Source organism: Nocardia rhamnosiphila NBRC 108938, assembly GCF_000720425.1.
In the GTDB taxonomy this organism is placed as follows: Bacteria; Actinomycetota; Actinomycetes; order Mycobacteriales; family Mycobacteriaceae; genus Nocardia; species Nocardia rhamnosiphila.
Window position 1 is genome coordinate 57159 of record NZ_JOAJ01000003.1, and the last position, 57671, is coordinate 114829.

The 57671-nt window shown below is 68.6% G+C and carries 51 protein-coding genes (2 of these 51 cut by a window edge); 25 read left to right on the forward strand and 26 right to left on the reverse strand.

Annotation, left to right across the window (positions count from 1 at the left end):
- The 5 genes from pafA to dop form a co-directional block, all read right to left on the reverse strand.
- Window positions 1–569, reverse strand: partial view of a Pup--protein ligase gene (gene pafA, locus IG75_RS0112070; protein WP_030521320.1) — the beginning only. Its footprint begins 790 nt before the window's first position; only the first 569 of its 1359 coding nucleotides appear in the window; its start codon is at window positions 567–569; the stop codon falls past the left edge of the window.
- Between the two features lie 379 nt (window positions 570–948).
- Window positions 949–1701: a proteasome subunit alpha gene (gene prcA, locus IG75_RS0112075; protein WP_030521321.1), complete on the reverse strand. Its 753-nt coding sequence runs from the start codon at window positions 1699–1701 to the stop codon at window positions 949–951.
- Window positions 1698–2570: a proteasome subunit beta gene (gene prcB, locus IG75_RS0112080; protein ID WP_030521322.1), complete on the reverse strand. Its 873-nt coding sequence runs from the start codon at window positions 2568–2570 to the stop codon at window positions 1698–1700. Before prcB ends, prcA begins: the two co-directional genes overlap by 4 nt.
- Window positions 2567–2761, reverse strand: coding sequence for a ubiquitin-like protein Pup (locus IG75_RS0112085; protein WP_030521323.1), 195 nt, complete (start codon window positions 2759–2761; stop codon window positions 2567–2569). Before IG75_RS0112085 ends, prcB begins: the two co-directional genes overlap by 4 nt.
- Before the next feature lie 165 nt (window positions 2762–2926).
- Window positions 2927–4426, reverse strand: a complete 1500-nt coding sequence (dop, locus tag IG75_RS0112090) for a depupylase/deamidase Dop (RefSeq protein ID WP_030521324.1) — start codon at window positions 4424–4426, stop codon at window positions 2927–2929.
- Window positions 4427–4518: 92 nt separating this feature from the next.
- On the opposite strand from dop, the gene IG75_RS0112095 reads away from it, so the two are divergent.
- From IG75_RS0112095 to IG75_RS0112110, 4 genes are all read left to right on the forward strand, one after another.
- Window positions 4519–5706 (forward strand): DUF418 domain-containing protein, encoded by a 1188-nt coding sequence (locus tag IG75_RS0112095; RefSeq protein ID WP_030521325.1) that lies wholly within the window; start codon window positions 4519–4521, stop codon window positions 5704–5706.
- A 156-nt stretch (window positions 5707–5862) separates the two neighbouring features.
- A complete protein-coding gene (locus tag IG75_RS0112100; RefSeq protein WP_081876831.1) occupies window positions 5863–7206 on the forward strand; it encodes a YhgE/Pip domain-containing protein in 1344 nt (447 codons plus the stop codon).
- A gap of 88 nt (window positions 7207–7294) precedes the next feature.
- Window positions 7295–8215 (forward strand): helix-turn-helix domain-containing protein, encoded by a 921-nt coding sequence (locus IG75_RS0112105; protein WP_030521327.1) that lies wholly within the window; start codon window positions 7295–7297, stop codon window positions 8213–8215.
- Window positions 8216–8776, forward strand: coding sequence for a dihydrofolate reductase family protein (locus IG75_RS0112110; protein WP_030521328.1), 561 nt, complete (start codon window positions 8216–8218; stop codon window positions 8774–8776).
- 113 nt (window positions 8777–8889) lie between these two features.
- Here IG75_RS0112110 and IG75_RS0112115 read toward each other — a convergent pair whose 3' ends face one another.
- The 4 genes from IG75_RS0112115 to arc all read right to left on the reverse strand — a co-directional run bounded on the left by IG75_RS0112115 (window position 8890) and on the right by arc (window position 13724).
- The gene (locus tag IG75_RS0112115; RefSeq protein WP_030521329.1) at window positions 8890–9567 is read right to left on the reverse strand and encodes a TIGR00266 family protein; all 678 of its coding nucleotides are present in this window, start codon (window positions 9565–9567) and stop codon (window positions 8890–8892) included.
- A gap of 235 nt (window positions 9568–9802) precedes the next feature.
- The gene (locus IG75_RS0112120) at window positions 9803–10168 is read right to left on the reverse strand and encodes an arsenate reductase family protein (protein ID WP_030521330.1); all 366 of its coding nucleotides are present in this window, start codon (window positions 10166–10168) and stop codon (window positions 9803–9805) included.
- Window positions 10169–10186: 18 nt separating this feature from the next.
- On the reverse strand, window positions 10187–11716 hold the full coding sequence (locus IG75_RS0112125) for a glycosyltransferase family 39 protein (protein WP_030521331.1): 1530 nt from the start codon (window positions 11714–11716) through the stop codon (window positions 10187–10189).
- A 247-nt stretch (window positions 11717–11963) separates the two neighbouring features.
- Window positions 11964–13724 (reverse strand): proteasome ATPase, encoded by a 1761-nt coding sequence (arc, locus tag IG75_RS0112130; RefSeq protein WP_030521332.1) that lies wholly within the window; start codon window positions 13722–13724, stop codon window positions 11964–11966.
- Between the two features lie 179 nt (window positions 13725–13903).
- Here arc and IG75_RS0112135 point away from each other — a divergent pair, with 179 nt between their 5' ends.
- Window positions 13904–14449: a WKL family lipoprotein gene (locus tag IG75_RS0112135; protein WP_030521333.1), complete on the forward strand. Its 546-nt coding sequence runs from the start codon at window positions 13904–13906 to the stop codon at window positions 14447–14449.
- 73 nt (window positions 14450–14522) lie between these two features.
- On the opposite strand, the gene IG75_RS0112140 is transcribed toward IG75_RS0112135, so the two are convergent.
- The gene (locus tag IG75_RS0112140) at window positions 14523–15356 is read right to left on the reverse strand and encodes a tRNA (adenine-N1)-methyltransferase (protein ID WP_030521334.1); all 834 of its coding nucleotides are present in this window, start codon (window positions 15354–15356) and stop codon (window positions 14523–14525) included.
- 84 nt (window positions 15357–15440) lie between these two features.
- Between IG75_RS0112140 and IG75_RS0112145 the strand changes: the two genes are divergently transcribed.
- Window positions 15441–16337, forward strand: coding sequence for a RecB family exonuclease (locus IG75_RS0112145; RefSeq protein WP_030521335.1), 897 nt, complete (start codon window positions 15441–15443; stop codon window positions 16335–16337).
- A gap of 321 nt (window positions 16338–16658) precedes the next feature.
- On the opposite strand, the gene hisG is transcribed toward IG75_RS0112145, so the two are convergent.
- The 5 genes from hisG to IG75_RS0112170 all read right to left on the reverse strand — a co-directional run bounded on the left by hisG (window position 16659) and on the right by IG75_RS0112170 (window position 21639).
- Window positions 16659–17510, reverse strand: a complete 852-nt coding sequence (hisG, locus tag IG75_RS0112150) for an ATP phosphoribosyltransferase (protein ID WP_030521336.1) — start codon at window positions 17508–17510, stop codon at window positions 16659–16661.
- A 36-nt stretch (window positions 17511–17546) separates the two neighbouring features.
- Window positions 17547–17810 carry a phosphoribosyl-ATP diphosphatase gene (locus tag IG75_RS0112155; protein ID WP_030521337.1) on the reverse strand — a complete coding sequence of 88 codons (264 nt, stop codon included), beginning with the start codon at window positions 17808–17810 and terminating at the stop codon, window positions 17547–17549.
- Between the two features lie 242 nt (window positions 17811–18052).
- Window positions 18053–19867, reverse strand: coding sequence for a choline/carnitine O-acyltransferase (locus IG75_RS0112160; RefSeq protein ID WP_030521338.1), 1815 nt, complete (start codon window positions 19865–19867; stop codon window positions 18053–18055).
- A 45-nt stretch (window positions 19868–19912) separates the two neighbouring features.
- Window positions 19913–20734 (reverse strand): class I SAM-dependent methyltransferase, encoded by an 822-nt coding sequence (locus IG75_RS0112165; protein WP_030521339.1) that lies wholly within the window; start codon window positions 20732–20734, stop codon window positions 19913–19915.
- Between the two features lie 44 nt (window positions 20735–20778).
- The gene (locus IG75_RS0112170; RefSeq protein ID WP_030521340.1) at window positions 20779–21639 is read right to left on the reverse strand and encodes a HalD/BesD family halogenase; all 861 of its coding nucleotides are present in this window, start codon (window positions 21637–21639) and stop codon (window positions 20779–20781) included.
- Window positions 21640–22163: 524 nt separating this feature from the next.
- On the opposite strand from IG75_RS0112170, the gene IG75_RS0112175 reads away from it, so the two are divergent.
- Together IG75_RS0112175 and IG75_RS0112180 are read left to right on the forward strand one after the other, a co-directional pair.
- A complete protein-coding gene (locus IG75_RS0112175) occupies window positions 22164–23708 on the forward strand; it encodes a serine hydrolase domain-containing protein (RefSeq protein WP_245713192.1) in 1545 nt (514 codons plus the stop codon).
- Between the two features lie 219 nt (window positions 23709–23927).
- Window positions 23928–24713 (forward strand): MerR family transcriptional regulator, encoded by a 786-nt coding sequence (locus IG75_RS0112180; RefSeq protein WP_030521342.1) that lies wholly within the window; start codon window positions 23928–23930, stop codon window positions 24711–24713.
- A 52-nt stretch (window positions 24714–24765) separates the two neighbouring features.
- Here IG75_RS0112180 and IG75_RS0112185 read toward each other — a convergent pair whose 3' ends face one another.
- The 3 genes from IG75_RS0112185 to metH all read right to left on the reverse strand — a co-directional run bounded on the left by IG75_RS0112185 (window position 24766) and on the right by metH (window position 31075).
- Window positions 24766–25464, reverse strand: a complete 699-nt coding sequence (locus IG75_RS0112185; RefSeq protein WP_036513653.1) for an HAD family hydrolase — start codon at window positions 25462–25464, stop codon at window positions 24766–24768.
- Window positions 25465–25575: 111 nt separating this feature from the next.
- Window positions 25576–27162, reverse strand: coding sequence for a serine/threonine-protein kinase (locus tag IG75_RS0112190; RefSeq protein ID WP_030521344.1), 1587 nt, complete (start codon window positions 27160–27162; stop codon window positions 25576–25578).
- Window positions 27163–27478: 316 nt separating this feature from the next.
- On the reverse strand, window positions 27479–31075 hold the full coding sequence (gene metH / locus IG75_RS0112195) for a methionine synthase (protein WP_030521345.1): 3597 nt from the start codon (window positions 31073–31075) through the stop codon (window positions 27479–27481).
- A 144-nt stretch (window positions 31076–31219) separates the two neighbouring features.
- On the opposite strand from metH, the gene IG75_RS0112200 reads away from it, so the two are divergent.
- A complete protein-coding gene (locus tag IG75_RS0112200) occupies window positions 31220–32107 on the forward strand; it encodes a PAC2 family protein (protein ID WP_030521346.1) in 888 nt (295 codons plus the stop codon).
- A 30-nt stretch (window positions 32108–32137) separates the two neighbouring features.
- Here the strand turns inward: IG75_RS0112200 and IG75_RS0112205 are convergent, their stop codons facing one another.
- A complete protein-coding gene (locus tag IG75_RS0112205; protein ID WP_036513657.1) occupies window positions 32138–32443 on the reverse strand; it encodes a hypothetical protein in 306 nt (101 codons plus the stop codon).
- A 214-nt stretch (window positions 32444–32657) separates the two neighbouring features.
- Here IG75_RS0112205 and IG75_RS0112210 point away from each other — a divergent pair, with 214 nt between their 5' ends.
- On the forward strand, window positions 32658–33890 hold the full coding sequence (locus tag IG75_RS0112210; RefSeq protein WP_245713191.1) for an XRE family transcriptional regulator: 1233 nt from the start codon (window positions 32658–32660) through the stop codon (window positions 33888–33890).
- An 89-nt stretch (window positions 33891–33979) separates the two neighbouring features.
- On the opposite strand, the gene IG75_RS0112215 is transcribed toward IG75_RS0112210, so the two are convergent.
- The 6 genes from IG75_RS0112215 to IG75_RS0112240 all read right to left on the reverse strand — a co-directional run bounded on the left by IG75_RS0112215 (window position 33980) and on the right by IG75_RS0112240 (window position 39518).
- Window positions 33980–34528, reverse strand: coding sequence for a M15 family metallopeptidase (locus tag IG75_RS0112215; RefSeq protein ID WP_051714532.1), 549 nt, complete (start codon window positions 34526–34528; stop codon window positions 33980–33982).
- A 162-nt stretch (window positions 34529–34690) separates the two neighbouring features.
- Entirely contained in the window at window positions 34691–35437 is a 747-nt protein-coding gene (locus tag IG75_RS0112220) for an HpcH/HpaI aldolase family protein (protein WP_030521350.1), read from the reverse strand.
- Complete coding sequence (locus tag IG75_RS0112225; protein WP_425594455.1) at window positions 35437–36333, reverse strand: SDR family NAD(P)-dependent oxidoreductase; 897 nt, start codon at window positions 36331–36333, stop codon at window positions 35437–35439. Before IG75_RS0112225 ends, IG75_RS0112220 begins: the two co-directional genes overlap by 1 nt.
- Window positions 36330–37652, reverse strand: a complete 1323-nt coding sequence (gene hisD, locus IG75_RS0112230) for a histidinol dehydrogenase (protein WP_030521352.1) — start codon at window positions 37650–37652, stop codon at window positions 36330–36332. The genes IG75_RS0112225 and hisD overlap by 4 nt, the downstream gene beginning before the upstream one ends.
- Window positions 37643–38377: an alpha/beta fold hydrolase gene (locus IG75_RS0112235; protein ID WP_051714533.1), complete on the reverse strand. Its 735-nt coding sequence runs from the start codon at window positions 38375–38377 to the stop codon at window positions 37643–37645. The genes hisD and IG75_RS0112235 overlap by 10 nt, the downstream gene beginning before the upstream one ends.
- A gap of 1 nt (window position 38378) precedes the next feature.
- Window positions 38379–39518: a cupin domain-containing protein gene (locus tag IG75_RS0112240; RefSeq protein WP_030521354.1), complete on the reverse strand. Its 1140-nt coding sequence runs from the start codon at window positions 39516–39518 to the stop codon at window positions 38379–38381.
- A gap of 316 nt (window positions 39519–39834) precedes the next feature.
- On the opposite strand from IG75_RS0112240, the gene IG75_RS0112245 reads away from it, so the two are divergent.
- The 7 genes from IG75_RS0112245 to IG75_RS0112275 all read left to right on the forward strand — a co-directional run bounded on the left by IG75_RS0112245 (window position 39835) and on the right by IG75_RS0112275 (window position 47768).
- Window positions 39835–40839 (forward strand): LacI family DNA-binding transcriptional regulator, encoded by a 1005-nt coding sequence (locus tag IG75_RS0112245; RefSeq protein ID WP_030521355.1) that lies wholly within the window; start codon window positions 39835–39837, stop codon window positions 40837–40839.
- A 434-nt stretch (window positions 40840–41273) separates the two neighbouring features.
- The gene (locus IG75_RS0112250) at window positions 41274–42203 is read left to right on the forward strand and encodes a carbohydrate ABC transporter permease (RefSeq protein ID WP_051714534.1); all 930 of its coding nucleotides are present in this window, start codon (window positions 41274–41276) and stop codon (window positions 42201–42203) included.
- Window positions 42200–43087, forward strand: a complete 888-nt coding sequence (locus tag IG75_RS0112255; RefSeq protein WP_030521357.1) for a carbohydrate ABC transporter permease — start codon at window positions 42200–42202, stop codon at window positions 43085–43087. Before IG75_RS0112250 ends, IG75_RS0112255 begins: the two co-directional genes overlap by 4 nt.
- On the forward strand, window positions 43084–44472 hold the full coding sequence (locus IG75_RS0112260) for an ABC transporter substrate-binding protein (RefSeq protein WP_156058872.1): 1389 nt from the start codon (window positions 43084–43086) through the stop codon (window positions 44470–44472). The genes IG75_RS0112255 and IG75_RS0112260 overlap by 4 nt, the downstream gene beginning before the upstream one ends.
- 34 nt (window positions 44473–44506) lie before the next feature.
- On the forward strand, window positions 44507–45535 hold the full coding sequence (locus IG75_RS0112265; protein WP_036513661.1) for an ester cyclase: 1029 nt from the start codon (window positions 44507–44509) through the stop codon (window positions 45533–45535).
- Between the two features lies 1 nt (window position 45536).
- Window positions 45537–46619, forward strand: a complete 1083-nt coding sequence (locus tag IG75_RS0112270) for an ABC transporter ATP-binding protein (protein ID WP_030521360.1) — start codon at window positions 45537–45539, stop codon at window positions 46617–46619.
- Between the two features lie 165 nt (window positions 46620–46784).
- Entirely contained in the window at window positions 46785–47768 is a 984-nt protein-coding gene (locus tag IG75_RS0112275) for an ester cyclase (protein WP_030521361.1), read from the forward strand.
- Here IG75_RS0112275 and IG75_RS0112280 read toward each other — a convergent pair.
- On the reverse strand, window positions 47762–48703 hold the full coding sequence (locus IG75_RS0112280) for a LysR family transcriptional regulator (protein WP_030521362.1): 942 nt from the start codon (window positions 48701–48703) through the stop codon (window positions 47762–47764). The two genes, IG75_RS0112275 and IG75_RS0112280, sit on opposite strands and share 7 nt — an antisense overlap.
- A 72-nt stretch (window positions 48704–48775) precedes the next feature.
- Between IG75_RS0112280 and IG75_RS0112285 the strand changes: the two genes are divergently transcribed.
- The 8 genes from IG75_RS0112285 to IG75_RS0112330 all read left to right on the forward strand — a co-directional run.
- A complete protein-coding gene (locus tag IG75_RS0112285; protein ID WP_051714535.1) occupies window positions 48776–50239 on the forward strand; it encodes an amidase in 1464 nt (487 codons plus the stop codon).
- Between the two features lie 316 nt (window positions 50240–50555).
- Window positions 50556–51044, forward strand: coding sequence for a DUF1269 domain-containing protein (locus tag IG75_RS0112295; protein WP_030521364.1), 489 nt, complete (start codon window positions 50556–50558; stop codon window positions 51042–51044).
- 5 nt (window positions 51045–51049) lie between these two features.
- Window positions 51050–51586 carry a hypothetical protein gene (locus tag IG75_RS0112300; protein ID WP_030521365.1) on the forward strand — a complete coding sequence of 179 codons (537 nt, stop codon included), beginning with the start codon at window positions 51050–51052 and terminating at the stop codon, window positions 51584–51586.
- Window positions 51587–51701: 115 nt separating this feature from the next.
- Window positions 51702–53618, forward strand: a complete 1917-nt coding sequence (locus tag IG75_RS0112305; protein ID WP_030521366.1) for a helix-turn-helix domain-containing protein — start codon at window positions 51702–51704, stop codon at window positions 53616–53618.
- Window positions 53619–53766: 148 nt separating this feature from the next.
- The gene (locus tag IG75_RS0112315; RefSeq protein WP_030521367.1) at window positions 53767–55041 is read left to right on the forward strand and encodes a hydroxymethylglutaryl-CoA reductase, degradative; all 1275 of its coding nucleotides are present in this window, start codon (window positions 53767–53769) and stop codon (window positions 55039–55041) included.
- 1 nt (window position 55042) lies between these two features.
- Window positions 55043–56005 carry a hydroxymethylglutaryl-CoA lyase gene (locus IG75_RS0112320; protein ID WP_030521368.1) on the forward strand — a complete coding sequence of 321 codons (963 nt, stop codon included), beginning with the start codon at window positions 55043–55045 and terminating at the stop codon, window positions 56003–56005.
- 34 nt (window positions 56006–56039) lie between these two features.
- Window positions 56040–56531 (forward strand): hypothetical protein, encoded by a 492-nt coding sequence (locus IG75_RS0112325; RefSeq protein ID WP_030521369.1) that lies wholly within the window; start codon window positions 56040–56042, stop codon window positions 56529–56531.
- Window positions 56528–57671: the 5' portion of a tripartite tricarboxylate transporter permease gene (locus tag IG75_RS0112330; RefSeq protein ID WP_030521370.1), read on the forward strand. 236 nt of this gene lie beyond the right edge of the window; 1144 of the gene's 1380 nt are visible here — the first part of the coding sequence; its start codon is at window positions 56528–56530; the stop codon falls past the right edge of the window. The genes IG75_RS0112325 and IG75_RS0112330 overlap by 4 nt, the downstream gene beginning before the upstream one ends.

Here is a 57671-nt window from a genome sequence, read left to right on the forward strand (position 1 = left end):
ATGATCGGACGCGAGCGGGTGGTCGCCGAGGAGACGCCCTCCCAGATGTGCTCGGCCCGCTGCGACAGGCAGAAGGTGGCCGCCTTCGGCGTCTGCAGCACCTTGCCGGCCCCGCAGATCAACTGCCGGGTCACCAGGAACGGCAGCAGCACGTCGGAGATGCGGGAGAACTCGCCGGCCCGCACGACCAGGAAGTTCTCGTGGCAGCCGTAGGAGTTGCCCGCCGAATCGGTGTTGTTCTTGAACAGGTAGATGTCCCCGCCGATACCCTCCTCCGCGAGGCGCTGCTCGGCGTCGATGAGCAGCTCCTCCAGTACTCGCTCCCCGGCCCGGTCATGGGTGACCAGCTGGACCAGGCTGTCGCATTCGGCGGTGGCGTACTCCGGATGCGAACCGACGTCGAGGTAGAGCCGGGCGCCGTTTCGCAGGAACACATTGGAGCTGCGCCCCCAGGAAACCACCCGGCGGAACAGATACCGGGCCACCTCGTCGGGGCTGAGCCGGCGGTGTCCGTGAAAGGTGCACGTCACACCGAATTCGGTCTCGATCCCCATAATTCGTCGCTGCACACTATCGAGGTTACAGCGCGGAGAGATTCCTGCGGGTCAGTGCGGAAAACCCGATGTATACGGCTTGGCAACGATTAGGTCGGCGATCGTTCTGCGCCCATTTGCCCCGCCTCCGCGAGGTGGGTCAGGGGCCGCTCCGAATATGGATTCCGATCATCCCGAGAAGACCCAAGGTGCGCGCACACGTGCGCCTTGACCGACCGGGGGAGGCTCACAGCACTGTAAGTGCTCAATGGTCGCCAATCCATGGACGGCCAACCGCACGTCGTGGACGGCCAACCGCACGTCGCACGTCGCATATCACATCTCACGTGAACGGGTCGCGCACCGTTGTCGGTGCGCGACCCGTGAATACCCGTCCGGCGCGGAGCCGGCCTGTTCAGTCCGGCTTGCCGCCGGTTTCCGGCTCCGCCGGGCCGGCCTCACCCGCCGAGCCCAGCAGCTCTTCGAGGGAGGCGCGGCCGATCCGGCGGAACGCCCGCCGCGGCCGCGCCTGCTCCAGGGTGGCGACCTCCAGCGAGCCGACCCCGAGGGTCCGCTTGTCCTTGTCCGCGCCTTCGCTGGACTGCAGCGCTTCCACCGCGACCCGGATCGCCCCGGCCAGGTCCAGCCCCCGCCGGTAGGACTCTTTCAGCGCGCTGACGATGGGTTCGGTGGTACCGCCCATCACCACGTATTCACGCTCGTCGACGATCGACCCGTCGAAGGTGATCCGGTAGAGGACCGATTCGGGCTCCTGGTCCGAATAGCTCACCTCGGCGACGCAGATTTCCACCTCGTAGGGTTTGAGCTGATCGGTGAAGATCGAGCCCAGCGTCTGGGCGTAGGCGTTGGCCAGCGCCCGGCCGGTGACATCGCGGCGGTCGTACTGGTAGCCGCGCAGATCGGCCTGCAGGATGCCGCCCCGGCGCAGGTTCTCGAATTCGTTGTATTTGCCGACGGCGGCGAAACCGGTCCGGTCGTAGAGTTCGCTGACCTTGTGCAGGGTCGCCGACGGATTCTCCGCCACGAACACCACACCCTGGTCGTAGGCGAGCACCACGACACTGCGCCCCCGGGCGATACCTTTGCGCGCGAGCTCGGTCTTGTCGCGCATGATCTGCTCGGCGGACGCATACAGCGGCAGGGTCATGCCCGGGCGCTCCCTTCCTCTGCGGCCTGGCGGTCGGCGGCGATACCGCGCGCGATCTCCTCGAGCCGGGATTCGGCCACCTCGACGGCGCCCTCGTCATCGATCAGGATCGCGGTCGGGTAGATCCCGCGCAGCAGATCCGGCCCGCCGGTGGCGGTATCGTCGTCGGACGCGTCCACCAGGGCCTCGACCGCGATCCGCAGGGCGCGGTCGGCACCGATCCCCTTGGAATACAGCTTCTTCAGCGAGGTCCGCGCGAACATGGAGCCGGAGCCGACAGCGGTGAATCCGAACCGCTCCTCGCTGCGCCCGCCCACCACGTCGTAGGAGACGATGCGCCCGGCCCGGTCCGGATCGGTGGCCTGCTGGTCGTAGCCGACCAGCAGCGGCACCACCGCCAGGCCCTGCATGGCGGCCGGCAGGTTGTCGCGCACCATCTTCGACAGTTTGTTGGCCTTGCCGTCGAAGGTGAGGGAAACGCCTTCGATCTTCTCGTAGTGCTCGAGTTCCACCGCGAACAGGCGGACCAGTTCGATGGCCATGCCCACGGTCCCGGCGATACCGGTCGCCGAGTAGGTATCGGTGATATGGACCTTCTCCACATCGCGACCCGCCAGCAGATTGCCCTGGGTGGAGCGCCGGTCACCGGCGATCAGGACACCGCCGCGATAGGACACCGCGACCACGGTGGTGCCGTGCGGTGCGATATCCCCCGCGGCACCGCCGCCGGGGTTTCCGGCGGCGGTGGGCTGGCTCAGGGCGGCGAATCCGCTACCCGGCAGGAGATCCGGGGCGTGTTGCCGCAGATGTTCGGAAAAGGACGAGAGGGCGTACCCCAGTTGGAGACGCAAGGGGTCACCTGCGGTCACTGGCCACCTTTCTGCACGTAGGCACGAACGAAGTCTTCGGCGTTCTCTTCGAGCACATCGTCGATCTCGTCGAGCAGGTCGTCGGTGTCCTCCGCCAGCTTCTCGCGCCGCTCCTGACCCGCGGCGTCTACGCCGTCGACGCCTTCGTCATCGTCGCCGCCCCCGGCGCGTTTGGTCTGCTCTTGTGCCATCGCAGCCGACCTCCTCTGTTTCCACCGACCGGCCGCGCTCGCGTACCGGACGAATCGTGAGCACCCCTGTGCTCGTTCTTCAACACTACCCAGCCGGGACGACACGTAGTCGGATTACGTCCCACCCCGGTGGCCGAGACCTGCGGGGGCCTTTCCGGTGAACACTCAGGTGGTGAGCTGTCGCACCAGGTCAGCGGCAGTATCTACACCGTCGAGAAGTTTTCCGACGTGCGCCTTGGTGCCGCGGCGGGGCTCCAGGGTGGGAATGCGGACCAGCGAATCACCGCCCAGGTCGAAGATCACCGAGTCCCAGCTCGCGGCGGCGATATCGGCGCCGAACCGGCGCAGGCATTCCCCGCGGAAGTAGGCCCGGGTATCGGTGGGCGGTTTGGTCATGGCGTCGAGCACCTGCTGTTCGGTGACGAGCCGCTTCATGGACCCGCGCGCCACCAGCCGGTTGTACAGGCCCTTGTCCAGGCGCACATCCGAGTACTGCAGATCCATCAGATGCAGTTTCGGGGCCGCCCAGCCCAGGCCCTCACGGCTGCGCATCCCTTCGAGCAGGCGCAGCTTGGCCGGCCAGTCCAGCAGGTCGGCGCATTCCATCGGATCGCGTTCCAGCAGATCCAGCACCATCGACCAGTTGTCGAGCACATCGCGCACCCGCTCGTCGTCGTTACCCTGCTCCTCGACGAACTTCGCGACCCGTTCGTGGTAGAGCCGCTGGATCGCCAGCCCGGTGAGTTCCCGGCCGTCGGCCAGGGCGACCGTGGCGCGGAGGGTGGGGTCGTGGCTGATGGTGTGGACCGCGGTGACCGGGCGGGCCAATTGCAGATCGGACAGATCGGCGCCGGATTCGATCAGGTCCAGCACCAGCGCGGTGGTGCCGACCTTCAGATAGGTCGACATCTCGGCCAGATTGGCGTCCCCGATGATGACATGGAGACGGCGATACTTGTCGGCGTCGGCGTGCGGTTCGTCGCGGGTGTTGATGATCCCGCGTTTGAGCGTGGTCTCCAGCCCCACCTCGACCTCGATGTAGTCCGAGCGCTGCGAGAGCTGGTAGCCCGCGTTGTCACCGGACTGCCCGATCCCGACCCGGCCGGACCCGCAGATCACCTGCCGCGAGACGAAGAACGGGGTGAGCCCGAGAATCACCGCGTTGAACGGGGTTTCGCGGCTCATCAGGTAATTCTCGTGGGTGCCGTAGGAGGCGCCCTTACCGTCGACATTGTTCTTGTACAGCTGCATCCGGGGTGCTCCGGGAACGCTGGACGCGTGCCGGGCGGCCGCCTCCATCACCCGTTCGCCGGCCTTGTCCCAGATCACCGCGTCGAGCGGATCGGTGACCTCCGGCGCGGAATATTCCGGATGCGCGTGGTCGACGTAGAGGCGGGCGCCGTTGGTGAGGATCATATTCGCCGCGCCGACCTCGTCGGCATCGATCACCGGCGCCGGACCGTTCATCCGGCTCAGATCGAAACCGCGGGCATCACGCAGGGGCGACTCGACCTCGTAGTCCCATCGGGTGCGCTTGGCGCGCGGCACCCCCTCGGCCGCGGCATAGGCCAGAACCGCCTGGGTAGAGGTGAGGATCGGGTTGGCCGACGGCTCGGTGGGGGTGGAGATCCCGTATTCGACCTCGATACCGATGATGCGCTGCATGGGTTCGAGCGTAGGCGACGGACGGCGAATCATCCGTCGAGTGGTACTCCCGGCCGATGCCGTGGCGTAGCCCGCGACCACATGCTCTGACCATGACCCGCACCGTCGCCGACCCTCTCTCCCCCGGCCCGAATCCGCCGCGGCCGCCTCGGCTCGCGGCCCTGGATGTACTGCGCGGAATCGCGATCCTGGGCACGCTGGGCACCAATGTCTGGATCCTGACCGACCCCGAGGGCCTGAGCGGATATCTGCACCGGATCTCGATGTCCCCCACCGACGGCTGGATGTGGGCCGAGAAGGTATTGCAACAACTGGCCCAGGGCAAATTCCTGGGTCTGCTCACGGTGATGTTCGGGATCGGCCTGGCCATCCAGCAGACCTCGGCCCGCCGAGCCGGGCGCCCCTGGCCGGGCGGATACCCCTGGCGCGCCGCACTGCTGTTCCTCGACGGCCTGCTCAATTTCCTCCTGATCGCCGAATTCGACGTTCTCATGGGGTACGCCGTGACGGCGGCGATCGTCGCGTTCCTGCTCACGCGCAGCGGGCGGGCACAGGGCCGGTGGCTCTACGCGATGCTCGGCGTGCACCTCACCCTGATCGCGCTCTACGCCGTCTCGCTGGTCCTGGCGGAGCCTGCCGCCCCCGGGAAGCGGGCGCCGCTGTCCCCGAACCCCTACGCCGACGGCTCGTTCTGGGATCTGGTGCTGTTCCGGGCCGAGCACGCACTGGCGTTCCGCGTGGAAACGATCGTCATCCTGCCGCTGTCGATCGTGCTGTTCCTGGTGGGCGCGCGCCTGTTCCATGCCGGTGTGTTCCTGCCCGAAGGAGCGCGCCTGCGGCGCCGGCTCCTGCTCGTGGGTTTCGGCGTGGCCGCGCCGATCGATCTGCTGGCCGGTCTGGCCGGCGGCGGCGACCTGGTGCTGATCACCCGCTATGTGGTGGCACCGGTGGTCTCGCTGGGCATCCTGGCGCTGGTCGCCGAGTTCTACGTGCGCCGCGCGCGCACCGGTTTCGCCGGACGCCGGCTGAGCGAGATCGGCCGGGCCGCGCTGAGCTGCTACATCTTGCAGAATCTGGTGGCGTCGATCCTCTGCTACGGCTGGGGGTTCGGGCTGGCCGCGCGGTTCGCCCCGGAAGCCCGGGTGCCGTTCACCGTCGCCGTCTACGTGACCGTGTGCGCGGTGATCGCACTGTTCGCGCACTGCTGGCTGCGCCGGTTCGAACGCGGTCCGGTGGAGTGGCTGTGGCATTCGAGCTACCGGCTCCTGAATCGGGCATAGCCGCCGTGCTGCGCTGATACGCCTGCCACAGTGAGCAGACACACCCGGTCGCGGTACCGCTCCGCGCCCGGGTAGCTGCCACCATTGACCCGGCCGTAACGGCAGACGACCGGCCCGTGCACCCGGGCCGGGACCGCAGCTTCGACGGAGGACACGATGGGGACCGACAGCACCGGCGACGAACCCGGCGCACACGCCGTACCGAGTGGGGAGGGCGATACCGACACCCGCGCCCGGGTCCGGCGTCGTATCCGTATCTGGGCCGGTCCGATCGTGGTGGTCACGCTGCTGATGGCCCTGCTTTCGACGATGTATCTGGGCTATGTCGTCAACCCGGAGAAGAATCTGCACGATTTCCCGATCGCGCTGGTGAACCAGGACGACGGCGATATCCGCGACGGACAGCAGATAGATATCGGTGACCAGATCACCTCGGCGCTCACCGCGCGCGTCCCGGCGGACAAGGTGGATCTGCGGGTCACCGGCATCGGCGAGGCCCAGCGCCTGCTCGACAACGGCGAGGTCTACGGCGCGATCATCCTGCCCAGTGATCTGTCCAAACGCCTGTCGATACTGGGTGCGGGCAGTGTGGTGCCCGGCGATATCCAGCAGCCGGTGATCACCGTCGTGACCAATCCGCGGACCGGGACATTCGCCACCCAGATCACCCAGATCATCGCCCGCCAGGCGCTGACACAGGTGAACGCCGAGGTCGGCAAACAACTCACGGCAACGGTCGACAGCGAACTGAGCTCCGGCCCCGGCGGCGGCACCCAGCTCTCCGGCGCGTCCCGGCTGATGCTGGCCGAACCGATCGATGTGCTCATCGAGCAATACCGGCCGCTTCCGGACGGGACCGGGCAGGGACTGTCCGCGTTCTTCTACACCCTGCTGATCGTGCTGGCCGGTTTCACCGGCGCCATGATCGTGCACACCATGGTGGATTCGGCGCTGGGTTTCGTTCCCACCGAATACGGCCCGTGGTTCGTGCACCATCCGACCGCCCCGCATTCCCGGGTCCGCACCCTGCTGTTGAAGTGGGGGGTGATGGCCGTGGTGGCACCGATCGCCTCCGGGTTGTTCGTCGGTATCGCCACCCTGCTGGACGTACCGCTCGAACACGGCCTGGCGCTTTTCCTCTTCGGCGCCCTGGCGATCCTCGCGGTCGGGGTGACAGCACTGTCCGTACTCGCGGTGTTCGGGTCGGCGGGTCTGCTGATCAACCTGATCCTGTTCATCGTGCTCGGACTGCCCTCGGCCGGCGCCACCATCCCGCTGGAGGCCACCCCGCACTACATGGCCTGGCTGGCCGCCTTCGAACCGATGCACCAGATCTACCTGGGTATCCGCGCCATCCTGTACTTCGACGCCCACGGCAACCCCGGACTGGCGCGCGGGGTCTGGATGAGCCTGGCCGGGCTGGCCATCGGCCTGGTTCTCGGTCTCGTCTTCACGATCCTCTACGACCGCAAGGGCCTCGAGCGACGCAGCAGCCGCTGAACGCCGGCGCGGGTCCGGCCGGCGCCACCGGCCGGACTGCGCAAGATCGGTCAAGCGCACCGGCCGGCCGACCCGCCAGACTCGACGGGTGAGCAACCGACGGGATCGACTGCGGGAACTGCTGGACGCCGTTCTCGACGAAGACAACACCACGCTCGGGCAGATGGCCGCCGGCGCGTACGCCTCGCGGTACCACTTCGCCCGGCAGTTCAGTCGCGGTACCGGCGAGTCCCCGGTGGGCCTGCGGCGGCGGGTGTTGCTCGAGCGCGCGTGCTGGCAGCTCGGCGGCGGCGCGGCGGTCACCGAGGTGGCCTTCGCCGCGGGCTACGACACGGTGGAGGGGTTCAGCAGGGCGTTCACCCGCGCGTTCGGCCACCCGCCGAGCGCGACCCCGCCGCTGACGGGCCGGACACCGCGCTGGCTGCCCGCGGCGAACGGAATCCACTTCCACCCGCCCATGTCGCTGTGGGTCGAAGGTGAACCGAGAGGACGATCCGATATGGACCCGACCGCGCTGCTGCTGCACCACGACCTCGAGGACACCGCCCTGCTGGTGAAGGCGGCCGCGGGATTGACCGAGGAGCAGTACCGGCGCGCCCGGGGCAGCAGCGGGATTGTGCTGCCCTGGGACGGCCCCGAGGACTCGGTCGCCGCGGTTCTGCACCATCTGATCCGCAGCAAGGAGTGCTGGCTGGCCTCCATCGAGGGAGCCGACACCCCGCCGGCCGGCGATGACGACCTGCCCGCGCTCATGGCCCGTCTCGACGAGGTGGGCCCCCGGTGGCTGGATACGGTCCGCGAAATCGACCGGCGCGGCGGCTGGGGCGACACCCTGATCGATGCCCTGTGCGAGCCGCCGGAGAGTTTCGTCCTCGGCAGCGTGATCGCGCATGTGCTCACCTACTCCGCGTATCGCCGCCAGCTGGTGCGGTACTGGATACGCGGTACATCACCCGATGATGCCGTCGGCTGGGGCGACCCGATCGACTGGCTGCGAAGGAGAGAGTGAATGACCACCCAGGCGACCGGACCGCGGACCGTCTACTACACGGCGAGCAGCCTCGACGGCTTCATCGCCACCCCTGACCACTCCCTGGACTGGCTGCTGTCCCGGGAGGCCGACAACGAGAACGGGCCCATGGGGATGACCGCGTTCATGGCCGGTGTCGGCGCGATCGTCATGGGCGCCAACACCTACCAGTGGCTACTCGACAACGAGAGTGCGCAACCCTGGCCCTACGAGGTCGCGACCTGGGTATGCACCCATCGTGAGTTCGCTCCGCGCACCGACGGCGATGTGCGCTTCACCCAGGACCCGGTCGAACTCGTCCACAAGTCGATGACCGAGGTGGCGGCCGGTAAGAACCTGTGGGTCGTCGGCGGCGGCGAACTCGCGGGACAGTTCGCCGATCGCGGCCTGCTCGACGAGGTGATCGTCTCGATCGCACCGGTGACTCTGGGCGCGGGCGCACCACTGCTGCCACGCCGGCTGGAGCTGCGGGTCGACGAGGTGGCGGGTAACGGGGAATTCGCCTGCGCGCGCTACACGGTGGTCGCACCGAACGGATGATCGGCGAGGTGCGGTCGGCCGGGGCGGACGCGGAGGTACGCACAAAGCGCACGGCCGGAGCGAACGCGGAGGTACGCACAAAGCGCACGGCCGGAGCGAACGCGGAGGTACGCCTACCCGGAGGAAACCGAGGCCGTCCAGGAGGCGAAGGCGCTGGGGTTGCGGGTTTGCAGCAGGACTCGTCCGGGCCCGACGAAATCGAAGACCAGGCCTTCACCCGATTTGAGCGATTGCAGCGAGCGGCCGGACACCGCGCGCCGGATGGTGAACCGGATGGACAGGTCGTAGGCGACCACATGCCCGGTATCGATGGTGACCGGCTCGCCGGGCGCCAGGTCGATGACATCGATGGCCCCGAACACGCCGACCACGACTTCACCCCGGCCCGACGCGCGCAGGCCGAAGCCGCCCTCACCGCCGAACAGGTTGGCGAAACCACCCCATTTGCTCTCCACCTGAACACCGGTCGAATTCGCGATCCAGCCCCCGCGGCTGATGAAATACGGCCGGTCCTGGTCGATGTGCAGGGCGAGCATGTCCCCGGGCAGCGATGGCGCCACATCCACCCAGCCACCCTGCTGCGGCGCGGTGAAGGTGGAGACGAAAAACGATTCGCCCGACAGCATCGACCGCTTCAGACCGGCCAGGATGCCGCCCTCGGCCTTGGCCTCCAGGCTCACTCCCGCCGAATGCGCCACCATGGCACCGGATTCCACGCGGACCGGCTCACCACCCGCGAGGACACACCGGGCAACCGTCGACGACGGGTTGTGCCGCAGTTCAACTTTCATGAGCCGACACTACCGCCACCGAGGGCGGTGACCATACGGTCCCGGTGACAGTCCGTACCGGTACGGTATGCGGGTTTCCCGGGCCGGAGCGGTGGACGATCAACACCGTCTCCCTGTGGAGAACGGCCGACCGGCCCTGATCGCCGGGGACCGGATGCCGAAATGCTCCGGCGCTCTCGGGCGCCGGTCCAGTCCGTCACCCATTCGCGCTACGCCCCGGCAAACCACCGCGGACTCAGCCCAGCGAATCCAGGGCATCCGCATCACGGGCGATGATCGCACGCCCGGCGGTGAACACGAGGGGACGCTGGATGAGCCGCGGATACTCGGCCAGCGCCGCGAGCCAGCGGTCCCGGTCCGCCTCGGTCCGGCCCCATTCGGCCATCCCCAGTTCTTTCGCGATGTCCTCACCGGTGCGGGTGATATCCCACGGTTGCGCGCCGAGCCGGTCGAGCGCCACGCGGAGTTCCGCGACGGTGGGCGGCTCGTCGAGGTACCGGCGGACCGAATACTCGGTTCCGGCGGCGTCCAGATGGGCCACGGCGGCCCGGCTCTTACTGCAGCGCGGATTGTGCCAGATCTCGGTTTCCGGAGTGCTCATGGTGGTGAGCGTAGCCCGCTACAGGTGCATCCATTCCGGCCACACCTGCGACCACGGGCGCCGCGGCTGCGCGCATTTCCAGAGCGTGACATCACGGGTGTTGCCCAGGAACCCGAGCCGGGTGTCGACGTGGCCGATCGGTTCGAGGGTGGCGAACTGCGCGCGCAGCCGCTCCTCATCGCCGCCGACACACACCATGGTGGTGGCCGAGTCGGCGGGTGCGCCGAAATATCCGAACCCCCGCGAGGGACTGTGCACTTCCGGCAGCTGCGTACGCGCCAGCTGATCCAATGCACCCGCCTGCCAGTAGCTCTCCGTGATCACCGCCGAATGGGCCCGTTCTCCGGGGGTCAGCGACCGGTGCGCGGTCACCACCGCGTCCGCGAGTTCGGTCCAGCCGAATTCGCCGTACAGCCCGATGTTCAGCGCGGCCTCGGTATCGTTCGCGGGCGGTGTGATCTCGGCGGGGTCCTGCCAGGGCGTGGACCCCGCGATCAGGGCCAGCGATACCGCCACCAGCGCCGCGCCCGAGCCGAGCAGTACGCGGCGGCGCCGGACCGACTCGGCGCGCCGCACCGCGGCAGCCAGCGCGACCGCACCGGCCGCGAATACCACGCCGTACATCCCGGCCAGGTAGTAGACACGGCCGCCGGAGACGAGGAACACCGCGAGCAGCAGCACCGTGGTCGCGCCGAGGAAGCGGTACGGGCGCAGCGGTTCGTGCCGCAGCAGCGCCCACAGGCCGTAGCACAGCAGCACCGCGCCCAGCGCTCCCGCGAGCAGTACGGCCAAGGGCACGAAGGTCGCCGGGCCGCCGGAGTACTGCTGTTCCGCGCGTACCACCGCCCCCAGGCCCAGCTGGGGCCACCCGTGCCGGGCCTGCCAGAACAGCGAAGGCACCGACACCAGCAGCACGATCAGCCCGCCCGCCCACAGCAGCGGCCGGCGCACCAGATCCCGGGGACCGAAGACCAGCGAACTCGCCACCACCGCGATCCAGAAGAACGGGATCAGCCATTTGACCTGCATATCGAGCGCGGTGACCGCGGCGGCGGCCAGCAGCAGCCCGTCGCGGCGGGTACGCACCCAGCGCACCACCAGCCAGGTGATGAGAACCCACAGGGCGGAGTCGATCGCGTTGGTGGACAGGTTCTTGGCCTGCATGAGCAGAAACGGCGAGGTCGCGTAGGCCACGGCAGTGAGAACCTGGGCGCCGCGACCGCCTCCGAACTCCCGCGCGACGAGTGCGCTGACCACGATCGCGACCACCGTCAAGAGGATGGCGGGCAGCCGCAGCGCCACCAGCGAACCCGGCGCGACGGTATCCCCCAGTGCCGCGAGCAGGGGCAGCACCGGGCCCTGATCGGCATAGCCGAACGACAGCCGCCGGCCCGCGGCCAGGAAGTACAGTTCGTCGCCGAAATAGCCGTAGCGGGTCGCCGAGAGTAGCAGGACGACGGCGGCCACAGCCGCCACACCGAGTACGGGGCCGGTGGCGAAGGGGCGGTCGACGTGCGTATCGGGCCGTGGCGGGACGGAATCGGTCATGGTGGTCACGGGGTACTCCTGCGTTTCGTGAGCCTGGCCCTCGGAACATATCCGCGACCGCGCCGCCTCGGCGTCCCCCGATCGGTGGAATTGCGCGGCACGCAGGGTGTACCCGCGGTACACCTCCAGGTGGACCCAGGCGACGACCGATACCCGCCCCGAGGACCTCGGCAACGACTCGCCCCTCGGGGCCGGCAACGACCGAGGCCGCGCCCCCACGGGAGCGCGGCCTCGGTATCGGTGCCGGTTACAGGTACTGGCCGGTGTTCGACTCGGTGTCGATCGCCCGGCTGGCACTGGCGTTCTTGCCGGTGACCAGCGTGCGGATGTAGACGATCCGCTCGCCCTTCTTCCCCGAGATACGGGCCCAGTCATCCGGATTCGTGGTGTTGGGCAGGTCCTCGTTCTCGGAGAACTCGTCCACGATCGAATCGTAGAGATGCTGGATCCGCAGACCCGGGTTACCGGTGTCGAGCACCGCCTTGATGGCGTACTTCTTGGACCGGTCCACGATGTTCTGGATCATGGCGCCGGAGTTGAAGTCCTTGAAGTACAGGACCTCCTTGTCACCGTTGGCGTAGGTGACCTCCAGGAAGCGGTTGTCCTCGCTCTCGGCGTACATCCGGTCCACCACCCGCTCGATCATCGCGCGGACGCAGGCCACCTTGTCGCCCTTGAACTCCTCCAGATCGTCGGCGTGCAGCGGCAGCCCCTCGGTGAGGTACTTCGAGAAGATGTCCTGCGCGGATTCGGCGTCCGGCCGCTCGATCTTGATCTTCACGTCCAGCCGGCCGGGCCGCAGGATCGCGGGATCGATCATGTCCTCACGGTTGGAGGCGCCGATGACGATGACGTTCTCCAGCCCTTCCACGCCGTCGATCTCGCTCAGCAGCTGCGGCACCACGGTGGTCTCCACATCCGAGGAGACACCGGAACCGCGGGTACGGAAGATCGAGTCCATCTCGTCGAAGAACACGATCACCGGCGTCCCTTCCGACGCCTTCTCCCGGGCCCGCTGGAAGATGATCCGGATATGGCGTTCGGTTTCACCGACGAACTTGTTCAGCAGCTCGGGACCCTTGATGTTCAGGAAGTAGGACTTCGCCTCCTTGGCATCCTCACCCCGGGCCTCGGCGATCTTCTTGGCCAGCGAATTCGCCACCGCCTTGGCGATCAGCGTCTTACCGCAGCCGGGCGGACCGTAGAGCAACACACCCTTGGGCGGGCGCAGCGCGTACTCGCGGAAGAGATCCTTGTGCAGGAACGGCAGCTCCACCGCGTCGCGGATCTGCTCGATCTGACGGCCCAGACCACCGATGTCCTCGTACCCGACATCGGGGACCTCCTCCAGCACCAGGTCCTCGACCTCGGCCTTGGGGATGCGTTCGAACGCGAACCCGGCCTTCGTATCGACCAGCAGGGAGTCACCGGGCCGCAATTTGCGGATCGGCGAGTCCGGATCGTCCAGATCGTCGGCCTCGGCGAGTTTGGACAGCGGCCCGGACAGCCAGACCACCCGCTCCTCGTCGGCATGCCCGACGACCAGCGCGCGGCGGCCTCCGTCGAGTATCTCCCGCAGCGTGCCGATCTCCCCGATCGCGTCGAACATCCCGGCCTCGACCACCGTCAGCGCCTCGTTGAGGCGGACGGTCTGGCCGTAGGCCAGGGTCGCGGTGTCGATGTTCGGCGAGCAGGTCAATCGCATCTTGCGGCCGGAGGTGAACACGTCGACGGTCTGATCCTCGTACACCCCGATCAGAATCCCGTAACCGCTCGGTGGCTGACCGAGCCGGTCGACCTCCTCACGCAACGCGACGAGTTGCTGCCGCGCTTCTTTCAGGGTATCCATCAGCTTGGTGTTGCGAATGGTCAGCGAATCGATACGGGCTTCCAATTCCCGTGAGCGATCCGGTGAGTCGGCGAGTTGCCTCCGGAGTGCAGCCGCTTCGGCGCGTACTGCCTCGAGTTCTCTCCAGGCCGCCGAATCCGAATTCTCGATGGGGCTCATGTGCTGCTCCTCCCAGTCCCGGTCTATCAACGCTACCGGGCGCGGCCCGTTTGCGCTGTCCGACACGATTTCGTCGTGATCACATCTGGTCCGCGGCCATCTGCAGGTCACACCATGTTAGCCTCCCCTAACCCAACTATGGTGGGCATGCTCACCGACTAGCCGAAAGGTTGCCAGATATGCAACTTCCCGCACGGACACGGCGATTGTCCCGCGTCGCGGCGGCTACTGCCGCGGCCGCCGCCCTGGCGCTGGGCCTCACGGCCTGCGGGTCCGACGACGACGGCGGCGATACTGCCGCCGCCGGCAGTGTCGCGGCCACCACCAGCGCCGCGGCGCACGACCACGGGGACGATCACGACCACGGCGACACCGCGCCCGCGCCCACCGCGCAGAGCCTACAGTCCACCCTCGAGCAGATCACAAACCCGGATGTGCCGGTGGACGAGAAGGTCAAGCTGATCGACGACGGCGAGAACCGGCGGGACATCCTCGAGAAGCTCAACGCCGCCCTGCAGTCCTATCGCGGGATCACCTACCAGGTCGGGGAGGTCACGGTCGACGGCGATACCGCCACCGGGCAGACCACCATCACCAGCCCCTCCGGCCAGAGCGCACCGCCCATGCCGATGACCTGGGAATACGACGACGGCTCCTGGAAACTGTCCGATGCCGGCGCCTGCGTGTTGTTCGGGTTCGCGCAGCTCCCCTGCTCGCCCGCCTGACCATCGGGGGCCCGCGGGGCCACGGAGAGCCGGTGATCGGCCCCGTGGTCCCGCGACCGCCCTTCGCGCCCGCTCAGCCCTTCGACGGCCGGCGCTGCGGTTTCGGGGTGACCACCCCCTCGGCGAGCCGCCGCGCGCTCACCAGGAAGGCCGTATGCCCCTGCATCCGGTGCTCGGGACGCACCGCCAGGCCCACCACGTGCCAGCCGCGGACCATCGACTCCCAGGACCGCGGCTCGGTCCAGCACTGCTGCTCACGCAATGCCTCCACCAGCCTGGAGAGCTGGGTCACCGTCGCGACGTAGACCATCAGCACCCCGCCGGGCACGAGGGCCCGCGATACGGCCGGTAGCGCGTCCCACGGCGCGAGCATGTCCAGCACCACACGATCCACCCGCTCCCCTTCATAATCGGCCACGTCGCCGACGGTGAGCTGCCAGTTCGCAGGCCGTTCGCCGAAGAAACGCTCCACATTGCGGACAGCGTGCTCGGCGTGGTCCTCGCGGATCTCGTAGGACACGACCGCTCCGGCCGACCCCACCGCGCGCAGCAATGAGCAGGTCAGCGCACCCGACCCCGCCCCCGCCTCCAGCACCCGGGCGCCGGGGAACATATCGCCCTCGTGCACGATCTGCGCGGCATCCTTGGGGTAGATCACCGCCGCCCCGCGCGGCATGGACATCACGTAATCGGTCAGCAGCGGGCGCAGGGCCAGATACGGCGTGCCGTTGTTGGAGTGCGCGAGGGTGCCCTCGTCGGCACCGATCAGGTCGTCGTGGGCGATGGCGCCGCGGTGGGTGTGGAACTGTTTACCCGGTTCCAACAGCACCGTGTACAGCCTGCCCTTGGCGTCGGTCAGCTGCACCCGGTCGCCGACGACGAATGGCCCGGTCCGTCTGGCCGTCATGGATCTCCGTTCACGATGAGGACTGCGCCCGAGCCGATCACCGGGCGCGGCACCGTGTCGGTGCCGCCGGATAGCCTGCCAGGTATGTCAGCGCCACCGAGCACGCCCCCGGCCGGTTCCGGCCTCGAACCGGCACCCGCTTCCGCCCGACCGGCGTTGTCCCCTTCGCGCGCAGCCGATTTCAAGCAGTGCCCGCTGAAGTACCGGCTCCGCACCATCGACCGCATTCCCGAGCCGCCGAGCCGCCAGGCGGTGCGCGGTACCGTCGTGCACGCCGTCCTCGAAGATCTCTATACCCTGCCGGCCGCCGACCGCGATCCCGACCACGCGACCGCGCTGGCCGAGCCGGCCTGGACCCGGGTGCTGGCCGAACGCCCCGAAGCGGCCGAACTCCTCGCCGCCGGGCTCGACGTCGCGCTTTTTCTCGACGAGGTCCGCGCCCTGGTGCGCACCTACTACCGGCTGGAGGACCCGCGCCGGTTCGATCCCGAATCCTGCGAGACCCGGCTCGAGGTCCGGCTGCCCGACGGCGCCCCGCTGCGCGGTTTCGTGGACCGGATCGACGTGGCGCCCACCGGGGAACTCCGGGTGGTGGACTACAAGACCGGCCGGGCGCCCGGGCCCACCCAGGAGACGCGGGCGCTGTTCCAGCTGAAGTTCTACGCACTCATGCTGCTGCGCACCCGCGGTGTGGTTCCCACTCAGCTGCGGTTGATCTACCTGGCCGACGCCGAACTGCTCACCTACACCCCCGACGAGGACGAACTCCTTCGCTTCGAACGCACCCTCACCGCCCTGTGGGGCGCGGTGCGCACCGCCGGCCGGACCGGAGATTTTCCACCTAATCCGAGTTGGCTGTGTGATTACTGCGCCTACAAAAGCCTGTGCCCGGCATTCGACGGAACGCCCCCGCCCTACCCCGGCTGGCCCGCGGACGACGAACCCCCGGCCGAATCCTTCGCCGAATCGGTATCGGAATGAGACTGTGTTCAATTGCCCCGCCTCCGGCGGGGCGGGTCGGGGCCCTGTGACCCCGATTCTTCCCTCCTCCGCTCAGTCGCTGCGCTCCTTCGCTCCGTCGGTCCAGAATCGGGGGCGGGCCCCGACCACTTACAAACGGTCGACGGCGTGTGGTCGGAAACCGGGGCGGGCGACAGACACAGAGAAATCCGGGCTGGATATGGGGTCGGGCGCAGGTATCGCGCAGGGACAGCCCGCAACACAGATCACGGGCCGCTCGCTCGGCGCCGAGGTGTGGGCCTCGGCGCCGAGTCGGAACAGACCGTCCCTACGCCCGCTGGTTCAGAAGGCGCGGCAGGAGCGGATATCGGTGGCCAGGATGGCCCGGGCGCCCAGTTCCGCCAGTTGATCCATCAGCTCGTTGCCCTTCTTGCGCGGCACCAGCGCCCGGACCGCCACCCAGCCGGGGTCGGCCAACGGGGCGACCGTCGGGGATTCCAGGCCCGGGGTGAGTTCGGCGGCGCGTTCCAGCAGACTCTTCGGGCAGTCGTAATCGAGCATCAGATACTGCTGAGCGAACACCACGCCCTTGACCCTGGCGATCAGCTGGTTACGCGCCCGGTCGCGCTGGTCGGAGCCGGCCCGTTCGATCAGCACGGCCTCGGAATCGCACAGCGATTCACCGAAGGCGACCAGATTGTGCTGGCGCAGGGTCCGGCCGGAGCCGACCACATCGGCGATCGCGTCGGCCACCCCGAGCTGGATGGAGATCTCGACGGCCCCGTCGAGCCGGATCACCTCGGCCTCGATCCCGCGGCGCGACAGATCGGCCAGTACAAGGTTGGGGTAGGAGGTGGCGATCCGCTTGTCCTGCAGATCCTCGACCTTCCAGCCCTGGCCCTGCGGCGCGGCGTAGCGGAAGGTCGAACCGCCGAATCCGAGCGAAAGTCGCTCGTGCACGGGCGCGCCCGAATCCAGCGACAGATCACGGCCGGTGATCCCCAGGTCGAGTTCGCCGGAGCCGACGTAGATGGCGATGTCCTTGGGCCGCAGAAAGAAGAACTCCACCTGGTTGGCCGGATCGAGCACGGTGAGATCGCGGGAGTCGGTGCGTTTGCGGTAGCCGGCCTCGGTGAGGATGGCGACCGCGGATTCGGAGAGTGCGCCCTTGTTGGGTACTGCGACGCGCAGCATGGTGGTCCTTTCGGTCGGGGGGAACGGTCGGGGCGTCTACAGATGTCGGTAGACGTCCTCCAGCCGCAGCCCGCGGCCCACCATCAGAACCTGCACCCAGTAGAGGAGCTGGGAGATCTCCTCGGCGAGCGCCTCGTCGCCCTCGTGTTCGGCGGCCAGCCACACCTCACCGGCCTCCTCCAGCACCTTCTTGCCCTGGGTATGGACGCCCGCGTCCAGCGCGGCGACGGTACCCGACCCGGCGGGACGGGTGGCTGCGCGATCCTGGAGCTCGGCGAACAGGGCCTCGAAAGTCTTCACGGCAGGTCATTGTTTCAGACCACCGCCGCGCGACTCCGCCCGAGTGGGCACCACTGTGTCGTGGCACCCACTCGGGCGATCGGCCGAGTACCGCTCAGGCTGTGTCCATTGGCATGAGCGAGGGCCCTGCGTGGTCACGCTGCGCTACCGCCTCCGGGCCTGACTCGCTCATGCCGTGTCCATTGGCATGAGCGAGGGCCCTACATGGTCACGCTGCGCTACCGCCTCCGGGCCCGACTCGCTCATGCTCCGGAGAGCAGGGTCTCCAGTTCGGCGACGGCGGTACGCAGGTGCCCGGCGAACGCGTGCATCTGGTCGGCGACGGCCGCCGGAGTGGCCAGGTACAGATTCCACCGGTCGGGCAGCAGTACGTAGGCGATACCGATGCATTTCGGGCTGGTGGATCCGAAACCGAAGTAGCTGATGTTCACCGACGGCGCGGAGCTGGTGCTCAGATAGTCGTCGCGCAGAACGGTCCAACCGGGGCTGGAGTACAGCGGAATCGGGTCGGTGACGCCGAGTTCGGCGCCGCGGCGGCGCTGGATCCATTCGAGTTCCCACAGATGCTGTTCCGGCGCCGCACCGGACTGGCACTGTTTCGCCCGCTCCACATGCGCGGTGGCGGCGGCGCGGGCAGCGGCCAGTTTCGCGGCGGTATCGGCCGCCGGGTCCGTCATGGTGTCGGCGAAGGTCACCATCTCCGGGGTCACCACGCGCATCGCCTCGGTACGGCCGTTGCGGTACTGCCGGGTGGCGATGGATTCGTAGGTGGCGCCGGTGAGGCCCTTACTGCGCCGGTGCGCGAGCTGGTAGCTCAGCTGAGCGAACGCATCCGGGGAGATACCGAGCTGTTTGGCCCGGGCGGTGCCGAAATTCTCGAACGAGACGACCGTGGTGGCATTGTCCGCGGCGTACTGCGCGAACGCCGCACCGGCGGCGACCACTTCGGCCTGCTGCTCCGCGTCGAGCCGGAACTCGATCTGCTCGGCCGGCGGCAGCCCCTGCCCCCGCGCCCCGGACCGCTGGAGGTGTTCGCCGACGGGAGTCTCCAGCAGGGTGTCGACGAAGGACAGGATGGTGGTGCCGTCCAGGCCGCAGTGTTCGACATTGATCCCGGTCCGGCCGTCGGCGAAGACGATGAACGAGACCGATTTGTCGAACCACCGGTTGGCGCTGTCACCGTGCAGCAGGGTGTCGGCGGCGTGCAGGTCGTCGCGTGGGGCGAAATCCTCGAGGCAGACGGCGAACAGCGCCGTTTCGACGGTGTCGAGCGCTTCGGCATTGTGCGGATCGGTCAGCAGCCGGGCGCGGGCGCGGGCCCAGTCGGCGCGCGCGGCGGTGGTCAGCTGTCCGACCGAGGTCCCGGCCGGGGCCGGCTCGGTGGCCGATTTCAGGATCGCGCGCAGGCCCGCGGTCACATCCTCGAAGGCGTACGGGTCGCCGTCGGCTCCGAGAACGTCCAGCCGGAACATGGCTCCGCGGTGCAGTACGAGGATGTGCCGCGCGGTGGACGGGCCCGGCTCGGCCTCACTGTAGGGCACCCGCACGGTGTCCTGTTCGAGACCGGGAATCCGGGTCTCCGAGAACAGGTACTTGTTCTGCCACATGGACAGGCGCTGCCCCCGCTGGGTGACCGGCGGGATCTCCTCCCGGTCCAGTGCCAGCTTGTAGTCGACCGCGGCGGCGACCAGCGCGGCGGCACGCTCGGCCTGGTCGGCCGCCGTGGAACTCGCCAGCGCCGTATCGTCGCGGAACAGGAAGAAGAAGTTGGCGTTCAACGCGATCCGGTCCCGCCGGCCCAGGTAGCGCGAGGGCCAGAACCGGTCGAGCCAGCTACCCACGCCCGGGGTCTCGTCGTATTCGCGCAACGCGTCGTGCAGCACGCGGCCGGGGCCGCCGGGGCGTAGCAGATCGGCCACGGCCGCCTCGGTGGCGGCCACTTGCTCGGCGGTCAGCAGCGGTGTGCACCACTGGACGAAACGCGCGCAGCTGTCCTCGAGGGTCGGCAACGGGACCCTCGGGAGCTGGTCCTCGGCGGCGAAGGTGGGTTCGGTCAAGTCGTTCTCCGGTTCGGTTGTCGGTCGGCGGGTTGCGCCCGGCGGTCAAGCGATGGATATGGGCGCCGAAAGCGGCCGGGACACATAGAGATTGGCATACAGCCAACCCTCGTTCTCCAGGCCGGTGGTATCGATGCCGTTACCGGTCAGCGTACTCAGCACCTGCTCGCGCTCGGCCACCGAGGCGAACCTGCGCTGGGCGAACTCGCCGGGCATTCGCCGGGTGTGGTAACCCAGGGCCGCCAGCTCCGCCTCGATGGGTTCGAAACCGTACATACGCAGCACGAAATGGGCCATCCAGGGGCGCCGGTCGGGATGGGCGGTGGCGATCCGCACGATCGTCTTCTCGGTGACGTATCCGATACAGCCCGTCGAGACGACCAGGTCCGCCGAGGCGAGAATCGCGCGTTGTTCGTCGCTGGGGTCGGTGGCCTCGAGGTCGGCGTGCACCACGGCGTCGAGCAGGCCCGCCGCACGGGCGTAGTCCAGCGCGGGCGCGGAGGCGTCCATACCGAGGAACCGCACCCCGGGCAGCGCGTCGGCGCCGGCCGGCCGGGCGCGGTCGCGAGCGATCAACTCGTTCGTCTCCGCCTCGGGGTCCGCATACCATCCGGCCAGCTCGGCGAGGGTGGTGTCCCAGCGCAGCAGGGCTGCGTTCACGCCGTAGGAGCACCCGATGTCCAGCACACCGGGTGCTGCGCCCTTCGCCGCGCCGCATTCGGCGATCTGTCGCCGCAGATGCGGTTTCGCCAGTTCCGGAATGCGATAGTCCAGCTCCGACATCCGCGCGTAGTAGTCGCGTGGATCGGGCCTCGAGTAGATGTCGTCGAAGGATGCTTTCCCGGTGGTGTGCAACGGAACTGGCACGGTGTGTTCCTCTCCTCGGGCGGTATCCACTCGATCGCGTCCGATCAATCGAGCAGCCGGTCACCCCGGACGGCGTCGGCCGCGGCGAGATGATCGGGGAGCACCCGTCCGAACAGTTGACGGGTGCGTTCCACGGTGCCGATGACACCGGGACGGTCGCTGTAGGCGAAGATCGCCGTATGCCGCGCGGCCGCGCCCTCCACCGGGGAGACCCGGTGCAGTGAGAAGCGGCCCTGGAAGAGTTGCAGATCCCCCGGGCGCAGTACCAGACGCCGGATGAGGCGCTCGCCCGATCCGGTCAGGACCGCGTGCACATCCGGCAGATTTTCGGCCTGCGGGGAACGGATTCCGGGACAGTATTCGAAGACCCCGCCCGCGTCGGGGGTGGCGGTCAGCATGCTGACGGTGAACTCGTTGGTGTCGAAATGCCAGGGATGCGATTGCCCCGGGGAGACCACATTGAGAACCAGCCCTGCCAGGGGGTCGGCGAATTCGTGCAGCCGGTCCCGGCCGAAGCAATCGGCGAGGAAACGCTGGAACAGCTCGTCGGTGTACAGGCGGTGGATGAGCGCGTCGGCGGGGATGCGGTCACGCGGGACGAAGGCGTTACCGCGTTCGAACACGATCCGGCCGGGATGGTCCTCGGGTAATTCGCTGTCGAGCGGGATGTTGTAGGCGTTGACCCGCTCGGTGCGGTAGTAGGCGTGCGGCGCCATCCGCTCCCCCTGCTCGGCGAGCAGGGCGTGCAGTTCGGGCCGGATGAACTCGCGCAGGACGGTGCAGCCGTCCTCGGCTAGATCGGCCCGGGCCGCCGCCACCGCGGCACGCCAACCGGGGGCACCGGGCTCCGCGAGCGGGTAGCGGGATGTATCGACGATGTCGTTCAAGGTCACCGTGGCGGCCATAGCGATATTGTTATCGGACTGTCTGCGACACGCCCGGTGTTTGCCAGAGATAACGGGTGAGTCCGGTCACGGACCGTTCGGTCTTGTTGCCGCGTAATACCGTTCACGCCCGCCGTTTCTCCCGCACCACGGCCGGGACGGGATGAGCGGTAGAAAAAGTGATCCATCCCAGGATGTTTCGACCTCCGGATGCAGCGGCACACACGCCCGGTTCCCGAAATCCCGGTTCGTCCGAACCGAACTCACACGAACACCTCCAGCCCCACTACCGGCCCGATCACCCCCACCACTCCCGAGGCCGAGCCGGACCATGGCCCTTGCCGCGCCGGCGAGACCCCGCGGTCGAGGAAGTAGCAGCCCACCGGAGACCCCGGCAGCGCGCGACCACCGAGCCGTCCCCGCACCACATGAGCGGCATTGGTGTGAGTCAGATCACTATTGAAGTTGACCTTGGGGCAGGGCGGAAGCTCGTCCCAGCGGCACGACGCCGACCGGGCACCACAGATTCGAAGGATTGAACCGGCATGTCCATCACCCTTTCCGACCACGACAAGAGCACCCTGCGGACCGCCGCGTACGGTGCGGTATCCCTGATGGCCGCCGCCACCGGCGACCCCCGCCGGGCCGCCACGAACGCCGCCCTCGCCCTCACCTCGGCGACCGGGGTGATCGGCCATGCACTCGCCGCGAAGCCCACGGAGATAGCCGTCACCGGCCGGACCGTCGCCGAACTCGCCGACCGGGTGCTGCCGGCCCTGGCCGCGACCGTGCACCTGCTCAGCGAGCGAGATCCCGCAGCGGCCGGCGACTTTCGCAGCACGATTCTGCTCGCCCTCGAAGCCGCACAGATCCACCCGGACGGGCCCGGCCCCGCCGCGGCGGAAATGGCCCGCACGATCACTGCGGCCCTCGCTGCCGGGACGGCATCGGACAGCGATACCGGGCCGGTGGCTGCCGGGCCGGATCGCCCGGAACTGCAGCGGGCCCTCCAGGAGATCGTCGATTCCGGCTTCACCGGGATCACGCTGCGAGTGCACGATGAGCGGGGCGAGTGGGTGGGCAGCGCCGGGGTGGCCGAACTGGGCGAGGCCGTGCCACCGCCGATCGACGGGCACATCCGGATCGGCAGCGCTACCAAAACCTTCACCGCGACTCTGGTGTTGCAACTGGTGGCCGAGGGCAGGGTCGGGCTGGATACCCCGGTGGTGGACTACCTACCGGAGTTCGCACTCGACGGGCAGGTCACGGTACGGATGCTGTTGCAGCACACCAGCGGGATCTTCAATTTCACCGGTGAAGTCTTCGACGACGGGGCGATCGTGGCGGGGATCCGAATTCCCTACGGCGCCTCGGGCGCGGAGTGGGCGGCCGACCGGTTCGCCGTCTACCGGCCGCAGGAGCTGGTGGAACTGGCGCTGTCCGAGCCGGCGCGGTTCGAACCGGGTACGAACTGGAGCTACTCCAACACCAATTACGTGCTGGCGCGGCTGCTGATCGAAAAGGCCACCGGGCGCTCGCTCGCCCAGGAGATGCGGCAGCGCATCCTGGGGCCGCTGGGGCTGTCGGGTACCGTGCTGCCGGACGCCTCGCCGGAGATCCCCGAGCCGCACGCGCACGCCTACTACCGCTACGACGACGCCGGACAGCAGCAGACCATCGACATCACCCGGCAGAACCCCTCCTGGATCTCCACCGGCGGTGACATGATCTCGACCACCCGCGACCTGCACACTTTCCTCTCCGCGCTGATGAGTGGCAAGCTCCTGCCGGCCCCGCTGCTGGCACAGATGTGCACCCCGCACCCGACTCCCCTGCCGCATATGGGTTATGGCCTCGGAGTGTTCGTGGTGGAGACCGACGGCGGCACCGTCATCTCCCACAACGGCGCGGCCGTGGGTCATGCGGCGCTGATGTACAGCACACCCGATGGCAGCAAGACCCTGACCGCGGCGCTGAACTGCGTGGACGACCCCGGCCTGTCCATCGCCACGGCGTTCCGGGACGCCCAGCAACGGCTGGTCGACGAGGTGTTCGCCGATTCCGGGGCTGCTCGCCGTGTACACCACTGAGGGCACTCGGCCGAAGCGCGGTCGAGTGGCTGCCGAGCGACCGTCATGGCTGTCGATCGGGACGCGCGGCGGCATGACCTCGACCGTGGCGGCATTCGGCACCATCGCCCTTGCGCTGAACCTCGGGTAGTCGACATGGTGGGGCGCCGGCTGCGGTCGTCGGGACAGAGCTCCCGCCGGTCGCGGCCGGTGGTCGCCGGGACAAGGAAGGCTGAACAGATGAAGAACGGAGTCACGATCGGGCAGGCGGCCGCGTTCGTCGGAGTGACGGTGAAAACGGTGCGGCACTACCACAAGGTCGGCCTGGTGGCAGAGCCGGAACGCGACAGTTCCGGTTTCCGGCGGTACGGGTCCGCGGAGTTGTTGCGGCTGGTGCAGGCCCGGACGCTGGCCGCCGCCGGGGTGCCGCTGGCCGAGATCGGGCCGCTGCTCGCCGCCGACCCCGCGGGGTTCGTCACCGCGCTGGCCGGCGTCGAGCGGCAACTCACCGAACGGATCGAAGAGCTGGTCACGCGGCGTGACACACTGCACCGGCTCGCCGACGGTGACCGGGCGCTGCTGGGCGACCGCGCGGTGACGCTACTGGAAAGGATGACGCGCCTCGGCTTCCCCGCGGACGAGGTGGCGACCGCCCGCGAGGGCTGGGTGCTGGCCAAGGCGCTGGTGCCCGACGGTTTCGACGACTACCTCGGCCATGTCGAGCACGCCCTCGACGACCCCCGCTACGTCGCCCTGATCCAGCGCGCCGCCGCGGCCGCGGCCTGGGAACCGGACGACCCCCGGATCACCGAACTCGCCAGCGCCGTGGCCGATCACTACCTCGCCAACCCCGACCACCTGAAAATCGTGACCGCCCTGCAGGCCCGCACCGATACCGCGGCCCGCTACACGCTGATCGCGCACCACGGCGAAGAACAGACACCGGCCGCGATGCGACTGGCGGCGCTCTTCGAGTCCGAGCTCCGCACCGCCGGGGTCCGTATTCCCGGGCCGGTCCACCGCTGACCGCCCGCCGGCGCGGACCGGCAGTCACGGGATGGGTCAGGACCGGGATGGGTCAGGACACTGCGGGATCGCCCGCGGCCGGCTCGCGGCAGGTCCGTAGCACCTCGTCGAGGTCGATGCGCGACAGGCCGATCAGGCTGTCCCGGTGCACCCGGGACGGATGCACCGGGACCGGGATCTCGCAGGGCACCACCAGTACCGCGCAGCCCGCGGCCGCGGCCGCCGCCACGCCGGTGATCGAATCCTCCACGGCCACACACTCGCACGGATCCAGGCCGAGCAGCTCCGCCGCACGCATATACACGGCCGGATCGGGTTTCCCGTGCGGGACCTCGTCGCCGCAGACCGAGACGTCGAAGCGATCGCGGCCCAGGGTCTCCAGCGCCAGCTCGGTCAGCGACCGTTTGGTGTTGGTCACCAGCGCGGTGGGCAGGCCCGCGGCACGTACCATCTCGAGCGCCTCCACCGCGCCCGGCCGCCACGGGATCGGCCCGCTCATCAGTTCCGTGACGCGCTGTTCCAGAAAATGTCCGGCCGCCGCCACGGCCGCGGGCTCCGGGTGCAGGCCGAGTTCGGTGAACATGATCCGCAGCGCGTTCGCCCCCGACGCGCCGATGAGTGCGTGCCGGATCTCCTGGGTCATCTCCCGGCCCAGTTCGCGCGCCAGCTCCCGCACACCGATATCCCAGAGCTTCTCCGAATCGAGGAGGGTGCCGTCCATATCCCACAGCACTCCGGCAACCCGGTTCATAGGTACGGCCTTTCGTCGCGGTCGATCACATGCCTGTGCCCGGGAGCCGACCCGGCATCCCCGGCCGACCCTATCGGCAGCACGGCCGGGGGAAGGTCCCGGGCGGGCGGCTCACTGCAGTTGGGACGCGGTGATCACCAGCTGTCCGCCCTCCGGCACCACCTGGAACGACCGGTTCTCCGACTGCACCGAACCATTGCTCATCGTGTAGGTGATGGTGGCGACGGCCGAGCCGGTGCCCGACGGCGTCACCGCGCCGATACTGATGGCGGAGATGGTCGACCAGAAGCGCGTGTACTCGGCGTAGCCGCCCGTGGTGGCCTGGTACGCGGGCGAGAGCTGGGACCAGGCGGCGGACGGGTTGCCGGGCAGCAGGCCGTAGTACCCGCGGACGAACTGCTCGACGCGGGCCGCGGACGGCGGACCGGTTTCTGCCGTGGTGGTCGGCGGCGGGGTCGTGGTCGACGGCCGGGCGGTGGATTCGGTGTCGGATTCGGCGGTGTCGGGGGCGAGCGCCTGCGACGTGCCCGGGGCAAGCGCGGCCGGATCGTTGGTGTCGTCGCCGCCGAGGGCATTCGCCAGCACCAGGCCCACAACCACCACCAGAATCAGCGCGGAGACAGCCGCCAGTAACGCCGCACCGGTGCGTTTCCGGGAGCCCCCGGTCTCTGCCGGAGTCTGGCCGGATGCGAGTGGGACGGCACCGGCGCCACTCGCCGGGACGGTCTGTCGCGGACCGCGGAAGGCCGGCGGGGTTGCGCCCGGCGACGGAACCGGTACCGAGGAGGGAGCGTCCGGAGACAGCGGGGTGGTCGCGGCCGCATCGGCGGGCAGGATCTTCGTGGCGGCGGGCGCCACCGGATCGACCGGTTCCGGTGCCCGCCCGGCAGCCACCTCCTCGAGCATGACCTGTGCCTCGTGCATGGTGGGACGGATGGCGACCTCGGTCGCCAGCAGGCGCATCAGCACCGGTCCCAGGGCGCCCGCGCCGGCGGGCGGTTCGACCTGTCCGCCGGCCACCGCGTGCAGGACCGCCAGCGGATTGTCACCGTCGCCGAACGGCGGGCGGCCGGTATGGGCGTGGTAGAGCGTGGATCCCAGGGCAAAGACATCGGAGGCGGGTATCGGCTGCTCACCGCGGGCGACCTCAGGGGCCAGATACGCGGGGGTGCCGGCCAGGAAACCTGTGGCCGTCACCGTCACATCGCCGGTGGCTCGCGAGATACCGAAATCGGTGATCTTCACCGTACCGTCGTCGCCCACCAGCAGATTCGCCGGTTTCACATCGCGGTGCACAATGCCCGCGTCGTGCGCGGCGGCGAGCGCGGCGGCCGCCTGGGCGCCGAGTTTGGCAACCTCGAGCGGGCCCATGGTGCCGTCGAGATTCAACCGGCTCGCCAGGCTCGGCGCGTTCATGTATTCCATGACCAGCCACGGCTGGCCGTCCTCCTCGGCGACGTCGAACACCGAGATGGCGTTGGGGTGGTGCAGGCGCGCGGCGATCCGGCCTTCGCGCAGTGCGCGTTTGCGCGCTTCGGAGGTCTGCTGTTCGGTCAGGTTGGGTCCGAGCAGCACCTGTTTGACCGCGACGGTGCGCTGGAGCCGGATATCGAGTGCCCGCCACACCACACCCATGGCGCCGGTGCCGATGGGATCCGTGAGCCGATACCGTCCGGCGATCAGCCGATCCTTGGTCATCTCTGTCGTGGCCCCTTCTGTTCGCCGCCGAGTCTTCCAGCACTCCGCGCGTCACAGGCGGCTGCCTACGGGTCCGCTCCGGCCCGGCGCGCCCGAACCGCCCGACAACATTGTCGCGACTTCTGATTCGGCGGTAACCTCAGCGGAAATTCCCGGAAATCCTACGCTCCGACGCCTGGAAGCCGCGCGGGCAGTAGGGGTTTACCGACCCCGTCGCACCCCGATCACCTGCGTTTTCGATCTCCGACGGCGGTCCGGAGCACCCGGACCGCCCCGCAAGTGACGACAATCACATTGCCCGCAGGTTTATCCGGGCTCAGACATTGAAGTACTTCGCCTCCGGATGCAACAGGACGAACGCGTCGGTGGACTGCTCCGGATGCAGCTGCAGTTCCTCCGACAGCGTCACCCCCAGCCGCCCGGCGTCGAGCAGGTCCACCAGTTTGGCGCGATCTTCGAGATCCGGGCACGCGCCGTACCCGAACGAGTACCGGGCGCCGCGGTAGCCGAGCGAGAAGTAGTCGGCGATATCGGCCGGATCGGACTCGGCGATCGCGTGGCCTTCCAGGGTGAGTTCCTCACGGATACGGCGATGCCAGTACTCGGCGAGCGCCTCGGTGAGCTGCACCCCGATGCCGTGCACCTCCAGATAGTCCCGGTAGTTGTCCTCGGCGAAGAGCTGATTGGCGTAATCGGCGATCGGCTGGCCCATGGTCACCAGCTGGAACGGCAGGACGTCCACCTGTCCGGTCTCGCGGGCACGCGCACGCGAGCGGATGAAATCGGCGACGCACAGGAACCGGTCCCGCTGCTGGCGCGGGAAGGTGAACCGGTGACGCTGCGGCGCATCGGGTTCCGGTTCGGTGAGCACCACGACATCGTCGCCCTCGGACACCGCCGGGAAATAGCCGTACACCACCGCGGCATGCTGTAGCACGCCCTCGGTACTGAGCTTGTCGAGCCAGGCCCGCAGGCGGGGCCGGCCGTCGGATTCCACCAGTTCCTCATAGCTGGGGCCGTCGCCGCCGCGCTGGCCGCGCAACCCCCACTGGCCGAGGAACAGCGCCCGTTCGTCCAGCAACCCGGAGTACTCGTGCACCGGGAGGCCTTTGATCACCCGGGAGCCCCAGAACGGCGGCACCGGGACCGGCAGGTCGGCGGCCACATCCGACCGGGCGGGTACCTCGACCGGTGTCTCGGCTGCCCGCCGCTGTTCGGCGATCCGGCGCGAGCGCTCGTGACGCGCTTTGCGTTCGGCCGCCTTCTCGCGCGCGGCCACCGCCTCCGGACTGTCCGGATCGGGACCGTCACCGCGTTTCTGCGACATGATCTCGTCCATCAGCCGCAGGCCCTCGAACGCGTCCCGGGCGTAGTGCACATCGCCCTCGTAGACGTCGGTGAGGTCGTTCTCCACATACGACCGGGTGAGGGCGGCCCCACCGAGCAGCACCGGGAACTGGTCGGCGACCCCGCGGGAGTTGAGCTCCTCGAGGTTCTCCTTCATCACCACGGTGGATTTCACGAGCAGCCCGGACATACCGATCACATCGGCCTTCTTGTCCAGGGCGGCGTCGAGAATGGTCGCGATGGGCTGTTTGATACCGAGGTTCACCACCTCGTAGCCGTTGTTGGACAGGATGATGTCCACCAGGTTCTTGCCGATATCGTGCACATCGCCCTTGACCGTGGCGAGGACGACGCGGCCCTTACCGCTGTCGTCGGTGGCCTCCATATGCGGTTCCAGGTGGGCGACCGCGGCTTTCATGACCTCGGCCGACTGCAGCACGAACGGCAACTGCATCTGCCCGGACCCGAACAGCTCGCCGACGGTTTTCATCCCCGACAGCAGGGTCTCGTTGATGATCTTCAGCGGCGGCACTTCCCGCATGGCCTCGTCGAGATCGGCTTCCATCCCGGCCCGCTCACCGTCGACGATGCGCCGCTCGAGCCGGTCGAACAGCGGCAGCGCGGCCAGTTCGTCGGCCCGTGAGGCGCGGGAGTCGGCCGTGGACACACCTTCGAACAGCTGCATGAGTTTCTGCAGCGGGTCGTAGCCCTCGCGGCGACGGTCGTAGAGCAGGTCCAGGGCTGTCTCCCGCTGCTCGTCGGGGATCCGGCTCATCGGCAGGATCTTCGAGGCGTGCACGATGGCGCTGTCCAGGCCGGCCTGCACGCATTCGTGCATGAACACCGAGTTCAGCACCTGGCGCGCGGCGGGGTTGAGCCCGAAGGAGATATTGGACAGGCCCAGCGTGGTCTGCACCTCGGGGTGCCGGCGTTTGAGTTCCCGGATGGCCTCGACGGTCTCCAGACCGTCGCGACGCGACTCCTCCTGCCCGGTGCCCAGGGTGAAGGTGAGGGTGTCGATGATGATGTCGCTCTCGCGCAGACCCCAGTTGCCGGTGATATCGGCGATGAGCCTTTCGGCGATGGCGACCTTGTGCTCGGCGGTACGGGCCTGCCCCTCCTCGTCGATGGTCAGCGCGACCACCGCGGCGCCGTGTTCGGCGACCAGGGCCATGGTCTGCTGGAACCGGGAACCCGGGCCGTCACCGTCCTCGTAGTTCACCGAGTTCACCGCACAGCGCCCGCCCAGATGTTCCAGGCCCGCGCGCAGCACCGGCGTCTCGGTGGAGTCGAGCATGATCGGCAGGGTGGAGGCGGTGGCCAGCCGGGACGCCAGTTCCGACATATCGGCGGCGCCGTCACGGCCGACGTAGTCGACGCAGAGGTCGAGCATATGGGCGCCGTCGCGGGTCTGGTCCTTGGCGATATCCAGGCATTTCGCCCAATCCTGGGCGAGCATCGCCTCCCGGAACGCCTTCGAACCGTTGGCATTGGTGCGTTCCCCGATCATCAGCACGCTCGCGTCCTGCCGGAACGGCACCGCGGTGTACATACTCGAGATGCTGGGCTCGGGGTCGGGCGTGCGGCGCTGCCCGATCGGCGCCAGCCCGGTCTCGACCTCACGGACCGCCTCGGCCACCTGGCGGATATGTTCCGGGGTGGTACCGCAGCAGCCGCCGACCAGGGCCAGGCCGTAGTCGGCGACGAACCCGCGCAGCGCGGCGGCCAGCTCCTCCGGGGTCAGCGGGTACTCGGCACCGTGCGCGCCGAGTACCGGCAGGCCCGCGTTGGGCATCACCGACACCGGGATGCGCGCATGCTGGGAGAGGTAGCGCAGATGTTCGCTCATCTCGTCCGGCCCGGTGGCGCAGTTGAGGCCGATCAGGTCGATACCGAGCGGTTCGAGCGCGGTCAGCGCCGCGCCGATCTCACTGCCGACCAGCATGGTGCCGGTGGTCTCCACCGTGACGTGGGTGATGATCGGGATCCGGCGACCGGCCCGCTCCATCGCCCGATGGGTGCCGGTGATGGCGGCCTTGACCTGGAGGAGATCCTGGCAGGTTTCGATCAGTACCGCGTCGGCGCCGCCGTCGAGCATGCCGAGCGCGGCCTCGGTGTAGGCGTCGCGCAGGTCCGCGTACGGCGCGTGGCCGAGGGTGGGCAGTTTGGTACCGGGGCCCATGGAGCCCAGCACGTACCGCGGGACACCGTCGGGGCCCGGCCCCATCTCGTCGGCGACCTCGCGGGCCAGCCGGGTCCCCTTCTCCGAGAGATCCCGGATCCGGTCGGCGATCCCGTAGTCGCCGAGATTGGGCAGGTTACAGCCGAAGGTATTGGTCTCCACGGCATCGGCGCCGGCCTCGAAATAGGAACGATGGATATGCCGCAACACCTCGGGGCGGGTGTCGTTGAGGATCTCGTTGCACCCCTCCAGCCCGCGGAAATCGTCCAGCGTCAGGTCCACGGCCTGCAGCATCGTGCCCATCGCGCCGTCACCGATCACGACACGCCTGGTGAGAGTGTCGAGCAACGTGGTATCGAACTCGGCGGAGCGGGAGGCAGACATGGATTCCAGACTAGTGTGCGCCTCTGTCACGGTGTCGCCCTACTTCCTGCCCTGTGCGGGCGGCCACAACCGGCGACGCCGCCGACAGGCGCGGCGGGACCGATACTGCGCGCCGGTGGCGCCCCGCCCCGTAGGCTGGCAGGGGTGAGCTCGAGTGAATCTCCGGTGGATCGGGAACTGCCCGCACTGCGTGACCCGGTGCTCGTTGCGGCCTTCGAGGGCTGGAACGACGCTGGTGACGCCGCCAGCGGCGCGGTGGAGCATCTGGAGTTGATCTGGGATGCGCGGCCGCTGGCCGAACTCGATTCCGAGGACTATTACGACTACCAGGTGAACCGGCCGATGGTCCGGCAGGTGGAGGGCGTCACCCGGGAGATCGTCTGGCCGGCGACCGTCCTGTCGGTGTGCTCCCCGCCCGGCAGCGACCGCGATGTGGTGCTGTTACGCGGTATCGAACCGAATATGCGGTGGCGGCGCTTCTGCGCGGATCTGCTGGAGTTCATCGATCAGCTCGGCGTGCAGACCGTGGTGATCCTCGGGGCGCTGCTCGCCGATACCCCGCACACCCGGCCGGTGCCGGTCACGGGTTCGGCCTACAGCAAGGAGGCGGCCGAGCAGTTCGGACTCGAGCAGACCCGCTACGAGGGGCCCACCGGTATCACCGGGGTGCTGCAGGACCAGTGCGTGAAGGCCGGGGTCCCGGCGGTGTCGTTCTGGGCCGCGGTGCCGCACTACGTATCGCAGCCGCCCAACCCGAAGGCGACGATCGCGCTGCTGCACCGGGTCGAGGACGTCCTCGATATCGAGGTGCCGCTGCGGGAGCTGCCCCAGCAGGCCGAGGAGTGGGAGTCGACGGTGAACGAGATGACCGTCGCCGACGACGAGATCGCCGAATACGTGCATTCGCTGGAGGAGCGCGGCGACGCCGCGATCGACGTCAACGAGGTGATGGCCAAGATCGACGGCGACGCCCTGGCCGCCGAATTCGAGAAGTACCTGCGCAGGCGAGGACCCGGCGGCTTCGGGCGCTGAGGGGGTACGCCGGGCCGCCGGGTCCTCGGTTCAGCCGGCCACCGACCAGATGCGGGCGGCGGCGTCACTGGCCAGTTTCGCGATGAGCAGTTCGCGTGGAATCGTCTGGCCGGTGAGGTGATCGAGCGAGGGAACCACCACGTGATGGGCATCCGCCCGCTGGAGTTCCCGGGTCAGTTCGGCGAACGCCGTCCCGTCGCCGGGACGCGATTCGTGGAACGTCGCGGCGAAGCACAGTCCTCGGGCCTCGGCCAGCTCACGTAGCGCGGCCTCCATATCGTCACCGTCGCCCGCGGCCAGATCGTCGCGTAAATACCCGTATACCAACGCTTCCACCCGAACCTCCTGAATCCTTCCCCACACGGGGGCGGGGAACCATTTCCTGCTCCGGGATCTCCTCCCCGCATTCGCGGGGGTGTTGCTTGAACCGGTACGAAGCCGGTCCTATTCGAGCATGGCCCACCCGTGACAACGGCAGAAGAGGTCATGCGGGGGACATCTGGATGCCCTCTGGGGTCCACGGAAAGTTTGCTGGTGCAATACTGGCCGCGTGACTGCTGCTGAAGATCGTCCGCTGTGGGCCATCCGGATGCGCTCGGAACGCGATGCGCGTGGGTGGTCACAGGCGGACGCCGTCCGCGCCCTGCGCGCCAAGTCGTCCCACAATCTCCCGACCGACAGCACCCTCCTACGCAATTGGCGGCGTTGGGAATCCGGCGAATCACGACCCGACGATTTCTACGCGCCCCTCATCGCGGCCGCCTTCGACTCGGTGGCCGCGGCATTCTTCCCGAAGGCCCGGCCGAGCCGCGACGACGAATTGCTCACCGCCACCGGGATGGACACGCTCGAATTCATGGGACGCCTTCGGATGTCGGATATTTCGACGGCCACCCTGGACGCGGTGCGGATCACCGCGCAGCGGCTGTGCTGCGACTACGCCTCCACCGATCCACACGAACTCCATCTCGAGGCCGCGGGCTGGTTGCGCCGGATCGCCGCACTGCTCGACAGCCGGCTCACCCTGGCCCAGCACAAAGAGGTCCTGGAGCTGGCCGGCTGGGTGGCACTGCTGCTCGGCTGTCTCGAATACGATCTCGGCCGGCGCAGCAGCGCCGAGGCCACCCGGCGGGCGGCCCGGTCGCTGGGCCAGGAGGCCGGGCATGCCGAGATCATCGGCTGGAGTTCGGAACTGGCGGCCTGGTTCGCGCTGACCCAGGGCAATCATCGCGGGGTGATCCAGGCGGCCGAGGCGGTTCCGGCGGAATGCGCAGGCAGCGGAGTCGGTGTGCAGCTGGCGGCCCAGCGGGCGAAGGCGTGGGCGCGGCTGGGCGATCGCACGGCCGTGGACGCGGCGCTGGCCGAGGGCCGCACCCTGCTGAACCGGCTCGGCCACCCCGACGACCTCGACAATCATTTCGTCGTGGATCCGCAGAAGTTCGACTTCTACGCCATGGACTGCTCCCGGGTCGTCGGCGACGATGCGCGCGCCGAGATGTACGCGCAGGCGGTACTGGCCGACTCGGTCGCCCTGGACGGTTCGGTGCGCAATCCGATGCGGGTCGCCGAAGCCCACCTCACCCTGGCCGTGGTCGCCGCGCGCAGCCGCGATCTGGAACTGGCGGTGGCCCAGGGACGGCGGGCGTTCGAGGCGAAACGGCGGTCCCTGCCCTCGCTGCTGTGCATCGGCAGCGAGGTGGCGCAGGAACTGGTGGACAACTTTCCGGGCGATCCGCGGACCCGCGCCTTCCTGGACGAGCTCCGGTCACTGTCGGGCGTCTGACTCCACGTCGGCTGCGCGCTACCCGACTCGGCAATCCACCGCTGGTGGTCGAGGGATCAGCACAGGTCACCTTTCGGCGCGGCCCCGCGTCACCGGTGCGCGGCATCGGGGACCCGGGCCGGGCATGCGGCACCCGGGAGGGTGGCGAGTTCGAAATGCCACCATTCGTTGTCGAAGGTCCGGCACAGCCCCCAGCGGTTGCCGTTGGTCTCCAGCCAGGCGGCGCCCTCCCGGGGGGCGATATCGACGGCCCGGCCGGTGACATGGGTGGATTCCTCCGGGGGCAGCACCCAGCGCCGGGTCTCCTCCGGGCTCCCGTAGGTGCGCAGACCCTCTTCCCACATCGCCCGCTGCTCCTCGGATGTGCGATAGCCCGAATTGATCGACATCGGCACCCCCTGGGCGTGCGCCTCCTGTTCGGCCATGGTGTAGGCCAGTGCCAGCAACGGGTCCAAGCCCTCGGTGCCCGCCGCGGCCACCTCGGTGAGCGGCGGGACCGGGAACGCCGGCGCGTGGGCGGGCGGGGCGGGCGCGGCGGTGGCGGGCGCGGTGCCCAGTACCGGTCCGGCGGCCGTGGCCGCCAGGATCGCGGCCGTCACAGCAATGCGGCGGGGCAGGAGGCGCGCGGGGTCGATCATGCCGGGAATCCTATCGGCGCCCACCCGCCACTTCCATATAAATCCACTCTGAGCTGCACAAACGTAATCCGGAAGCCATTGTCCTGTCATCAGTCGATCGATCGGAGCGATACGCGGCGAACTCCTGGCCTCGAGGTACCGCGCGACCGGCTCCGGACCCGATCAGCGCACCGACCGCAACTTCGCGAACGTCTCCATCAGCACGTGCGTGAGGTTGATGACCACCAGGTCCGCACCCGAATCGAACGCCGCGGCGGCCCGCTGGTCGCTCGAGACGATGTCGAGCCGGATCCGCTGATGATCGGCCACGGCCGCGTGAACCTTCTCGATCTCGGCCTGTACGGCCGGGTCGGCCGGACCGTGCGCGCCCATGGACACCGCGAGATCGGCCGGGCCGACCATCACCCCATCGACCCCGGGGGTCGCCACGATCTCGGGCGCGTGGCGACAGCCCGCCGTGGATTCGACCATGGCGATGACGAGCGTTTCCCGCGCATCGGCGGCGAGGTGGTCGGCCGCGGTCCGCGTCCCGTACCGGCCCGCCCGGCCGTAGGTCGCGAAACCGCGGTCGCCCACCGGTGGGTACCGCGCCGCGTGGACGGCTGCCGCGGCCTGCCCGGCATCGTCGATATGGGGTACCACCACCCCGGCGGCGCCGTGGTCGAGAACCCGTTGGATCAGCGCCGGCTCCTGCTGACCCACCCGCACGAGCACATCCATTCCGTGCACTCGGGCGGCGGCGATGTGCTGTCGCAGCGGGATCAGGTCGGCGGGCCCGTGCTCGCAGTCGATCAGGATGTAGTCGAATCCGACGACCCCCACCATCTCGACGAGTTCCTCCGCCGGCATCCGGACCAGCGCGCCGAGCAGCCGGTCGCCGTCGCGCAGACGCTGTTTCATGGCCGTCATCAGCGGGCCACCATCCCTGCCGACAGATCGATATCGGCCGCGCAGAGACCGGGCATCGCCAGCATCGCCAGGACCGCGCGGGCCACCTCGTCCTCGGTGACCATGCGTCCGAGCGCGGCCCGCGACACGAACGCCCGCTCGGCTTCCTCGTAGCCGGTCCCGGTCCGTTCGGCCTCGAGCCGGAAGTTGCGGTGCATCCGGGCGCTGTCCACCGGACCGGGCGACAGCGAGTTCACGTTCACCCCCAGCGGCCCGACCTCGGCGGCCAGCGTGGTGGTGAGCCCGATCACCGCCATCTTCGACGCGCAGTAGGGCGTACGCCGGGCCAGCGGCCGCTTACCGGAGACCGAGGCCAGGTTGACGACATCACCACGACCCGCCGCGACCATCGCCGGAACGAAGGCGCGGCACAGCAGGTACACGCCGCGCACATTGACCGCGAAGACGTCGTCCCACTCGTCGGGGTCGATCTCGGTGAGCGGCGCGACCGGACCCGGTACACCCGCGTTGTTGATCAGGATCGATACATTTTCGTCGGCGAGTTCACCGGCCAGCGCCGTCACCGATGCCGGAGAGGCGACATCGCAGACCGCGGCCCGCATCGACTCCGGATGCCGCGCCACGACCCGGTCGAGTTTGCCCCGGTCCCGCCCCACCGCGATCACCCGGGCCCCGGCGCCCGCCAATGCCAGGCCGATGGCCGCGCCGAGCCCGCTGCCACCACCGGTGACCAGCGCGGTGCGGCCGGCGATCGGATCGATCGAAGACCGGTTCGCCGCGACGGGCTCCCGCTCTCCGGCACACGGGCCGGAGAGTGCGCGCTCGGCGGCGGCATCCTCCCCGACACCGGGCCCCGCACCGGGTGTCACGGCGCGGCCGGGAGCGTGGTCGCTCACGAGTTCGCTCCGGCATAGAGGTTTCCGGCCCACGGCAGCTCGGCGCCCGCATATTTGGCGGCCCGCACATCGCCCGAGCGCGCATGCCCCTCGAACAGTTCGACGCGTGCTGCCCGGCCGCACACCTCACCGAGCCGCGCACTCGACGCCTGATCGACGACCTCGGAGTAGGTCACCGTCTTCAGGTATTTACCGACCCACAGACCGCCGGTGTAGCGGGCCGAGCCGCGGGTCGGGAGCACATGGTTGGTCCCGATCACTTTGTCGCCGTAGGAGACGCAGGTGCCCTCCCCGAGGAACAGGCCGCCGTAGCTGGTCATCTTCTCCAGTGCCTCGCGCGGTGCGCGGGTCAGCACCTCGACGTGCTCGCTGGCATAGCTGTCGGCGAGCTCATAGGCCTCGTCCAGCGAATCGACCACAATGATCTCGCCGTGGTCGCGCCAGGCCGGCGCGGCGAAATCGGCGGTCGGCATACCCGGCAGCAGCGTCTCGATATGGTCGAGGACCCGGCGGCCCAGCGTCTCGGAGGTGGTGATCAATACCGCGGGCGAGTCCGGGCCGTGTTCGGCCTGGGAGAGCAGATCGACCGCGACGACGAACGGGTCGGCGGCGTCGTCGGCGATGACCAGGATCTCGGTCGGCCCGGCGAACAGATCGATCCCGACCTCGCCGAAGAGCTGCCGTTTGGCCTCGGCGACATAGGCGTTACCCGGGCCGGCGAGCAGATCGACCCGGTCGATGGTCTCGGTGCCGCGCGCGAGCGCGCCGACGGCCTGGACACCGCCCAGCAGGTAGATCTCGTCGGCCCCGGCCAGATGCATGGCGGCGACGGTCGCCGCCGGGATCTCGCCCCGGATGGGCGGGGTGCAGGCGGCCACGCTCGGCACCCCGGCGACCTTCGCGGTCACGATGGTCATATGGGCGGAGGCGGTGAGCGGGTAGCGGCCGCCCGGCACATACGCGCCGACCCGGTCGATCGGAATATGTTTCTGCCCGAGGTGGACCCCCGGCAGCGTCTCGACCTCGAAATCGGTGAGCGAATCGCGCTGGTGCTGCGCGAAGGTACGCACCTGCCGCTGGACGAATTCGATGTCCTCGACGACCTGCGCGGGCAGCGAGGCGATGATCTCCTCGATCCGGTCCGGGGAGAGCCGGAACGATTCGGGACTCCACTTGTCGAACTGCTCGGAGTACCTGCGCACCGCGGCGTCGCCGCCGAGCCGGATGTCCTCGAGGATCGCGGCGACACGTTCACCCACCTCGGAGCGATCCTGGCGGACCACTTCGGCCGGGACCGGCTTCTTCAGAACTACGGGCATGTCGACTCCTGTCGGATGGTTCGGTACCGAGCGACGGCCGGTAGCCAATCGCTCAGAAGTTCGGAAATTCGGTGTGGCGCTTCCCAGGTGCACAGGTGACCGGCTCCGGCGATCGTCTCGAAGCGTGATCCTGGGATCGCCGCGGCGATGGTGCGGTGGTACTCGCGGGGACACAGGGCGTCGTCGTCTGCGGAGACGACCAGGACCGGACAGTCCACGGCACCCAGGGCCGGGACCGAATCGACACGATCGGCCTGTGCCCGTAGCTGGCTCTGGAATCGGCTCGACCCCACGCGCAGTGCCATCGCGACGAAGCGGTCGACCAGTTCGGGTGTGCCGGACCGTTCGCCGAACATGGTGGGCGCGATGACCTCACGCACCACGGTCTCGAACTCCCCGCGCGTGGTCCGGAAGGCCATATCGTGCCAGGAGCGGTATTGGGTGGCGGTCGGGGCATGCGGATTCGTGGATACGGCGCAGAACCCCACAACCCGGCCCGGCGCCCGGCGCAGCACCTCGAACCCGGCGATCGCGCCCAGGCTCAGGCCCGCCAGGACGAAGGGCCCGTCCACAGCGCTCAGCACCTGATCGGCCATACCGGAAATGGACGGCGCGTCGAGGCCACCGTGCACGGCCCGGAAACCGGGGCCCGGCTCCACCTGCGCCCACAACTGCGCGTCGCACAGCATGCCCGGGACGAATACGACGGGGATATCGGCGGTCATCTCAGCGCTTCCGGCGCGGTACCAGCGCGTACGGCGCGAGGTAGCCGTTGTGATCGAGAGCGTCGCCGGCATCGGCGGCCGCCTTGACGACCTCTTCGTCCCAGGTCAGCCGGACCCGGCCGTCACCGCTGTTGACCACGAGCAGGAGCGCGGTCTGTCCGCCCACATTCCGGATCGACCGGTAGGCGCCGGCCGGAACCGACAGCATGTCCCACGCGCCCAGCCGGACCGTGCGGGCGTCGACTCCCCGGTTGAGGGTGACCTCCCATTCGCCGTCCTTGACCATCAGTACCTGGCGTTCGGCATGCCGGTGCGCGGAGAGGCCGGCGCCCGGCTCGGCGCGCAGCCACGCGATGTTGTGTCCGTGCGGATTGTGGATCCGCGGCACCTGGGTCGCGTCCTCGGTCATGCCGTAGCCGATCACCAGGCCGAGTTCGACCCCGCCGCCGGGCAGCGCGGAATCGAGCAGGGCGCGCCGGGACCATTCGATGTTCTCCGGCGTCGCGATCCGTTCCCGCATCTGTTCGACCGTGAACGGACGCAGCGCCGCGATCTGTTCATCGCTGATCGGTTCGACCAGTTCGACGCCCTCCGGGATCTCGTCCCCGGCGACGGTGTCGACGAGTTTGTTGTCCGCCGTGAGGTAGAGGCCGTGGCCTTTGGCGTCCTCGAGGACCGAGGGCCCCCAGATGATCCCGCCGGTGTCGTCCATGCCGAGCGCGGTGAACAGGAAACCGTCGTCCGGGCCGATATTGGTGAAACCGCGGAAGATCCAGGTCGGAATGGAGGCGATCTCACCTTCCCGGAGCACGAGTTCGCCCTGCTCCCCCTGCGCGCCCCAGCGGAGCAGGTACTCGCCCTTGAAGCACAGGAAGACCTCGGCGGTGAAGTGCAGGTGCAGGTTGTTGGTGACCCCGTTGGGCATCGCGGCCGCGCCGATCTGGAAGCCGTGCGGTTCGCGCAGGTTGACCACCTGACCGGCGCTCTGGCTCACGCCGCGCCCGATCATCGAGTAGTTCTCCTTGCGGTCCGAACCCGGTGTCCGGCAATCGATGAACGCCTGGTTGCAGGACACGAAGTCGGTGCGCCGGATGGTGTACCGGTCCAGATCCTCGGCGGTGACGGTGACTTCGGCAGACATCTGACCTCTTCTTCTCACGGTGGGCGCTCGGCACGAACGGGCGGCGCAACCACACGGACGGAAATCGCGAATACGACGATGATTTATACGTATGCATCGTGCCGGAACAGGTGCTCGGTGTCAACGCCCGCCGGTGAATCGGCGGCGCCATCCGTTCCGTTTCCCCCGATCATCAGGGCTATTCGCCGCCCCGAGACGATCGGCGCCCCCGCCGGTACGCGGACAACAGCAGGCCCGACCACATCGACTAAGATTCGTATTCACACAACCGCACCGGCCGCTTCCGCGGCGGCCGCGCACCCGATCAGGGAGATCCATGCCGATCACGAGCCGCGATGTCGCACGACTGGCAGGCGTATCGCAGCCGACCGTCTCGCGCGCGCTGCGCGGCGATCCGCGGGTCGCCGCGGAGACCCGGGCCCGGGTACAGGAGGCGGTGACCGCCCTCGGTTATGTGCCCAGCGAGGCCGGACGCAGCCTGGTGACCCGCCGGACCAGACGGATCGGCATCGTGGTCAGCGATCTGACCAACCCCTTCTACCCGCATCTGCTCGGCCCGCTGCACGACGAGCTGGAACAGCACGCCTACCGGATGATGGTGTTCACCGAGCGGTCGGACAACCAGGTCCCGCTCGAACAGCTGGTGGACGGATCCATCGACGGAGCGGTCCTGCTGACCAGCAATATCGACTCCCTGCTCCCCGGTGAGTTGCAGCGCCGGCGGCTGCCGTTCGTCTTCCTGAACCGCGAGAGCACCCCGCACACCGCCGATGCCGCGGTGGTGGACAACGAGCTCGGCGGGCGCCTGGCGGCACACCATCTCACCGACCACGGTCACCGCCGGATCGCCGGAATCTTCGGCCCCGCCACCACCAGCACCGGACGTGACCGGGAGACCGGGTTCCGCGCCGCGCTCGCCGAGGCGGGCATCGCGTTGCCGAGCGTATTCACCCGCCGGGGCCCGTTCGAATTCGAGACCGGCTACCGGGCGATGCAGGAACTCCTCGACGCCGACCCGCGCCCGACAGCGGTGTTCTGCGGTAACGACGTCGTCGCGATCGGGGCGCTCAACGCGGCCCTGGCCAGGGGCGTTAGCATTCCCGAGGACATCGGCATCATCGGCTTCGACAATATTCCGATGGCCGAGTGGGAGGCGTTCCGCCTCACCACCGTGGGTCACGACCTCGACGCGATGGCCGCGGCGGCCGCGCGCCTGCTCGTCGAGCGTCTCGAAAAAAAGAACAGCGACGACGGCCCGCGCCGCATCGTCATGACGCCGCAGCTGATCGAACGCGCCACCGTTTCCGACCCGCGCCCGTAACAGCCGACCGGTCGGCGCCATTTCCCGGTGCCCGACGCCGGTCGCCCCGGCATGGGTCCGGCATGCCTCCGACCGGTTTGTGCATACGTATCATAACCTCGCCGGATCAGGCACGCGCGACCGCGATCCGGAGAGCCGGCACAACGTCCGATCGGGCCGTTCCGCTCCTAGTGGACGCGCCAAGTAAGAGGCGACGGGTACGTAAACCTTACCCGGCCGCCGGGATACGACCCCTTGTCTTTCTCGAATACATACGCATACACTCACCGGACACTGAGAGCCGCGTTACACCCCGCCGCCTCCCCTCCCTCCCCCGTCCTGTGGGATCACAATCCGAAGGAGTTCAGAGTGAAGCCGAGCCGCCCCCACCGGGCCGAGCCACTCGCCGACCCCGGCGCCCCGACCTCCTGTCCGCCGCGGTCGCGGGTCCGACGATGACGGCCACCACCGCGCCCCCCAGCCGGCCGGACCGCCGCGGACACTCCGCCTGGCGCCGGATCGGCGTGCCGTACGCGCATCTCGCCCCCGCCCTCGTGGCCATCGTCCTCACCACGATCTACCCGCTGGGCGTCGCCCTGGTGAACAGCTTCCGGCACTGGCGGGTGAACGAGACCCGCGAACCCGAGCAATTCGTGGGATTCGCGCAGTACACCAAGGCGCTGACCGACGACACCTTCCACAACGCGGTGTGGGTGACCCTGCTCTTCACCATCATGTCGGTGGTGCTGTCGGTCGGGCTGGGCCTGGTCATGGCGCTCGTCCTGAACAAGGCGACCTGGTTGAACGGCCTCACCAAGGCACTGCTCATCCTGCCGTTCGCCATCGCGCCCGCGCTCAAGGGCTACTCCTGGCGGTTCATGTTCAACCCCGACTACGGCGTCTACGACGACATGCTCGACACCCTGCTGCCGTTCACGCGGGATATCAACTGGCTCGGTGAACCGTTCTGGGCGCTGGTCGTGGTCACCCTGAGCGAGATCTGGGGCTGGGCGCCGCTCATCGCGCTCATGTTCCTGGGCGGCCTCGGTGCCATCTCACCGGAGATTCGCGATGCCGCGCGCGTCGACGGCGCCAACGCCTGGCAGGAGTTCTGGCGGATCAAGTTCCCGCTGCTGCGGCCGCTGATCCTGATCGTCGTATTCCTCAAGGCCGTGTGGTCGGTGAAGATGTTCGACCAGGTCGTCACCACCACGGGCGGCGGGCCGGGCCGGGCCACCGAAACCCTGAACTTCTTCGCCTACGAGCAGGGCTTCACCTTCCTCGATATCGGCTACGCCTCGGCCGTCTCGTGGATCCTGGTCGTCGTGCTGGGCGTGCTCGCCACCGGATACCTGATCCTCATGGGTCGGCAGGAGCAGAAATGACCGACACCCTCGAATCCGTGCCCACCGCCGCGCCACCGGCGCCGAAGGCGGTCCGCCGCGGTCCCTCGCCACTCGGGCGAGCAGGCAGTCTGCTGCGGCTGCTGGGCACTCTCGCGATCCTGTTCTTCGTGATGTTCCCGATTCTGTGGCTCACCCTCACCGCGTTCAAACCGGATCGTGAGGTCTTCTCCACCTCGGTACTGTTCCGGCCCTCGCTCGACAACTTCCGGGCGATCATCGGCGGCCAGAACGATCTGGTGGGGCCGATGTGGAACAGCATCATCGTCGCCGTGGTCACCACCGTGATCGCGGTACCGCTGTCCATGCTCGCCGCCTACGGTTTCTCCCGGTACAAATTCCCCGGCGCGAAACCGATCCTGCTGGGCATCGTCGCGACCCAGTTCATCCCGGGTGTGGCGATCGCGCTGCCCTTCCTGACCATGTACCGCGACCTGGGCCTGCTCGACACCCATCTCGCGCTCATCGTCACCAACCTCGCCATCGTGGTGCCCTACAACACCTGGTTGCTCAAGGGCTTCGTCGACGGCCTGCCCATCGAGATCGAGGAGGCGGGCCGGCTCGACGGCTGCGGTCAGCTCGCCCTGCTGTGGCGCGTGGTCACCCCGCTGGCCGCACCGGGCATCTTCGTGGGCGTGGTGTTCTCGTTCCTGCTGTCCTGGAACGAATTCCTCTTCCCGACCTTCCTGGCCCGCAGCAACGCGGTCACCCTCCCGGTCTCGCTGATGACGCTGGATCAGCCCGACGGCGTGCTGTGGGGCCATATGGCGGCAGCCGGTCTGCTGGTGATGGTGCCGATGATCGTCCTGGCGACGCTGGTGCGCAAGCACTTCGCGCAGGGCATGACCCTAGGAGCAGTCAAGTGAGGGTGCTGTCCGGACGACCGGAACACAAGAAACGGGGACGCGGTGTCCTGGCCTTGGTCTTCGCGACCGTGCTCGCCGTCCTGGCCGGGGGGTGTACCAGCGCCCCGGAGACCAAGAGCCTGATGGACCAGGTCGCGACGGCGTCCGTGGGACCGGACGGTCTGCTCGACGGCAAACCCTACGACGGCACCACGATCCGCCTGCTCACCTGCTGCGCGACCGTGCCCCAGTTCGCCGCGCTGCACCAGCGCACCGCGGAGTTCACCGAACGCACCGGGATCCGGGTCGAATGGTCGAATATCCCGTACGCGGCCTACCTGCAGAAGATCGTGGCCGAGAGCGCCATCGGCGGCGGCACCTACGACGCGCTCATCTGGCCGGACGCCTGGGGTCCGTCGCTGAAGATCGGGGTCCAGCCGCTCAACGAGGTGATGGCCGCCCACGGGGTGACCATGGACGATTTCTCCGGTCCGTTCGAGGAGGCCGCGTCCGCCGGTGATCCGGGTAAGACCTACGGGATGCCCCTGCGCGGCTTCTCCTACAACCTCTTCTACCGCAAGGACATCTACGCGAAGCTGGGGCTGGAACCGCCCACGACCTGGGACGAGTACTACCGCCAGCTCGAAACGATCAAAAAGGCCACCCCGGAATATCCGGTGGCCGGTCAGTTCAACCGGCGTAACGGCCAGAACCTGAACACCTGGCTGGCCATGCTGTGGAGCAACGGCACGGAGCTCCTCGACGAGAACGGCAAGGCGGCATTCGATACGCCGGCGGGAGTGGCCGCGACCGAGAAGTACCTGGAGTCGTTCCGCGCGGGCTACAGCCCGCCGGAATCCTCGAACTGGGGCGAGCTCGAATCCACCAAGGCCTTCCAGAACGGCGATGCCGCCACCGTGTTGACCTGGTCCTGGCATCTGGAGGATTTCGCGAATCCGACGAAGGCGGCCCCCGAACTGGCCGGCAACGTGGGCGTGGCGCCGATACCGGGCTTCCCCGGCCACGAGGCGCAGAGCTACGCCTACACCTGGCTGGCCGGGGTCATGAACACCTCGGACAACCAGGGCGCGGCCTGGGAGTACGTGAAGTGGATGACCGACGCGGAGACCGAACGCGCCATCACGCTCGACAAATCGTCGCCGGCGACGAGCACCGGGATCACCATGCACGACTCGAACATGCTGGATCCCGCGGTAAACGCGGCCAACAACGACCTGCCCCGGCTGCAGTACGAGGCGTTGCAGTCCGCCCGCGCCATCCCGATGAACCTCGACTGGCCCCGGATCATGGATGTCCTGGCTGTGGCCATCAGCAATATGGCCAATGGCGACGATGTGCGCGCGCAGCTCACCGACGCGGCAGGCCGGATCGACGAGCTCGACTGAGCGATCACCTCGCTTCCACACGAAAGCCGAATGTATGACTTTGAAAGACAGTGCCTTCCTGCCCTATGCCGATCCGGAGGAGTTCATCGTCGAATGGACCGACCGCATCTGGGTGCAGCGCGGGGTCGGACTGATCAGGCAGAACTACGCCCCCGACGCGATCGTGCACGGCGCCTACGGCACCGGGGTCGGCGTGGAGCCCGTGGTCGCCTCCACTCTGGCCAAGATCAGCGCCTTCCCGGACCGGGTGGGCCAGGCCGAGGACGTGGTGTGGGAGGCCCGCGGTGACGACGCGTTCCTCAGTTCGCATCGCATCTTCAGCAGCGGTACCAATTCCAAGCACACCGTCTACGGCCCGCCCACCCACCGCCGGTTCTCGCACCGGACCATCGCGAACTGCCTCTACCGCAACGGGGTGATGGAGGAGGAGTGGGTGATCCGCGACGAACTCGCGGTGGTCCAGGACCTCGGCCTGGATCCGTTCGAGGTGGCGCGCACCCTCGCCTTCCGCGGCTTCACCGGCTCGGCCACTCGCGACAAGGCGGTGCAACCCCTCACCGCCGGCGATTCGGGCGCCCGCCCCGGCACCCACCGCGACGAGTGCGCCTTCGTCCTGGACCTGTTCGACACCGTGCTGGGCCAGGCGATGTTCCACCGCATCGACGAGTACATCGCCCGCGATATCACCTGCCACACCGTCGGCAACCGCACCCTCACCCGGCCGCGGAACTACCAGGAATCGTGGATGGACCTGCTCGCGCCCTTCCCCGACGCCCGGATCGAGGTGCGCGATATCGTCGCCAACGATTCGGCGCCGCACGGTGGGCTGCGGGTGGGCGTCGTCTGGTGGCTCACCGGTACCTATTCGGGTCTGCCCGTTTTCGGCCCGGTCACCGGGTCACGGGTCGAGATTCTCGGGTCCTCGCAGTTCCGGCTGCGCGAGGGCCGCATCGTCGAGGAATGGCGGGTCTACGACCAACTCGCCGTCCTGGCCCAGCTCGCCCGCGCCCGCGGCGACGAACCCACCGCGGCGCCGGCCGCCTCCGTTCCGGAAAGGCAGTGACATGGCAGAAGTCAGTTACCAGAAGGCGACCCGCCGCTACGCCGGGTCCGACAGCGCCGCCGTCGACCGCCTGGACCTGGATATCGCCGACGGCGAATTCCTCGTGCTGGTCGGACCGTCCGGCTCGGGTAAGACCACCGCGCTGCGCATGCTGGCCGGGCTGGAGGACGTCGACGACGGGTCGATCTCCATCGGCACCCGCGATGTCACCTTCGTCCAGCCGAAGGAACGCGATATCGCCATGGTGTTCCAGTCCTATGCGCTGTACCCGCATATGACCGTCGGCGACAATATGGGCTTCGCGCTGAAGCTGAAGGGCGTACCCAAGGACACCATCCGGCAGAAGGTCGCCGACGCGGCGAAGATGCTGGACCTCACCCCGTTTCTCGATCGCAAACCCAAGGCGCTCTCCGGCGGTCAGCGCCAGCGCGTGGCGATGGGCCGCGCGATCGTGCGCGATCCGGCGGTATTCCTGATGGACGAGCCGCTGTCGAATCTCGATGCCAAACTGCGCGTGGAGACCCGCGCCAATATCGCCTCTTTGCAGCAACGGCTGGCCACCACCACGGTCTACGTCACCCACGATCAGGTCGAGGCCATGACGATGGGGCACCGGGTCGCGGTACTGAAAGACGGTGTGCTGCAACAGGTGGCGACACCCCGCGAACTGTACGACCGTCCGGCCAACGCCTTCGTGGCGGGTTTCATGGGCTCGCCCGGAATGAACCTCACCACCTTGACCGTCTGCGCCGACGGGGTCGAGATCGGCGAGTGCACGGTTCCGGTGGCGCGGTCGGCGGTCGCGGATCTGCGCGAGATCGTGTGCGGGATCCGGCCGGAGACACTGCGGTTGATCGGCGAAGAAGACGAGGGCTTCGCACTCACCGTGGAGCTGGTCGAGGAGCTGGGTGCGGATGCGTATGTCTATGGCACCGTACTGAGCCCGTCCGGGCCGCATCGGGTGAACGTCCGGGTCGACGGCCGGACCCCGCCACGGATCGGGCAGACGGTGCGCGTCGGTGTGCGCAACCACGCGGAAGTGCATCTGTTCCATCCGGATACGGGCGCTCGCCTGGCAGCTTGAGCTGTCCTTTCGCCATGCGCCGGCCGGGCTCCGCCCCGGCCGGCGCATTGCGCTGTCCGCGACCGGCACGGCGTCCGGCGCGCGGGCGCGGTACCCGGATATCCTGCCGGAATAGCCGGCACCCGGCCCTTCCCTGACGATGAATACGTATGTATCCTAGGCGTCATGCCACTCGATCCGATTGCCTACCAGCCCTACGCCGACCCCGACGACTTCATCCGTGAGGTCACCGATCACATCTGGATCGAGCGCGCGATCGGCCATATCAACGACAATTACGAACCCGATTCGATCGTGCATGGCGTGTACGGCACCTCCACCACCGCACGCGAGGTGATCGAGGGAACGCTCATGCGGATCTCGACCACCCCGAACCGGGTGGGCCAGGCCGAGGACATCGTCTGGGAAGCCCGCGGGGACGACGCGTTCCTCAGCTCGCATCTGGTGCTCGGTACCGACCTGGAGAACATCGAGTACCGCAGCCGCAATATCGCGAACTGCCTCTACCGCCGCGGCCGGATGGTGGAGGAATGGGTCGTGCGTGACGCGCTGTCGGTGGCCCGCCAGCTCGGCCAGGATCCCGATGAACTCGCCCGCAGGCAGGCTTTCCGCGGCTTCAGCGGTTCCATGGCCGGACCCGCGCCCGCCGAGGTGATCACCGAAGGCGGTAGCGGTCCGCGGCCGGACGACTTCCGGCCCGAGGTCGAAATGGTGCTCGAGTTCATCGACTCGGTGTGGAACAAGCGCGAATTGGAACGGGTCGAGCAGTTCTGGATCCGCGATCTATGGCTGAACACCATCGACGATCGCACCATCGCCCGCCCCGAAGGCTACCGGCGCGCACTGCTGCGCATGCTGCGGCCCTTCCCCGGCGGCACCTTCGACATCCGGGATGTCGCGGCCAACAATTCACCCCGCTACGGCGGCCTGCGCATCGCGGTGACCTGGAAGTTCACCGGAAAATACGACGGGATCGCCGATTACGGCCCGCTCACCGGCTCACCGGTCGAGATCATCGGCATCTCGCAGTTCCTGGTGCAGTCCGGCAAGATCGTCAAGGAAACCCGGATCTACGACGATATCGCCACCCGGTCGCAGATCTACGCCCATCGCGGCGACGAACCGTACGTGAGCCAGAACATCTACTGATCGCGGCCCGGGTCGCCGTCGCGCGCGGGGGCGTCGGCGACCCGATGGCGCAGCAGCATCTGCTGCGCCATCCGCGCCAGCTCCCGCGTCGCCGGCGACAGCACTCCCGATTCCCGCTGGACCAGCGCGATGGTGTCGTACAGCGGCGGCTCGAAACCCACCACCCGCACCTCGGGCGGGCAGGCGGAGCTGGTCGCGACAGCGCGGGAGATGACGGTGTCCCCGATCCCCCGGCGCACCAGCCCGAGCGCCGATTCCACCTGTTCCACCTCGATCAGCGGTTCGATCCGGTGACCCGCGAGCTGGGCCCGTTCGGCCAATTGGCGGCGGGTCGGTTCCTTCCATCCGTAGTGCGCGTCGTAGAGGATCACCGTGGCGTGGGCGAACTGTTCGATGGTGACCGCGCTCGCCACGCGCTCCGGTACGGCGGAGGCGTAGAGCACCTCGTCCCGGACCAGCGGGGTCACCCGCAGCCCGTCGGCATCGATGGGCAGCACCACCAGACCGGCTTCCAGCCGCCCCTCGGCGACCTCCGCCGCGACCTCGACCGAGTTCATCCCCACCAGCCGGATCCGGACCTCCGGGAACCGGCGATGGAACTCCTCGGCCAGATCGGACAGCAGATAGTACGAGGCATTGCGGAGCACCCCGAAGGTGGCCACACCGCCGGTCAGCGACCGCACCGATTTCAGCGCCGCGACTCCGCCGTCGGCCGCGGCCAGCGATTGTTCGGCATGCGGCAGCAAGGCGACCCCGGCGGCGGTCAGCACCAGTTTGCGGCCGCCGCGGACGAACAGGACGGTCCCGTACTCGTCCTCGAGCGTCCGGACGAGTTCGGAGACCGAGGCCTGGGCGATGCCCAGCGATTTGGCGGCGGCGGTGAACGTCCCGGTCCGGGCCGTCACCAGGAACGCGCGCAGTTGCCGAAGAGTCACAGGGTGATCCTATGCGAACACCAGCCACTACCCGGGTTGTCCATGGCCGGTGCGGTTCCTAGGTTCTAGTTCGTGACCCTCTCGCCCTGGCAGACCTATAGCGTCGCCGACCTCCGCCGGCTCCTGGCGGACGGGACCGTGACCAGCGCGGAGATCATCCGAACGTATCTGGACCGGATCGACCGCTTCGACCGCGCCGGATCCCCGCCGCTGAACTCCATCGTCGATATCGACCGCGCGGCGGTCGAGCACGCGCGCGCCCGGGACCGTGAACGTGCGGCGGGCCGGGTTCGCAGTCCGCTGCACGGTATCCCGTTCGTGGTGAAAACCAATATCGCCGCGACCGGCCTGCCGGCGACGGCGGGCAATCGCGGGCTCGCCTCCTACCGGCCCCGCACCGACGCCGCCGTGGTCCGTGAGCTCCGGGCCGCCGGCGCCATCGTCCTCGCTTCCGCGAACATGTCGGAATTCGCCTGGCACGGGACATTCACCGAAAGCTCCATCCGCGGTATCACGGCCAATATCTTCGATACCGCGCGCAGCGCCGGCGGGTCGAGCGGCGGGAGCGCGGTGGCGGTGGCCGCGGGTTTCGCGCCGATCTCCCTCGGCACCGATTCCTGTGGCTCGGTGGTGGGACCGGCGGTGCACGCCGGACTCGTCGGTTTCCGGCCGTCCGGTGGCGCGGTCGGCCGCAGCGGCGTCATCCCGCTGTCCCCGTCCCAGGATGTCGTCGGCCCGATCGGCCGGACCGTGCGCGATATCGCGGAATTCGCCGACTCGATGACGGGCGGCCGGCATTCCTGGCTCGCCGGAGCGGCGGCAACCGATCTCACGGAACTCACCACCGCCTATCTGACCTGGCCTTTCGATACCCCGTCCGGTCGCTCCGCGGCGCGCGGCCGCGACAGCCGATCCGCTCGACTACGGGCACTCGCCGACCACGTGATCGACACGCTCACTCGCGAATACCGGCTGCGCCGCGCCGAGTTGCCCGAACTGGACGCCGCTTTCGCCCGTGATGTCCTCACCGACAGCGGGTGGACGGACGCGCGGCATTCGATCGATATGTTCCTCGAACGGACCCCGGCCCGGTACGAGCCGGGCGCCGGTGCCCGGCGGGGACCCCGGCCCGACTTCGCCGATCTACTCACCACGACGGCCCTCGACCGGGACACTGCCGCGGCCTGGCTGGCAGCGCCGCCGATACCGAACCCGGCCCACGACGCTGCCCTGGCGAAACAGCGCGCCGGGCGCCGGGCGCTCACCGCACTACTCGCCCGCCGCGGCGTCGACGTGCTCATCTATCCCACGGCCCCCGATATCGCGCACCCCGGCTGGGCCGGGACCGCCGCGGCCGGAATCGCCTCGAACACCGGTGCGCCCTCGGTGCAGGTGCCCATCGGCGCGGTCGCGGGTCTCCCCGTCGGCCTGACGGTCACCGCGGCACCCGGCTGCGACGCCCGCGCGCTGGCGGTCGCGGCGGCCCTCGAGGCGGTCGTGCCGAACGCGGTACACCCGCCCGGAATCGGAAGTTGACGCCATACCATTCGCGGAGTTCTCGGGGGGCGAGCGAATTCGTGTCGGGCGGGTGAGGTGCCCGGAGGTCGGCCGCGCATAACCGTTGCCGTTTCCGACCGGCGTGGAAGTGCGGGTTATGGCAACCCACCGGCGGGATCTCTCGGATGACACGTGGTGCGACCGCGGTGATCCCGGCGGAGGTGTTCGCGATCGCGGCAGACGAGTTGTCCGTCACCGGCGCCGTGGTCTCTCACCCGTAGCGGGTGAGGAATCGGCGTGCGACCGGCCCTATGGTCGATCCGGAAGCGTACTCACCCTGTAGAAGGAGCCGGAGATGGCCGGTACGTTGACCGTCTGGAAGTTCCCCACCGCCACCGGCGCCGATACCGCCGTATCGACCTTGGATGATCTGCAACGCCGGGAGTTGATCACCGTGCAGGACGCGGCGGTGGTCAGCTGGCCGGCGGACGCGAAGAAACCCAAGACCCGCCAGCTGCACAGCCTGGCCGGGCTCGGCGCGCTGGGCGGCGCGTTCTGGGGTCTGCTGTTCGGGTTGTTGTTCTTCATCCCCCTGATCGGTGCCGCGATGGGTGCGGGTCTGGGCGCGATGTCGGGGTCGCTGGCCGATATCGGTATCGACGACGACTTCATCAAGGAAGTGCGCGACAAGCTCACCCCCGGCACCTCGGCGCTGTTCGCGTTGACCTCCGATGCCACGATGGACCGGGTGCACGAGGCGTTCCACGGCCAGTCGGCGGAGTTGATCTCCACCAACCTGTCCCATGAGCAGGAAGCCACGTTGCGCGAGGTCTTCGCCGACTGATCCCGATGGACGCCGATCCGGCCGGCCTGCTGCACGGCCCGCTGTTCTCCGCCCGGAATCCGCTGGACCGCGACAATGCCGCCAGCCGGATCAGTGCCTACATCTACGGCAATATCCTCGTCCTCACCGCCCTCGTGCCCCTCGTCACCGCCGAGAAACACCTCGGCATCCTCGTCGTACTCGGCACGGCCCTGTCCACCTTCCTCGCCCACAGCTTCGCCGAGACCGTGGCCCGCACCGTCCGCGAACAGCACACCACCACCCTCGGCGACCGGGTTCGCGCCCTGCGCAACTCCGTCCCGATTCTGACCTCCGCGGTCCTGCCCTGTGCCGTCCTTGCCGCCGGCTGGCTGGGCTGGCTGCAACCCCGAACCGCGCAGATCCTCGCCGAACTGGTCATTCTCGTGCGTATCGGCGGGATCGTCTTCGTCATCGGCAGACTCCGCGGCCGGCATCCCACCCGCGCCACCGTGATCACCGCACTGCTGCTCACCCTCGCCGCCGCCCTGGTCGTGATCGTCAAGATCGCGCTGACCCATTGAGGCCGCCCCCACGCGACCCGGCGAACACCGCATCGCCGGCGAGGTGGGCGCGGTACCGGTAGCGGTCACGGGGAGCGCATCGAGCCGGGCCGGTGGACACGGGCAGTCTGTAACCATGAACAGCAGTGACCTCGCCCGTATCGTGCACGAGGTTCTTCGCGCCGTCACCCGCGGCGAACCGGATGTCACCACGCTCGCGGCCTCGCTGACCGAACTGGGACTCGACGCGGGCACGGTCGGCGATATCGTCGACCACGCACGTCGCGACCGAGCCCAGGTCACGCGCCTACGGCGCCGCGAACAGGAGCTCACCGCGCTGTTCTCCAGTGCCCGCGATCTGGCCGAGGTGCGTGATATCGATGCGCTGCTGGCCAGGTTGGTGGCGCGCGCCCACGAGATGATGGGCACCGATGTGACCTATCTGTCGGAGTTCGACGCCACCACCCGCGACCTGCACGTCCGGAAGACGATGGGAGCGGTGACCCCGCAATTCCAGGACCTGCACGTCCCCGCCGGGACTGGACTGGCGAGCCGGATCGCCGATACCCGGTCGGCGCAGTGGGTGCCGCGGTACAGCGAGTACGCGGGAGGCACCCACGAGCACACCATCGACGATGCCGTCTTCGCCGAGGGGATCATCTCCATCCTCGGCGTGCCCATGCTCTCCGACGGCACCGTGCTCGGTGTGCTCTTCGCCGCGACCCGGCAGGAACACCAGTTCACCCCCGAAGAGATCGCGTTGCTCTCGGCTCTGGCCGACCACGCCTCGGTGGTGTTGCAGACCGCGAACATCCTCACGCAACTCCGGGAGTCGCAGGACCGCACCCGAGGCGCCCTGGAGAAATTGACCGCGCACCTGGAAGCACGCGATCGGTCGAGCGCGGTCCACCAGGAACTCGTCCACGCCGTCCTGTCCGGCGGCGGCTTCACACAGGTCGCGCACACCCTGGCGGCGGCGCTGGACCGGCGGGTGACGATCATCGACGCCGACTCGTTCTCGCTCGCCGCCTCCGCGGCCGCGGACCAGGAGCATACGGTGGTGAGTCTGTCCCCGGATGTGCGTGCCGCGATCTCGCTGAGTCGTGCGAGCGGGCACTGCCGGTCCGTCGCGAACAACAGATCGGTCGAGGTGGTGGCCGCCGTCACCGCCGGCGAACTCCACTTCGGGGCCCTGCTGCTCAGCCCGGGGAGCGTGGAACTCGGTCCGGTGGAACGACGCACGATCGAACGGGCGGCTCAGGTCGCCGCTCTGCTGGCCCTGCAACAGCGGGCGGTCACCGACGCGTACCGCCGTGAGCGCGGCGAACTCATCGCCGACCTGCTGCATTCATCGCCGGAGCGACGTCGCGGTATGGACCAGCGGGCGCGCAATCACCGCCTGACGTTGTCCGAACTGCGTACGCTGCTCATCGTCGATGTGCCACCGGCCCGGCGGGCCGGGGCCGAACGCGCCGTCGCGGGTTTCCTCGGCCGCGGCGGGTTGGTGGGTGAGCACGCGGCCACCCTCACGGTAATCGGATCGGCTGTCGATCCGATGGCGTTCGCGAACGATCTGCGAAGGCATCTCATCGGCGTATTCGGGGCCCCGGTGCTGGTCGTGGCCCCGCCGCGGGCCGCCGGGCCCGACGAGCTCCCGGATCTGTTCCGCACAGCGCAACAGACAGTGCGCCTGCTGACCGGGCTGGGCATCGACGACCGCGCGGTCGCCACCGACGCCTACGCCCCGTACACCGTCCTGTTCGGCGCCAACCCGCAAGCCCTGCAGTCCTTCCTCGACCTCACCATCGGGCCGGTCGTCGACTACGACGCCCGGCACGGCACCGATCTGCTCACCACACTGCGCACCTTCGTGCGGCACGAGGCAAGCCCGACGAAGACCGCGCGAGCGCTGAACTACCACCCCAATACGATTTTGCAGCGCCTCGATCGCCTCAAAGCCCTGCTCGGAGCGGATTGGCGCCAGGACGAACACCTGTTCCGTATCTCGCTCGCCACTCGGCTGGACGAGTTACGTTCGGTCTCCCGGCCATGAACGGCAAATATGCCTCCAACACACTGAAACCGCCGTTTCATGTGGTCATCACACATGTCGCGGGTTACAGCGCGGTCGTACCGTCGGATCCGGCAAATGTTCAGCGGGGCCGCGGATACCGCGCCCCCACGATGTGGAGGGCGGCGCAGTGACCGTGAACAGCAGGATTCCGGGATTCAAGGACTCGTCCGTCGAGCAGCGCCGCTCGGTGGTTTCCGAGCGGACCGGGGTAGCTGTCGCGGAGCTGGACGTTCTCGAACCCGCGCACGGCCTGGACACCGAGCATGCCGATCACATGATCGAGAATGTGATCGGGGTGCTGGGTATTCCGGTCGGCATCGCCACCAACTTCCGGATCAACGGCCGAGACTATCTGGTCCCCATGGCCACCGAGGAGCCGTCGGTCGTCGCCGCGGCGAGCAATGCCGCGCGCATGGCCCGCGAACGAGGCGGATTCTTCACCTCCGGCACCGGCCCGGTGATGCAGGCGCAGATCCAGTTGCTGGACCTACCCGATCCCGAGGCCGCGCGCCTGCGCATTCTGGAACAACGCTCGACCGTCGTGGACCTCGCCAACGAGCAGGACCCGACCCTGGTCCGGTTCGGCGGCGGTGCGACGGACCTCCAGGTGCGTCTGGTGCCGACGCGAACCGGCACGCATGTCGTCGCACATCTGGTGGTCGATGTGCGCGATGCGATGGGGGCCAACGCGGTCAACACCATGGCGGAGGCCATCGCGCCCCGGCTCGCGGCCATCGCCGGCGGGCGGCCCCTGCTCCGCATCCTCACCAATATGGCCGACCGGCGAATCGTGCGCGCCCGAGCCGTCTTCGACCGTGATCTGCTGGGCGGCGAGCAGGTCGTCGACGATATCGTGCACGCCTCCGCGCTCGCCGAAGCCGACCCCTACCGTGCCGCCACGCACAACAAGGGCATCATGAACGGCATCACCGCCGCGGTACTGGCCTCCGGCAACGACACCCGCGCCGTCGAGGCCGGCTGTCACTCCCACGCCGTCGGCCCCGATGGGCGGTACACGGCTCTTTCACACTTCGAGAAAACCGCCGACGGACACCTGTCCGGCACGCTGGAGGTGCCGATGGCGGTGGGTCTGGTGGGCGGAGCCACCAAGGCCCATCCCGTCGCGCGGGCAGCGATCAAGATCCTCGGCGTGGAGTCGGCCACCGAACTCGCGGAGGTCGTGGTCGCGGTGGGGCTGGCCCAGAATCTCGGCGCCTGCCGCGCGCTCGCGGCCGAAGGCATCCAGCGTGGCCATATGAGCCTGCACGCCCGTACCGTCGCGGTCACCGCCGGAGCGCGCACCGCGGAGCTCGACGCTGTCGTCGCGCAACTCATCCAGGACAGGAACATTCGCGTCGAGCACGCCGAGAAGGTGCTCACCGACCTGCGGGAACGGAGCTGAGGTGGCGCCGGACACCGAGGCCGTCCGCCGGCCCGCACCGCATGTCCACCGCAGGCCGGAGCTACCGGCCGCGGTCCGGGTATACGAAGTCGGCCCCCGTGACGGTCTCCAGGCCGAAGCCACTGTGGTATCGACACCGGTCAAGGCCGAATTCTGCCGGCAACTCGCCGCCGCGGGGGTGTCGGCGCTCGAGCTCACGAGCTTCGTCTCACCGCGATGGATCCCACAGCTGTCCGATGCCGAGCAGCTGCTGGCCGTCCTGGACCTGCCCAGCGATATCCGGCGGGTGGTGCTGGCGCCGAACCGCCGCGGGCTCGACAGGGCGTTGGCCGCCGGCGCCACGGAACTCGCCGTATTCGTGAGCGCGACCGAGACCTTCGCGGACAAGAACCTGCATACCACCGTCGACGGTGCGATCGAATCCGCACGCCCCGTGGTGCACGGTGCCGGAGCACAGGGGCTTGCCACGCGCGGATACATCTCGATGTGTTTCGGGGACCCCTGGGAGGGCGCTGTCGACACCTCGGCCGTCGCCGATATCGCCGAACGCCTCCTCGACATGGGGGTGGCCTCGATCTCGCTGGGCGACACCATCGGGGTCGCCACGCCCGGACACGTCCTCGACCTCCTGGAAGCCCTGTTCGCCCGCGGTATCCGCCCGGAGATCACAGCGATGCATTTCCACGACACCTACGGCCAGGCGCTCGCGAACGTCTATGCCGCCCTGAGCGCCGGGATCACCGAGTTCGACAGCGCCGCCGGCGGCCTGGGCCGCTGCCCGTATGCCGCCGGAGCCACCGGAAATCTCGCCACCGAGGACCTGGTGTGGATGCTGCACGGCCTCGGTATCACCACCGGAATCGATCTGGACACGCTCACCGCGACTTCCCGGTGGATGTCCACCGTCCTCGGTCGGCCCAGCCCTTCGCGAGTGGTCCGCGCCCTCACCGCCTCGACATCCTGACCCGCCCGACCCCCTCGACGCCGACGGAGTACCCATGCCCACCCAACCCCCGCCGACCGCGGCAGTGACACCGGTCGACCCGCACACCGCAGAGCCGGCCGCCGGCCGCGAACATCCGCAGTACCTGGAGGTATGGGGTGATACCGTCGTCGGTCGCCACCTGGCCGTATCCGTGGTCATCGGCGTCGGCGTGAGCCTGTCCGCGCTTCTACTGGCGGACCGGGCATTCTCTTCGTTCGTGGCGAACGACTCGCTCGCCGACGCCTACGCTCTCCTCGTGGGGATCGCCGGATGCGTGATCGCCGGTCTGATCTGCGGACGGCTCTTCCGTCCGAAGCGGATCGTGGTCACCGAGGTGTCCGAAGACGCGGCCGTCGGCGAGGTCATCGCCGCACTGCGCGAAGAACGACAGGGGCTGGGCTCGCTCGACGATCTGCCCGCGCACACCCGGCGTGAACTCGACGAACTCGGGCTGCGCCGGCGGTTCACCGAAGCCGAGCACTCCACCACCGGGACAGTGTCATGAGTTCGATCCTCACCAGCGATATCGCGCTGGCCATCATGCTCGCCGTGATCGGCGCAATCGTCTTCTCGTTGATCGGAATGGTTTCGGGTACCGACGAAACCGCGACCATCGCCCCGCTGACCCTGCTGGTGATTCTGCTCGGCGCTCCCCCGGCAGGCGTGTTCACATTCTTCCTCGCCGGAGCCGTGGCCAAACATATGACGCATGCGGCGCCGACCACACTCCTCGGCATTCCCGGGGACACGATGGCGGTCCCGCTCTTGCGCGAAGCGCGGATGCTGCGCGCACTGGGTGTACCCCATATCGCGCTCCGCAAAGCGATCTCCGCGGCTCTCATCGCCGCTGTGATAGCCGTCCCCGCCGCCGTGCTGTTCGCCGTGCTGCTGGCCCCGTTCGCCGACACGGTCCAGTCCGCCGCGCCGTGGTTGTTCGTGCTGGCCGCCATCGGCATCGCCTACGCGTCGCCCGGGAAATGGGCGGGCGTGCTCGCGCTCGTACCGTTCGTGGTCCTCATCCTCGGTCTCAAACAGCTCACGGCGTCCTACGATGTCGCGCTCAACATCAGTTACTTCCTCGGCATCGCCGTCGGACCGCTGATCGCCGACCTCTTCTTGTCCTTGGGACCACAGGGACGTGCCGAGATGGCGCGCAAGGAGCCGGCGACGGTATGGCTCGCACCCGACGTCAAGACCTGGAAGGGATACTTTCCCAATCCCTTCCGGATTCTCGACCGTGGACAGACCGGCTATGTCGCGGCCACCGCCACCGTTTCCAGCGCCACTTTCGTTTTCAGCCCGGTCGCCATGACGGTCCTGATGGGTGAAGTGGTCGGGAGCCGCATCAAACACGGCTACCGCCGGCTCACTTCGGTGATCGCTGCCCGCAACGGCACGACCGAATCCACCTATATCGCCGAAGCCCTGATCCCCCTCATCGCCTTCGGACTGCCGCTGAGTCCGGTCGCCGCCGGGCCCGCCGCCCCCTTGTTCAACGCGCCACCGGTGTTCACCACCGACGACGGCAACGGCAATATCGACAACCTGTCCACCGCACTCACCAGCACCGAATTCCTGCTCTACGGACTCGCTGCCGTCGCGGTGGCCGGCCTCATCGCCTACCCCTTCGCGATGAACTTCGCCC

Excerpts from the sequence above, each read along its gene's own strand:
- IG75_RS0112235 (WP_051714533.1), bottom strand. The coding sequence starts at position 38,377 with ATGACCGCCGATATCCCCGTCGTATTCGTCCCGGGCATGCTGTGCGAC.
- IG75_RS0112250 (WP_051714534.1), top strand. The coding sequence starts at position 41,274 with ATGACGGCCACCACCGCGCCCCCCAGCCGGCCGGACCGCCGCGGACAC.
- IG75_RS0112240 (WP_030521354.1), bottom strand. The coding sequence starts at position 39,518 with ATGTCTGCCGAAGTCACCGTCACCGCCGAGGATCTGGACCGGTACACC.
- IG75_RS0112135 (WP_030521333.1), top strand. The coding sequence starts at position 13,904 with ATGCAACTTCCCGCACGGACACGGCGATTGTCCCGCGTCGCGGCGGCT.
- IG75_RS0112175 (WP_245713192.1), top strand. The coding sequence starts at position 22,164 with ATGTCCATCACCCTTTCCGACCACGACAAGAGCACCCTGCGGACCGCC.
- IG75_RS0112295 (WP_030521364.1), top strand. The coding sequence starts at position 50,556 with ATGGCCGGTACGTTGACCGTCTGGAAGTTCCCCACCGCCACCGGCGCC.
- IG75_RS0112120 (WP_030521330.1), bottom strand. The coding sequence starts at position 10,168 with ATGAGCACTCCGGAAACCGAGATCTGGCACAATCCGCGCTGCAGTAAG.
- IG75_RS0112140 (WP_030521334.1), bottom strand. The coding sequence starts at position 15,356 with ATGACGGCCAGACGGACCGGGCCATTCGTCGTCGGCGACCGGGTGCAG.
- IG75_RS0112255 (WP_030521357.1), top strand. The coding sequence starts at position 42,200 with ATGACCGACACCCTCGAATCCGTGCCCACCGCCGCGCCACCGGCGCCG.
- IG75_RS0112245 (WP_030521355.1), top strand. The coding sequence starts at position 39,835 with ATGCCGATCACGAGCCGCGATGTCGCACGACTGGCAGGCGTATCGCAG.
- IG75_RS0112305 (WP_030521366.1), top strand. The coding sequence starts at position 51,702 with ATGAACAGCAGTGACCTCGCCCGTATCGTGCACGAGGTTCTTCGCGCC.
- IG75_RS0112215 (WP_051714532.1), bottom strand. The coding sequence starts at position 34,528 with ATGATCGACCCCGCGCGCCTCCTGCCCCGCCGCATTGCTGTGACGGCC.
- IG75_RS0112085 (WP_030521323.1), bottom strand. The coding sequence starts at position 2,761 with ATGGCACAAGAGCAGACCAAACGCGCCGGGGGCGGCGACGATGACGAA.
- dop (WP_030521324.1), bottom strand. The coding sequence starts at position 4,426 with ATGCAGCGCATCATCGGTATCGAGGTCGAATACGGGATCTCCACCCCC.
- IG75_RS0112115 (WP_030521329.1), bottom strand. The coding sequence starts at position 9,567 with ATGAAAGTTGAACTGCGGCACAACCCGTCGTCGACGGTTGCCCGGTGT.
- IG75_RS0112145 (WP_030521335.1), top strand. The coding sequence starts at position 15,441 with ATGTCAGCGCCACCGAGCACGCCCCCGGCCGGTTCCGGCCTCGAACCG.
- hisD (WP_030521352.1), bottom strand. The coding sequence starts at position 37,652 with ATGCCCGTAGTTCTGAAGAAGCCGGTCCCGGCCGAAGTGGTCCGCCAG.
- IG75_RS0112185 (WP_036513653.1), bottom strand. The coding sequence starts at position 25,464 with ATGAACCGGGTTGCCGGAGTGCTGTGGGATATGGACGGCACCCTCCTC.
- IG75_RS0112300 (WP_030521365.1), top strand. The coding sequence starts at position 51,050 with ATGGACGCCGATCCGGCCGGCCTGCTGCACGGCCCGCTGTTCTCCGCC.
- arc (WP_030521332.1), bottom strand. The coding sequence starts at position 13,724 with ATGAGCCCCATCGAGAATTCGGATTCGGCGGCCTGGAGAGAACTCGAG.
- IG75_RS0112275 (WP_030521361.1), top strand. The coding sequence starts at position 46,785 with ATGCCACTCGATCCGATTGCCTACCAGCCCTACGCCGACCCCGACGAC.
- IG75_RS0112325 (WP_030521369.1), top strand. The coding sequence starts at position 56,040 with ATGCCCACCCAACCCCCGCCGACCGCGGCAGTGACACCGGTCGACCCG.
- IG75_RS0112125 (WP_030521331.1), bottom strand. The coding sequence starts at position 11,716 with ATGACCGATTCCGTCCCGCCACGGCCCGATACGCACGTCGACCGCCCC.
- IG75_RS0112100 (WP_081876831.1), top strand. The coding sequence starts at position 5,863 with ATGGGGACCGACAGCACCGGCGACGAACCCGGCGCACACGCCGTACCG.
- prcA (WP_030521321.1), bottom strand. The coding sequence starts at position 1,701 with ATGACCCTGCCGCTGTATGCGTCCGCCGAGCAGATCATGCGCGACAAG.
- IG75_RS0112270 (WP_030521360.1), top strand. The coding sequence starts at position 45,537 with ATGGCAGAAGTCAGTTACCAGAAGGCGACCCGCCGCTACGCCGGGTCC.
- IG75_RS0112190 (WP_030521344.1), bottom strand. The coding sequence starts at position 27,162 with ATGACCAAGGATCGGCTGATCGCCGGACGGTATCGGCTCACGGATCCC.
- IG75_RS0112180 (WP_030521342.1), top strand. The coding sequence starts at position 23,928 with ATGAAGAACGGAGTCACGATCGGGCAGGCGGCCGCGTTCGTCGGAGTG.
- IG75_RS0112220 (WP_030521350.1), bottom strand. The coding sequence starts at position 35,437 with ATGACGGCCATGAAACAGCGTCTGCGCGACGGCGACCGGCTGCTCGGC.
- IG75_RS0112110 (WP_030521328.1), top strand. The coding sequence starts at position 8,216 with ATGACCACCCAGGCGACCGGACCGCGGACCGTCTACTACACGGCGAGC.
- IG75_RS0112265 (WP_036513661.1), top strand. The coding sequence starts at position 44,507 with ATGACTTTGAAAGACAGTGCCTTCCTGCCCTATGCCGATCCGGAGGAG.
- IG75_RS0112170 (WP_030521340.1), bottom strand. The coding sequence starts at position 21,639 with ATGGCCGCCACGGTGACCTTGAACGACATCGTCGATACATCCCGCTAC.
- metH (WP_030521345.1), bottom strand. The coding sequence starts at position 31,075 with ATGTCTGCCTCCCGCTCCGCCGAGTTCGATACCACGTTGCTCGACACT.
- hisG (WP_030521336.1), bottom strand. The coding sequence starts at position 17,510 with ATGCTGCGCGTCGCAGTACCCAACAAGGGCGCACTCTCCGAATCCGCG.
- IG75_RS0112095 (WP_030521325.1), top strand. The coding sequence starts at position 4,519 with ATGACCCGCACCGTCGCCGACCCTCTCTCCCCCGGCCCGAATCCGCCG.